This window comes from Streptomyces viridochromogenes DSM 40736 (genome assembly GCF_000158955.1).
Taxonomy (GTDB): Bacteria; Actinomycetota; Actinomycetes; order Streptomycetales; family Streptomycetaceae; genus Streptomyces; species Streptomyces venetus.
This window is the reverse complement of record NZ_GG657757.1, coordinates 6,214,924-6,255,393: the sequence shown is the minus strand read 5'-3', so window position 1 is coordinate 6,255,393 and position 40,470 is coordinate 6,214,924. Positions and strand designations below refer to the sequence as shown.

The following is a 40,470-nucleotide window of genomic DNA, read 5'->3' as shown; positions in this document are numbered from 1 at the left end:
TCAGATGCCGCGGATCGACGACCGGCAGGGCCCGGGCGCGACGGCGGAGATCCCGGCCGTGCCGCGTGACGACAACCGGCAGGGCCCCGGCTCTCCGGCCGACTTCGGCACGGGTGCTCCCCAGCACGCGGACCCGTTCGTCCGCCCGGACGTCTTCGGCGCCCCGGCCGGCCGCCGCGACCCGTCACCCTCCGCGAGCCAGTACCCGGCCCCGCAGTCGTACGACAACGGCTCGACGGGCCAGTACCCGGCGCCGCGTCAGGACAACGGTGCGACCGGCCAGTACCCGGCCCCGCAGTCGTACGACAACGGCTCGACGGGCCAGTTCCCGGCGCCGCGTCAGGACAACGGTGCGACCGGCCAGTTCCCGGCACACCGGCAGGACGGCAACGCCACCGGCCAGTACCCGGCCGCCCGCCAGGACAACGGCTCCGGGCGGCCGACCCTCCCGGGTCCGGCCACACCGGCCGACCCGACGGGCCGGGGCCAGTACGAGCGGCCTCAGGTCAACGGCGCCCGGGGCGATGCCGACTTCGGCGCCCCGCGTCCGCCGGCCCGGCAGGAGCCCGAGGCCCTGCCGCCGGCGTCCGGTCCGGGCGACGGGCGTACTCCGCTGTACGACACGCTGGAGACCAACTGGTTCCACGGCGCTCAGCAGGAACAACAGAACAACCAGCAGGACCAGCGGGAACAGCAGGACCGGCAGCCGCAGAGCAACGGCTCGGCTCCGGCCCCGCAGCAGCCGCAGGGACCCACCGGTCCGCAGCGGTCCGCCCCCGCCGGCTGGCGCAGCTCGCCGAACGACGATCTCGTCCGGCAGGCCGAGCGCGTCCGTCAGCCCGCCGCAGGTGGGATCACCACCTCAGGCCTGCCTCGCCGGGTGCCCCGGGCGAACCTCGTTCCGGGCACGGCTCAGCAGCAACCGCAGCAGAGCGGTCCGCAGATCTCGCGCGCCCCCGATGACGTGCGCGGTCGGCTGACCAATCTCCGTCGGGGTATAGCACAGGGTCGTCAGGCCGGGTCCACGCAGACCGGCAGCTACCCTCGGCCCTCTCACCAGCAGGAGCGTTAGTTGAGTCCGATGAGCCAGGCGGCACAGAACCTCAACTGGTTGATCACCAACTTCGTGGACAACACCCCCGGGGTGTCCCACACCGTCGTCGTGTCCGCCGACGGCCTCCTCCTGGCGATGTCGGAGGGCTTCCCGCGCGACCGCGCGGACCAGCTCGCGGCCGTCGCCTCCGGCCTGACGTCCCTGACGGCGGGCGCCTCGCGGATCTTCGAGGGAGGCAGCGTCGCGCAGACGGTCGTGGAGATGGAACGGGGGTTCCTGTTCCTCATGTCCGTCTCGGACGGCTCGTCACTGGCCGTCCTCGCCCACCCCGAATGCGACATCGGCCTCGTCGGCTACGAGATGGCGCTCCTGGTCGACCGCGCGGGCGCGGTCCTCACCCCCGACCTGCGAGCTGAGCTCCAAGGCAGTCTGCTCCATTGATCGGCCCCGGCAACACCCGTCTCACCACATCACCGTCCGGCCGCCACACACCCCACACAGGCCTCGTCAGACGGCTCGACTGACCGACTTGCTGTCCCGCCCGGAGGACCCATGACCCCGCCCCACGCCTCTCATGATCCGTACGCGGAGCCGTACGAGGACGAGGGCGACCAGCCGCTGGTACGGCCTTATGCCATGACCGGTGGCCGGACGCGGCCGCGCTACCAACTGGCCATCGAGGCACTGATCAGTACGACCGCCGACCCGGCCGCGCTCATGGCGCTGCTCCCGGAGCACCAGCGCATCTGCCACCTGTGCCGCGAGGTGAAGTCGGTGGCCGAGGTCTCGGCGCTGCTCAACATGCCGCTCGGGGTGGCCCGGATCCTGGTCGCGGACCTCGCCGAGGCCGGTCTCGTCGCGATCCACCAGCCGGGCGGCGACGAGGCCACCGGTGCGCCGGACGTGACACTGCTCGAAAGGGTGCTCAGTGGACTTCGCAAGCTCTGACGCGGGTCGTTCCACCACGTCCGCGAAGATCGTGGTGGCAGGCGGCTTCGGCGTGGGCAAGACCACGTTCGTCGGCGCCGTCTCGGAGATCAACCCGCTGCGCACGGAGGCCGTGATGACCTCCGCCAGCGCGGGGATCGACGACCTCACCCACACCGGGGACAAGACCACCACCACGGTGGCCATGGACTTCGGCCGTATCACCCTGGACCAGGACCTGATCCTGTACCTGTTCGGTACGCCGGGTCAGGACCGCTTCTGGTTCATGTGGGACGACCTGGTGCGCGGCGCGATCGGCGCGGTGGTGCTCGTGGACACCCGGCGCCTCGCCGACTGCTTCCCGGCCGTCGACTACTTCGAGAACAGCGGCCTGCCGTTCGTCATCGCCCTGAACGGCTTCGACGGCCAGCAGCCGTACACGCCGGACGAGGTGCGTGAGGCGCTCCAGATCGGGCCGGACGCCCCGATCATCACGACGGACGCCCGGCACCGGGCCGACGCCAAGAGTGCGCTGATCACGCTCGTCGAGCACGCTCTGATGGCACGGCTGAGGTAGCACAGCAATTCAGAAGCGGCATACGGCAGTTGTCGTAGATACACCGGAGCCGACTGTGTCCTTTGACACGGTCGGCCCCGGTGTTCATAACGTTTCGGCAGAGGAATCCGGTGGTACGGCCACGCGTCGCGCACATCCGGTCTCGCTGCGCTCACAATCGCCCCGCCTTTTGGCGGGGCTCGCTCTTTATGACCGTTTTATCTGCGGCTTACATCGCCGGGAATCCGCCCCCCGGACTGTTTGGAAGAGCGCAGGTCGTCGTGCTGGAATGCCTGAACTGCCCAATAGTCAATGACGTACTCGTCAGCCGATGGCGTGTTGGGCTCTGAGACACTGCGGCACAACGTTGGTGCCGACCGCCGAGAGGTTGTTGGTCGAGTGAGGCGAAGCAAGAACAGTCCCGAGCCGTCGGCCCGGGGCAACTTCACCCCGCCGCCGCGCACAGCGGCGCCCGCCCCCGTGCCCGGTTCGGAGCCGACGGCCGCGCCCGCCCAGAGCGGTGGCCGTCTCTCCCCGCGCAACTGGCGCGTGGCGACCAGGCTCAACGCGATCCTGCTCATACCCGTGCTGGTCGGCCTCGTCATGGGCGGCTTCCAGGTGAAGAGCTCGATCGACACCTGGCAGGAAGCCGAGGACGCGAAGAACACCGCACGCCTGGTGCGGGCCTCCCTCCTCTACGCCAACGCCCTCTACAACGAGCGTGACGCCTCGGCGGCGCCGCTGCTGAAGGGCAGCGCCCAGACCGCCCAGGACAAGGCGACCGTCACCCAGGTCCGCAAGTCCACCGACCAGGCGGCCGACGCCTTCGACGCCGCGGCCGAGAACATGCCGGCCAAGCCCGGTCTGGAGCGCCGGCTGGACCTCTTCCGCAAGGCGGAGCCCAAGCTGCAGACGCTGCGCCAGGCCGCGTACACCCCCAAGCTCAAGGGCGTGCAGACCGAGGAGGGCTACGTCGAGATAGCCCACCCGCTGACGGAGTTCGCCAACGAGCTGGGCCTCGGCACCGGCAACATCACGAGCTACGGCCGGACCGTGTACGCCATGGAGCTCACCAAGGCGGCCCTGTCGCTGCAGCGCTCCATCGGCATGCACATCCTGGTCAAGCCGGGCCCGGACGAAGGCAACCTGGCCAGCCAGCGCATCGCGCTGTCCTCGTACGCCTACCTCGAGCGCATCGCCATCGGCGAGTACATCGGTGGCGGCACCGAGCAGGACGCGAACAAGCTCAAGACGGCCGAGGCCCAGATCAGGGCCGACGGCGCCGCGATGGCCCGCGAGGCCAAGGCCAAGAACCCGGACTACGTTCCGCCGCCGTCCAACCCCACGACGATGGTCTCGGCCGTCGCGACGCTGCAGAGCACGGACCCGAGTGCCCGTGCCGCGCTCGCCGAGAAGGGCGTCACCGCGGAGAACTGGTGGGCGGTCAACACGCTCAAGTTCAACGCGTACGAGAAGATCGAGACGGACATGGCCGACAAGGCCGTGAGCGAAGCCTCCGACATCGCCGACGGCGCCCAGCAGGACGCCTACATCACCGGTGCCGCCGTCGTCGTCGCCCTGCTCCTCGCCTTCATCCTGGCCGGCGCGGTGGCCCGCCAGATGAGCCGCTCGATGCGCCAGCTGCGCAACGCCGCCTTCGGTATCGCCGAGCAGCGCCTGCCGATGCTGGTCGACCAGCTCTCGCGCACCGACCCCGGCCGCGTCGACACCCGCGTCCAGGCCATCCCGATCTCCACCACGGACGAGATCGGCGAGGTCGCCCGCGCCTTCGACCAGGTCCACCGCGAGGCCGTCCGGCTCGCCGCCGAGCAGGCCCTGCTGCGGGGCAACATCAACGCGATCTTCACCAACCTGTCGCGCCGCAACCAGTCCCTGATCGAGGGTCAGCTGACCCTGATCACCGACCTGGAGAACAACGAGGCCGACCCGGACCAGCTGGAGAACCTCTTCAAGCTGGACCACCTCGCGACCCGTATGCGCCGCAACGGCGAGAACCTCCTCGTCCTCGCCGGCGAGGAGCCCGGCCGCCGCTGGGACCAGCCGGTGCCGCTGGTCGACGTGCTCCGCGCGGCCTCCTCCGAGGTGGAGCAGTACGAGCGCATCGAGCTCTCCGGCGTCCCGGAGGCCGAGATCCACGGCCGCGCCGTGACCGACCTCGTGCACCTGCTCGCCGAGCTGCTGGAGAACGCCACGACGTTCTCCTCCCCGCAGACCAAGGTTCGCGTGACCGCCACCCGTCTCCCCGACGGCCGGGTCATGATCGAGATCCACGACAAGGGCATCGGCCTCACCGCCGAGGACTTCGCGGACATCAACCACAAGCTGGCCAACCCGCCGACCGTGGACGCCGCGATCTCGCAGCGCATGGGCCTGTTCGTGGTCGGCCGGCTGTCCGACCGGCACGGGATCCGCGTCCAGCTGCGCCCCTCGGGCGAGCAGGCCGGTACGACGTCGCTGGTCATGCTGCCCGACGCGATCACCCACGGCGGTGGCGGCGAGCACCATGTGGACCGCGACGAGTTCACCGTCTCGCAGATCATCCCGGAGCAGAACTTCGGCGGCGGCGAGAACTTCAACCAGCAGCCCATGCGCACGGCGGCGGAGCTCGGCTTCGACGACACCCGTTATGCGGACGTCCCCGACGACATACGCGAGCTGGACCCGGTCGGCCGCTCCCTGATGCGCGAGGAGCGCAGGGCGGCCCTGGAGGCCCAGTCGCACGAGCAGCCCGCCCTGCCCGGGCAGAACTCCCAGGAGCCCACCGAGGCGACCGGGTACCGCGACGAGTACAACGGGCAGCAGGGCTACGACAGCGGCCCGGGCTACGACACCGGCCGGACCGGCTACCCGGAGCAGCAGTACGACCGTCAGGCGGCCTACGAGGAGCAGCAGCAGGCGCCGTACGAGGAGCAGCGGCACGCGGCGTACGACGAGCCGCAGCGGCCTGCGTACGACGAGCAGTACTACGCGCCGAACGGCGGCCTGCCGCAGAACGACACCTTCTCGCCGAACGGCGGCTACCCGGAGCCCTCCTATGCGGAGCCGGCCCAGGAAGAGCCCTCGGCGCCGGGTGCCGACGTGCCCGACAGCTTCCCGGCCTTCGAGCAGCGGCGTTACCAGGACGACTGGCCGCAGCAGGACGGCTACCAGAACGGCTACCAGAACCAGTACCCTTCTCAGACCCCGGAAACGGAATCTGCGCAGGCCGCTGACGCGAACGAGCAGGACCGCGTAGGCTTCGACCGTCCGGGACCGGCCCACTCCGCCGCCCACTCGCTGACCGACTCGGGGCTCCCCCGCCGCGGTTCCGCCGCGAGCGGTGCGAACGGCACGGGCGGCGCCCGGCAGGCGAGCCAGGAGCCTCCGGCCTCCACCCCGGAGAGCAACGGCGACAGCAACTGGCGCTCGGCGAACGACGAGCGCTGGCAGCAGGCCTCGCAGCTCCGGAAGCCCAGGGCGGGCGGGGTCACCTCCTCCGGCCTGCCGAGGCGGGTACCCAAGGCCAATCTGATCGAGGGTGCCGCCGAAAGCACCCCCCAGGGAGGCCCACAGGTCTCCCGCGCCCCGGAGGACGTCCGGGGCAGGCTGAGCAACCTGCGTCGCGGCGTACAGCGCGGACGTAACGCAGGCAGTGAAACGAACGGCCAGGGCTTCGGTCCTGACAGCACCTACAACCAGGAGCGTTAGTGTGAGCCCGATGAGCCAGGCGGCACAGAACCTGAACTGGTTGATCACCAACTTCGTGGACAACACCCCGGGGGTGTCCCACACGGTGGTGGTCTCCGCCGACGGACTCCTTCTGGCGATGTCCGAAGGCTTCCCCCGCGACCGCGCCGACCAGCTCGCGGCCGTCGCATCCGGTCTGACGTCACTGACGGCCGGTGCTTCCCGGATCTTCGAGGGAGGCGCCGTGAACCAGACGGTTGTGGAGATGGAGCGGGGATTCCTCTTCATCATGTCCGTATCCGACGGCTCTTCGCTCGCGGTTCTCGCACATCCGGAGGCGGACATCGGCCTCATCGGATACGAGATGGCGCTGCTTGTGGACCGAGCCGGTACGGTCCTGACACCGGACCTTCGTGCGGAGCTCCAGGGGAGCCTGCTCAACTAACAGACGGACGGTGCGTTTTGGCGTCCCCTGGCCGTAAGGTCTTGGGACGCGGCTCCACAGCGATGGGTGCCAGGCACAGTCGGAGGAGGAGAAAGTGGCAACACCCCCAGGCGGTTCGTCTTCGGGCAACTGGTCGTACGGCCCTGCCCAGGGCCAGGGCGACGGTGGGCAGAACCCGAACCGTTACAACTTCCCCTCCGCACCGAGCCACCGGCAGCCGTACGCGCCACAGGGCCCCGGCCCGTCGCCGTACGACCAGCCGCCGGCCCCGCGTATCCAGCCTGTGCAGCCGCAGCGCCGCAGCCCCGAGCCGGCGCCCGCCGGGGCGTCGAACAACCCGTTGGTGCGTCCGTACGCCATGACCGGTGGCCGGACCCGCCCGCGTTACCAGCTCGCCATCGAGGCGCTGGTGCACACCACTGCGCAGCCGCACCAGATGCAGGGCCAGTTGCCCGAGCATCAGCGGATCTGCAACCTCTGCCGGGAAATCAAGTCGGTCGCCGAGATCTCGGCGCTCCTCACGATCCCTCTCGGCGTGGCCAGGATCCTCGTCGCCGACTTGGCGGAGGCGGGACTGGTCGCGATCCATCAGCCCGGCGGCGACGAGAACGCCGGCGGCCAGCCAGACGTGACACTGCTCGAAAGGGTGCTCAGTGGACTTCGCAAGCTCTAGCGGCGGTCCTTCCCGCTCCACCACCTCGGCGAAGATCGTGGTGGCGGGTGGCTTCGGCGTGGGCAAGACCACGTTCGTCGGGGCCGTCTCGGAGATCAACCCGCTGCGTACCGAGGCCGTCATGACGTCAGCTTCGGCCGGCATCGACGACCTCACCCACACCGGGGACAAGACCACCACCACGGTGGCCATGGACTTCGGCCGTATCACCCTGGACCAGGACCTGATCCTGTACCTGTTCGGTACGCCGGGCCAGGACCGCTTCTGGTTCATGTGGGACGACCTGGTACGCGGCGCGATCGGCGCGATCGTCCTGGTGGACACGCGCCGCCTCGCCGACTGCTTCCCGGCCGTCGACTACTTCGAGAACAGCGGCCTGCCGTTCGTCATCGCCCTGAACGGCTTCGACGGCCAGCAGCCGTACACGCCGGACGAGGTGCGTGAGGCGCTCCAGATCGGGCCGGACACGCCGATCATCACGACGGACGCCCGGCACCGGGCCGACGCCAAGAGTGCGCTGATCACGCTCGTCGAGCACGCTCTGATGGCACGGCTTCGGTAGTCAGTTGCTTGTGGGACAGCCCCTGGCGGCCTCTGGGCTGCCGGGGGCTGTCGCGTTGGCGGGGGCTGTCGCGTTGCCGGGTGCGGGGTTGTGGGGGCTGATCGCGCCCACGCGGCGGAGCCGCACATCGATACAGCCCCGCGCCCCCAGAAACGAAAACGAGAGGCCCCTCCGTGTGGAGGGGCCTCTCATGGGGCTGGGGGTCAGCGCCAGCTGTGCGGGGCCCTGAAGCCCGGCTCGCGCTCGAGGCGGCGCCAGCCGGCCTTCACGCGGCCGCGGTGCGACGGGGTCGGGTCGGTGGGGCGGGCGGCGGCGCGGGCCAGGAGGATCGCCGTGATGGCGGCGACTTCCTCGGGCTCGGCGTGGCCCTTCTCGACGCGGATGTCAGGGGTGTCCATGGGTGTCAGTCTCCGTGAGGAAGATGTCCGCCAGGTTACTGCGGCGGGTTGCCGTGCTTGCGGGAGGGCAGGTCGGCGTGCTTGGTCTGGAGCATCGCCAGGGACTTGATCAGTACCTCGCGGGTTTCCGAGGGGTCGATCACGTCGTCGACGAGTCCGCGCTCGGCCGCGTAGTACGGGTGCATCAGCTCGGACTTGTACTCCTTGACCATGCGGGCCCGCATGGCCTCGGGGTCCTCGGCGTCGGCGATCTGGCGGCGGAAGATGACGTTGGCGGCACCCTCGGCGCCCATGACGGCGATCTCGTTGGTCGGCCAGGCGTAGGTGAGGTCCGCCCCGATGGACTGGCTGTCCATGACGATGTACGCACCTCCGTAGGCCTTGCGCAGGATCAGCGAGATCCGGGGCACGGTCGCGTTGCAGTAGGCGTACAGCAGCTTCGCGCCGTGGCGGATGATTCCACCGTGCTCCTGGTCGACGCCCGGCAGGAAGCCGGGGACGTCCAGAAGGGTGATGATCGGGATGTTGAAGGCGTCGCACATCTGGACGAAGCGGGCCGCCTTCTCGGAGGCCTCGATGTCCAGGACACCGGCGAGCGACTGGGGCTGGTTGGCGACGATGCCGACGACCTGGCCGTCCATGCGGCCCAGCGCGCAGATGATGTTCCGCGCCCAGCGCTCGTGGACCTCCAGGTACTCGCCGTCGTCGACGATCTCCTCGATGACCTTGGCCATGTCGTAGGGCCGGTTGCCGTCGGCCGGGACCAGGTCCAGCAGGACGTCCGAGCGGCGGTCCACCGCGTCGGAGGACTCCGCGCGGGGCGGGTTCTCGCGGTTGTTCTGCGGGAGCAGGGACAGGAGGTAGCGCACCTCGGCGATGCACGTCTCCTCGTCGTCGTAGGCGAAGTGGCAGACACCGCTGGTCTCGGCGTGCACGTCGGCGCCGCCCAGGCCGTTCTGGGTGATCTCCTCGCCGGTGACGGCCTTGACCACGTCCGGGCCGGTGATGAACATCTGCGAGGTGTCGCGGACCATGAACACGAAGTCCGTGAGCGCCGGGCTGTAGGCGGCGCCGCCCGCGCACGGGCCGAGCATCACCGAGATCTGCGGGATGACACCCGAGGCCTTGGTGTTGCGCTGGAAGATGCCGCCGTAGCCGGCGAGCGCCGATACGCCCTCCTGGATGCGGGCACCCGCGCCGTCGTTCAGGGAGACCAGCGGGGCACCGGCCGCGATGGCCATGTCCATGATCTTGTGGATCTTGGTGGCGTGGGCCTCGCCCAGCGCACCGCCGAAGATGCGGAAGTCATGGGCGTAGACGAAGACCGTGCGGCCCTCCACCGTGCCCCAGCCGGTGATCACACCGTCGGTGTACGGCTTCTTGGTCTCCAGGCCGAAGCCCTGGGCCCGGTGCCGGCGCAGCTGCTCGACCTCGCGGAAGGACTCCGGGTCGAGGAGCAGCTCGATGCGCTCCCGCGCGGTCAGCTTGCCCTTGGCGTGCTGCGCCTCGGTCGCCTTCTCGCTCGGGCCGGCCACCGCCTGCGCACGGATCTCGTGCAGTTCGGCCACGCGTCCACGCGCGTCGGTCGGCTCACCCGGCGCCTCATCCAAAACGGTCATGTAGTGACCTTACGAAGACAACCGAGGATTGCGAGCCGTCGACTCCTCACAGTCTCCGGCGTGTTTTCCTGGTACCCCTGAACAGAACCATGGCGGGGTACAGCCTTTTCGACTGCTCAGAGGGTGTGCGGCTTGTAGGGGTCGCACAAGGCCGTCAGTCGAGAGTCACCTCACAAACATGCGTGGCGCATGCCTCCCCCGGGGTGACGCGCACCCGCAGCCGGCGGCCCGCGGAGAGCACGTCGACCGACTCGTCCGCGCGGACGACCCCGCGGACCGGGCGGTGCCAGATGATCTCCAGCGGCCGGCCCGTGCGGGGCGGTTCGCTCACACAGAGGGTAGCGGTCCGGCCCCGGCGGACGGTCAGCACGCTCGCGCCGGCGGAGGCCGTGAGCGGTCCCGCCGTGCCGGCCCGCCAGAAGTTCGCGGCCGTGCAGCCGAGGGAGGGCACGGTGACCGCCTGGCGGCCGGCGTCGTTGGCGAGGACCGACAGCCAGCGGCGGTCGGCGGCGCGGCGTGCGACCGCGCGGCGGGACGCCCTCGGCATCAGCAGGTAGGCGTACGTGGCGTCCGCCGGGTCGGTGCCGTGGTCGAGCCAGAGGGTCTGCCAGCGGCGGGTACGCCGCTCCGGGGTGCTGCCGGTGTTGATGTCGGACCAGGCTCCGGTGCGGTCCTCGCGCAGCACCCGCGGCTCGCCGTCGAGCAGGACCCAGCCGCCGTGGTCCTCCAGGTGGGCCCAGTTCCCGGCCCGGGTGAAGCGCTGGGTGCCCGCCTCGCCGAGGTTGCGGTTGTCGACGACCGTCTCGACCGGGACGCCGTCGGCGCAGCTGATCCCGGCGCCCAGGCAGATCACCGCGTCCGCGACGCAGAACCAGGACTTGCGGGCCTGGAGGGTGGAGCCGAGGCCCTTGAGGTGCTGGCCGAGGGCCGCGTACTCACCGTCGGTGGTGCCGCCGACCCAGCGCGCGTCCGGGCGGGCCTCGCCCCACTCGCCGCCTTCCCGGTCGGCGAGGCGCTTGGTGGAGACGGTGGTGCCGGGCAGGCGGTACCAGTCGACGGTCGGCCAGTACCAGTCCGTGTACTGGTCGCTCGCTCCGGCCCACCAGCTCACCATCCCGGCGCCGGTGTGCCAGCCGCGCGGGTTCTCGCCGTTGCCGCACTCGTAGTGGGCGATGCGGTCGCTGGCCATGGCGATGTTCACGGTGAAGCCGGGGCGGCGGTGGACGGCGCGGTCCATGGCGGCGAAGAGGCGGTGTCCGGTGGGTTCGGGGGCGGCCGGGACGGGCGAGGCGGCGACCGTGTGGAGCCGCGCCAGGTCGGCCACGCCGAACTGGCGTGCCGTCAGGATCGGGCTGACCGTGTCGCGTTCGATCCAGCCCTTGATCCGGGCGTGCCAGCGGTCGCGTTCCGCCGGGCTCGCGCCGGCCGCGAGCAGGGCGATGGCCGCGATGAGCTGCTGGCCGTGGAAGTGGTCGCCGCGCATGACCTGGCGGTCGTCGGTGGTGAGGTAGCCGCGGCTGATGGCCCGGCCGTTGACGCTGTCCATGACGAGCCCGTCGTGGATGAGCGGTGCGTAGGCCTGTTCGACGCTGTCGAGGATGATCTGCCGGTTCGGGTCGGTGACCTCCCAGTCGGACCCCGCGAGCAGGGTGAACAGCCGGCCGAGGCCGTCGAGCACGACCTGCCCGTACGTGCCCGAGTAGGCGACCCGGGTGTGCTGGACGAAGGAGCCGTCGGCGTAGAGGCCGTCGCCCCGGGTGACGTACGGGAAGACCGGGGAGAGCGCGTCGCGGGCGAGGGCGATCTTGGCCGGGGCGCGGCCGAGGATGCCGCGCAGGGCGACGGAGCGGCACAGGTCGACACGGTTGGCGCCGGTGGACGTGCCGGAATAGTCCCGATGCCGAGTCGAGTCGAGACGAGTGTCGACTGCGGCCAGCCCGCGGCGACCGCGGGCTCCCCCAACCGTTGTACAGACAGCGCGTGATGTCCGTGAAGCCAGGCCCGGGCTGCCGATTCTGCCCCTCTCCCACCCATTTCCTATACGGGTGGTGGAGGGGTTTTAAACCGTGGCGGAAGAAGAGGTTCTGAGCCCCCCCACAAGTTTTCGGAGACCAACCCGGGTTCCGCGGTCGACCCGGTCCCCTGCTGGACGTAGGCCTGGGTCATGGTCCACAGGCGGCCGTAGCTTCGGGTGATGCCGGCCGGCGGGTCGAAGGGGTGGCCGGGCCAGAGGGAGTTCGCCGCCGGGGCCATGCCCGCGCGCAGGTCACGGGCGAGCCGGCCGGTCTCGGCGAGCCGGGCGGCGTACGGCTGCGCGGCCGGGTCGTAGCCGGTGCCGAGGGCGATGTCGAGCCAACGTCGTCGGAGGGTGTCGTAGGGGTCCGTGTCGGAGTCGCCCGGGGCGGGGAGCGTGGGCGTCGCACCGCCGGTGGCCGCCAGGGCCGCGGCCGCCAGCAGCAGGGCACGGCGGCTGGGCCCGGGCAGGGCGACGGCGGCCCGGGCCGTGAGGCGGGAGAAGACGCGACGCTGGAAAGTCATGTCCATGCCCTACCACGGGGAGAGGTCCACCTGAACGGACGATTCGGCCGGAGTGACCGGGAGACCGGGAGACCGGAGTGACCGGGGAGGGGCGACGGCTCCGGGTGCCGGGGCCGGGTCAGCCGAAGCGGTCGAGCAGGCGCCGGCACAGCCCCGGGGCCAGGGCGCGGACACGGGACGGGAGGGTGAGCCAGCCGGGGACGTAGGCGTCGTCGCGGCTCTGGCGCACGGCCTCCCAGACCACGCCGGCCACGGCCCCGGGCGAGATCTGCCGGGGCCGGGAGCGGTCGTAGGACCTGCCGCGGCGGGTGTGGAAGGGCGTGTCGACGGGGCCGGGCACGACGAGCGTGACACCCACGCCGGTGCCGCGCAGTTCCTGGCGCAGCGCCTCGGCGAAGACGGCCAGACCGGCCTTGGCGGCGGAGTACACCGCTTCCTCCCGGATGCCCAGGCAGCCCGCCAGCGAGCCGAACAGCACCACCCGGCCGCGGCCGGCCGCGATCATGGAGGGCAGGACCTCGCGCACGAGGTGGAGCGTGGCGTTGAGGTCCAGGGCCAGTACGCGGTCGATGTCGGTGTGCGGCATGGCGGCGAAGGGGCCGGCCCAGCCGATGCCCGCCCCGGCGACCAGGACGTCGATGCGGCCGGTCGCGCGCAGCGCGGACTGGGCCAGCAGGCGCGGGCCGTCCGGGGCGGCGAGGTCGGCGGGCAGCACGACGGCCGAGGTGCCGGACGCCGTCTGCTCCAGGCGGTTCCGGTCGCGCCCGCTGAGGAGCAGTTGCCAGCCGTCCATGGCGAAGCGCCGTGCCGTGGCCGCCCCGATGCCCGAGGACGCACCGGTGACGAGGGCCACGCGCCGGTCCAGGCGCCGCGGCGGGCCGTGCTCGCGCGCCCTGGCGGGGCCGGGGGACGTGGAGCGGTAGCGATGTGAAGCGGCGCCCGCCGGTGGGTCGTGGGCCGATCCGGAACCGGTGAGTGTCACGAGTCGGTCTCCCCTGCGCTGTGCGTCGGCCGTGGGCTCGTCTGTCTCCATACGGTCCCTAAAAACGGAACCCTGTCTCTCAGGACACCGCCACCGGACATCGATCCGGCGGGTCCTGCCCACCCGGTCCGGCGGGGCCCGCTCCCTTGGTGAACCGAGGCCGGTCCGTTCCGCACCGGAGTCCGGCGGGACCACCCCTGCGTGCCGCGCGGTGCCGCCAGGCGGCGGTATGGGCGGCCCAAGCCGGGTTCGAAGACACACCGGCCGCAATGTTGAGCATGGAACGGAATAGGTCTACGGTGGGCCGCGTTGATGTAGTTCAACGTTCAACATCAATCGCAGGAGGAGCACACCCCATGAGCATCTTCAGCCGCAACGACGCCGAGACCACCACCGCCGCCACGGACCTGACCGCCCTCACCGGCGACTACACGATCGACCCCGCGCACTCGACGATCGGTTTCGTCGCCCGGCACGCCATGGTCACCAACGTCAAGGGCAGCTTCCAGGACTTCACGGGCACGCTCCACCTCGACGGCACCGACCCGTCGCGCTCCACGGCCTCCATCGACGTGGTGATGGACAGCATCGGGACGGGCAACGCCGACCGCGACGGCCACCTGAAGAGCGCGGACTTCTTCAAGACCGACGAGTTCCCGACCATGACCTTCCGCTCCACGAAGGTGGAGGACCTCGGCGGCGGCGACTACCGCGTCACCGGCGATCTGACGATCCTCGGCACCACTCGCCCCCTCTCCATCGACCTCGAGTTCAACGGCGCCGCGAAGGACCCCTTCGGCAACGAGCGCGTCGGCTTCGAGGGCAAGGCGGAGATCCTGCGCTCCGAGTGGGGCCTGACCTGGAACGCCGCGCTGGAGACCGGTGGTGTCCTGGTCTCCGACAAGATCAAGCTCAACTTCGACATCTCGGCGATCAGGAACGCCTGAGGCCGGCAACGGTGCCGCACGGGCCCGACCCGTGCGGCATGGCCGAATCGGGCCCCTTGTGTGAAGTCTGTCGGCGTTCTCATAATCCAGCAGCAGAATTTTGACCGGTCCATGCCAGCACGGGGCCGTTCTTTTTTGACCCTGCTGCTGACATGCGCTCGTCAAACGGATGCTTCGGTTGCACGTCTCCCCGAGTCAACCCCCCACGGAAGGCATCACGTTGAAGAGACTTCTCACGGCCCTCAAGAGATGCGCGGTCCTCGGCGCCGCCGCGCTCGCGATCGCCAGCCTCCAGCCCGTCTCCGCCGCGCAGGCCGCCCCGTCGCCCGTCGTCGGCGGGACGCGCGCCGCGCAGGGCGAGTTCCCGTTCATGGTCCGGCTCTCCATGGGCTGCGGCGGCGCGCTCTACACCCAGCAGATCGTGCTCACGGCCGCGCACTGCGTGGGCAGTTCGGGCAACAACACGAGCATCACCGCCACCGCCGGGGTCGTCGACCTCCAGTCCACCAGCGGCCGGGTCCAGGTCCGCTCCACCAAGGTGCTCCGCGCGCCCGGCTACAACGGCACCGGGAAGGACTGGGCGCTGATCAAGCTCGCCCAGCCCATCAACCTGCCGACCCTGAAGATCGCCACCACCACGCAGTACAACACCGGTGACTTCACCATCGCCGGGTGGGGCGCGAACCGCGAGGGCGGTTCCCAGCAGCGCTACCTCCTCAAGGCCACCGTGCCCTTCGTCGGTGACGCCGCCTGCAAGGCCTACGGCGGCCTCTACAGCGACCTCGTCGCGAACGAGGAGATCTGCGCCGGGTTCGACGCGGGCGGTGTCGACACCTGCCAGGGCGACTCCGGCGGCCCGATGTTCCGTAAGGACAACGCCGGCGGCTGGATCCAGGTCGGCATCGTCAGCTGGGGCGAGGGCTGCGCCCGGCCCGAGGCCCCCGGCGTCTACACGGAGGTCTCGACGTTCGCCTCCGCCATCGCCTCGGCGGCGTCCACACTCTGACCCGCCCCATGGCTTTCCGGGCCCGGCACCGCGCGGTGCCGGGCCCGTTTCGCCGCCGTCACCGGCCGGACTCCAGCTTCCTGACCGCCGCGCCCACCCGGGCCGCCCGGCCGGACGCGGTCCGGGCACGGAGCACGCCGAGCATCACGAGGTACCGGTCCGTCCGCCCCAGCGCCTCGAAGGCGGCCGCGGCCCGAGGGTTCCGCCCCAGCGCCGCCGCCAGGTCTTCAGGGACCCCGGCCTCCCGCTGCGACGCGTACGCCGCCTCCCACCGCCAGTCCTCCCTCGCCGCCGCCACCTCCGCGAGCCCGGCGGGCCGTATCCGCCCTGCGGCGGCGAGCTCCCCGACCCGCCGGACGTTGACCAGGAACCAGAGGCTGCCGGGGCGCCGCGGGGTGATCCGCTGGAGGTAGTACGACTCGTCGAGCCCCTTGCGCTGCCCGGTGATCCAGCCATGGCACAGCGCCAGGTCGTTGACGTCGGCGGCGCTGACGGAAGGGATGCCCGAATCCTTCTTGGCGACCTTGACCCAGAGGCCGGGACACGGGGCGGGGTGGGCGGTCAGCCAGGAGTCCAGGGCGGCGACGGTTGTGAAGGCGAGCGGGCCTCCGGAGGCGGTCATGGCGCCACCGTAGGGCGCGAGTAGGACAGGAGCTGTCCGCTACTGCAGAGCCGTCCGCTACGGGAGCAGGGCGGCCGCCTGTTCACGCGCGTGGGCGACGGCGTCCGGGAAGACGCCCAGACCGTGGGCGACGAGCGCCCCCTCGTGCAGGAGCATCAGCGTCCGGGCCAATGAGTCCGCCCCCTCGGGTGCGATCTCCGCGGCGAGACGTGTGAACAGGTCGAGCATCCACGCCTTCTGGCCGGTGATGATCGGGTGGGCCGGGTGGGCGGGGTCGCTGATCTCCGCGTGCGCGTTGACCATGCCGCAGCCCTTCGGGCTGCTCTCCGGCACCCATGCGCGTGAGGCGTCGAAGACCGCCAGGACGCGCTCCCCCGGGTCCGGCCCCGCCGCGTCGAGCCGCTCGCCGAGGAAGGCCCGCCAGCGCTCGTCGCGGTCCGCCAGGTACTCCACGACGATCTGATCCTTGGAGCCGAACCGGTCGTAGAGGGTCTTCTTCGTCACCCCGGCCTCGGCGGCGATGAGGTCGACGCCGACGGCGTGGATGCCGCGCTCGTAGAAGAGCCGCTCGGCGGCCGCCAGGGCACGGCGGGCGGCGGGCGTCATGGTGATACGGCGCGGGGTCTCGGCGGGGGTACCCATGGCACTCGAGTATACCGATCTGTATAGTGCGCGGGACACGGGTAAACCGATCTGTCTACTGGTTGTGATGTCGTGAACATCCTCCTTTCCATCGCCTTCGTCCTGTGCTGGAGCTCCGGTTTCATCGGGGCCAAGCTCGGTGCCGGCAGCGCGTCCGCGATCACGGTCCTGATGTGGCGGTTCCTGCCGCTGGCCGTCGTGCTCCTCGCCGTCGCCCTCGTCATGCGGTCTGCCTGGCGGGGGCTCACCGCCCGGGACGTGACCCGGCAGGCCGTGATCGGCCTGCTGTCGCAGAGCGGCTATCTGCTCAGCGTCTACTACGCCATCCAGCTCGGTGTCTCCAGCGGCACGACGGCCCTGATCGACGGAGTGCAGCCACTCGTCGCCGGAGCGCTCGCGGGACCGCTGCTGGGGCAGTACGTCTCGGGACGGCAGTGGGTGGGCCTGGCCCTCGGGCTGAGCGGCGTCGCCGTGGTCACACTGGCCGACGCGGCGGCCGGCACCGACGCCGCCTGGTGGGCGTACGCCGTGCCGCTGCTCGGCATGCTGGCCCTGGTCGCGGCGACGTTCCTGGAGAGCCGGTCGCGCTCGCGGGTGGCCCCCTCGGTGTCGCTGACCGTCCACTGCGCCACCAGCGCGGTCCTCTTCTCCCTGCTGGCCCTGGCCACCGGGGCCGCCGCGCCGCCCGCCGACGCGGGGTTCTGGGTGGCGGTCGCCTGGCTCGTGGGGCTGTCCACCTTCGGCGGCTACGGGCTGTACTGGCTCATCCTGGAGCGTTCCGGGGTGACCGAGGTCAACACGCTGATGTTCCTGATGGCGCCGGTCACCGCCGTGTGGGGCGCGCTCGCGTTCGGTGAGCCGTTCGGCGCGCAGACCGCTCTGGGGCTGGCCGTCTGTCTGGCGGCGGTCGTCATCGTGCACCGGCCCGGCGCCCGGCCCGGTCAGACGGAACAACCGGTGGATCAGGGCGGCCGCGACCGCCTGGCCTCCGTTCCGTGTCCAGCCCCGAGTCCGACAGACCCGAACCACCGGCTCTCCGGTGGCTGTTCGGGACGTTGACGCCGGGCCGCTGAGGCCCGCTCACCCCGCTGCCGGATCGCCGTCCGACGTGTCATGTCCGTCGTCGGCCTTCGGGTGCGGAGCTACGGCGCTGAACTCAGCGCCAACGGCGGCGAGCCGCGAGCAACCACACATACCGCCTGGTCACAGGCACCGGCCCCGCACGCGGGCCGGGAAGCGCTACGCACGCGAGCCGGGAAGCGCCACGGGGCAGAGCTCAGCCGCGCGGGGCCGGCTCAGAAGCCGCCGCCGAAGTCGCCTCCCCCGCCGAAGTCGCCTCCACCGAAGCCCCCTCCGAACCCGCCCCCGAAGTCGCCCGCGTCGAAGTCCCCGCCGGAGATGTCGCCGCCGTCGTAGCCGCCGAAGTCGCCGTAGCCGGAGCCGTAGTCGGCCGCGTAGGCGGGGCCGGCCATCATGCTGCCGAGCAGGGTGCCGACGAGGAGGCCGGGCAGGAGGCCGCCGCCGAAGTAGCCGCCGGCCCAGGGGCCGTACGCCGGGCCGGCCTCCCAGTACGGGCGGCGGCCGTGTTCGGTGTCGACCTCGCGGATCACCGGGTCGCGGCCCTCGGCGAGACGGGTCCGGTCGGCCGCGCAGACCGGCACCTCGCGCTCGGTGCCGGCCGGGGGCGTCCAGGAGGCGTCGGCGACCGAGGGGCCGTGGCGCGGGTCGAAGAAGCAGGGCGGGCGGCGCTCCGGCAGCGGGCCGCCCGCACGGCGGGCGGCGAGCGTCGCGAGGGAGAACCGGCCGTCCTCCACGGCCTCGGTGACGGCCTTGACGTCCTCCGGTCTCGTCGCGGCGTCCATCAGGGACTTGGCCTGTTCGTAGGCGTCGAGGGCGCGCTCGTAGTCGGCGCGCATCGCGTCGTCGGCGCCGGGCTCCCCGGGGTGGAAGTCGAGGCGGTCGAGTTCCTCGCCGAATGCGGTGATGTCCTCGTCGACCACCACCCGCAGCTTCGCCAGCGCGGCCCGCTGCTCCTCCTCGTGGCGGCGGCGGTTGCGCCGGACCACCGCGTAGGCGCCCGCGCCGCCGGCCGCGACCAGGACGCCGAACGTGACGAGACCGCCGACCGGCACGTCACGGCCCGAGCCGTCGCTCCAGCTGCTCGGCGCCGAACCGCCCACGTTGCGCAGGGCGTCGTCGACGAAGTCGTTCAGCTGGGCCTTGGCGTCGCCCGCGCCCTGGACCGCCTTGACCAGGTTGGACACCGACTGGCGGCTCATCACCGCGCTGTCGGCCCGGGCGTCGAACGCGTCGCCGAGGCGGATGCCGTACAGGCCGGTGATGCCGGTCTCGGTGCGGAGGTTACGGAAGAGGTCCTGCGTGGGGTAGCCGGCCGGCAGGACCGCCACGAAGACGGGCTTGTCGGCGTCCTTGATCTTGGCGGCGAGTGCCTCCGCGTCCGACGCGGCCAGCTGGTCGGAGGCGGCCGGGTCGACGTAGACGGGACTCTGGCGCAGTTCCTGGGCGACCTTCGAGAGGTCGGTGGCCGCGTGTGCGCCGGGCGCACCGGCCATCAGCACCGCCAGTACGGCGGCGACCGGCACGATCAACAGACGTACGAGGGTACGCGTCAGCGCGGCCTTCATATCTTCGAAGTTACCCGAATCGGCACAGAATGGGAGATCGGCCGGGGCGGGGATTTCGGGGGGCGACTGCCCCTACGATGCCTTCTGGCTTACTGCCGTGCGCGGGTCGGCCGGTCCGGGCCGGCGGTCGCAGCTGAAGGGGCGGAGACAGAGGCATGTTCGGAAGACGCAGGGCCGCGGACATGACGGTGTCCGCACTCGCCGAGCTGGATCGGTCGCGTACGCGGGCCGACCTGTTGTGGGAGCTGTTCCGGCACGCCGAGGCGGAGGTGACGGGGGCGATCGGCTGGTACCTGGCGCGCCGCCGGGGGCCGTCGCTGTGGTCGCGTTCGCTGCGGGCGCTGGCCGCGCTGCTGGGCATCGTCGGCACGCTCACTCCGCTGGTGCACGCGGCGGCCCCCACGACCGTGCGGCCCGAGTGGGGTTTCGTGTTCCTGGCCGGCGGGGCGGGGTGCGTCCTGTTCGACCGGATCTTCGGTTTCTCGGCGTCCTGGACCCGCTACATCCGTACGCAACAGGCCCTCCAGCAGATCCTCAAGCGGGCGCAGTCCGAGTGGGCGCAGGCGTTCCTGCGGACCACCGACTCCCCCAGCGACAAGGAGCAGGCGGCCCTGCTCGGGGTGATCGAGCGACTGCGCACGGACGCCCAGCGGATCATCGAGGACGAGGGCACGGCATGGGTCGGCTACCTGGCCGACGGCGTCGAGGAGCTGACCCGCTCCACCACCCACGCCACCGGCCAGCGTCCCCAGACCGCGGGCCTCTTCCGCCTCGACCGGGCGCCCGGACGTGACCGGGGCGGCGAGATCCCGGCACCGCGTTCCCGGGACACGGCGATGTGAGTCGCGCCCCGGGAGAGTCGTCGGCTACTCGGCCGGATCCACCCCGGCCCGCAGCAGCCCGTAGGTGTACGCGTCCTCCAGGGCCTGCCAGCTCGCGGCGATGACGTTCTCGGCGACGCCCACCGTGGACCACTCGCCCGCGCCGTCGGACGTGGAGATCAGGACGCGGGTCGTCGAGTTGGTGCCGTGCCTGCCCTCCAGGATGCGGACCTTGTAGTCCACCAGCTCCAGCTTGGCGAGCTGCGGGTAGATCTTCTCCAGGCCCACGCGCAGGGCCCGGTCGAGGGCGTTCACCGGGCCGTTGCCCTCGGCCGTGGCGACGATGCGCTCGCCCTTGGCCCAGAGCTTGACCGTGGCCTCGTTGGCGTGGGAGCCGTCGGGCCGGTCCTCGACGATGGCGCGCCAGGACTCGACCTCGAAGTACCGCAGCGGCCTGCCCTGGACCTCGGTGCGCAGGAGGAGTTCGAAGGAGGCGTCGGCCGCCTCGTACGTGTAGCCCTCGAGCTCGCGCGCCTTGACCCGTTCGACCACCCGGCCGACCAGCTCCCGGTCGCCGCCCAGGTCGACGCCGAGCTCCTTGCCCTTGAGCTCGATGGAGGCCCGGCCGGCCATGTCGGAGACCAGCATCCGCATGGTGTTGCCGACCAGCTCCGGGTCGATGTGCTGGTACAGGTCCGGGTCGACCTTGATGGCCGAGGCGTGCAGTCCCGCCTTGTGGGCGAAGGCGGAGAGGCCGACGTAGGGCTGGTGCGTGGAGGGGGTCAGGTTGACCACCTCGGCGATCGCGTGCGAGATGCGCGTCATCTCGCGCAGCCGGCCCTCGGGCAGGACCTTCTTGCCGTACTTCAGTTCCAGCGCCGCCACGACCGGGAAGAGGTTGGCGTTGCCGACGCGCTCGCCGTACCCGTTGGCGGTGCACTGCACGTGCGTCGCGCCCGCGTCGACGGCGGCCAGGGTGTTGGCCACCGCGCAGCCGGTGTCGTCCTGGGTGTGGATGCCGAGCCGGGCGCCGGTGTCGGCGAGGACCGTGGAGACGACCGCCTGGATCTGCGCCGGGAGCATGCCGCCGTTGGTGTCGCAGAGGATCACCACGTCCGCGCCCGCCTCGGACGCCGTGCGGACCACCGACTTCGCGTACTCGGGGTTCGCTCGGTAGCCGTCGAAGAAGTGCTCGCAGTCGACGAAGACCCGGCGGCCCTGCTCCTTGAGGAACGACACCGTGTCGCGGACCATCGCCAGGTTCTCGTCCAGGGTGGTGCGCAGGGCGAGCTCGACATGGCGGTCGTGGGACTTGGCGACCAGCGTGATCACCTGCGCCCCGGACTCCAGGAGCGCTCTGACCTGCGGGTCCTCGGCCGCGGTCGCGCCGGCGCGGCGGGTGGAGCCGAACGCGACCAGCTGGGCGTGCCGGAAGTCGATCTCCTGCTGGGCGCGGGCGAAGAACTCGGTGTCGCGGGGGTTCGCGCCCGGCCAGCCGCCCTCGATGAAGCCCACGCCGAAGTCGTCCAGGTGCCGGGCGATGGCGAGCTTGTCGGCGACGGTGAGGTTGATGCCCTCCCGCTGGGCGCCGTCGCGCAGGGTGGTGTCGAAGACGTGGAAGGAATCGTCGAGCTCGCTGGTCTCGGTCATGGTCTCAAGGCTCCTGAGGATTGGATCTCGGTCGTACCGGAATGACCGGCTCCACCGCCCCCACATACTCCCTCGCGCTCTCGCTTCTGGCGGCGGGTGGGCCAGAAAAGCGAAAAACCTCTCGCGGGTGCGAGAGGTCTGCGCGCGGGTCGAGGACGACGGTGTCCGCCCGTACCTGGTCGTACGTGGCGGTCACTGCGGACCGGCGCGCCTGCTGCCAATAATCGTGGCGAACGAGAGCACGGGGGCAGTCTGGCACAGCCCCCGCACCTCACTCACGGTTGTCTCAGAATGCGGTCGGTCACCCGAGATGGCGGACATAGACGTGCGAGGTGTCGTACGTGTCGCCGGGCACGAGGTCGGGCGAGGAGCTGCTGAAGGCGACCTGGCGGCCGTTCCGGTCGAGCACCGGGGCGGACACGCTCTGGTCGTTCGGGCCGCCCTCGGTGTCCGGGCTGGCCAGGACGGTGCGCCCGGTCCGCAGGTCGCGTACGTACGCGCGATACGTGTAGCTGGTGTCGCCCGGGTCGGCCGAGACGAAGGCCAGATGCCGGTTGTCGCCGCTGAGCTGCGGATGGGCGGTGAAGGCGGCCGGGTCGGCGGCGTCGATGCGCCGGAGTCCTCCCGTCTTCAGGTCCCGGACGAAGACGTTGTGCCCCTTGTTGGTGTCGTCCGGGGTGAGCCGCGAGTCGAGCGAGTTGAAGACCGCGTACCGGCCGTCGGCGCTGATCTGCGGGAACTCGGTCTGCCCGTCGGACGTCCTGCCGTCCGGCGCCCGGTCGGCCTGGATCAGCTCGCCGCTCGGCACGTCACGGACCCAGGCGTCGCTCCAGTCGCCCGAGGCGGGGTGCGGGACGAAGAACTGGTAGCCGACACGGCTGCCGTCGGCACTGATGGACGGGTTGGTGGCGGCGGTCTTGCGGTCGCCCGGGGCGGGGACCTGGCTGATGCGGACGGCCTTGCCGCTGGTGCGGTCGACGCGGTAGACGCGGCCTCGGACATCGTCGCCCTGGGTGAGTCCGGAGCGCTCGGCGACGAAGGCGACGTAGCGGCCGTCGGCGCTGATGGCGGGCTGCCGGGCGGTGTCGTAGCCGGTGTCGACGGTGTCCTTGACGCGCTGGACGGTGCCGGCCTTGAGGTCCTTGACCCAGAGGTGGCCGAGGCCGTCGCCGGTGCCGGTGGCGCTGAAGGCCAGGTACCGGCCGTTGCCGCTCAGGGCGACGTCGTCGACGGGGCCCACGCCCGCCGCGGTGCTCACCAGCCGGGTCGTGCCGGTCTTCAGGTCGCGCACGAAGGCGTCTGCGGCGCCGTCGGTGTCACCGGCGACGAGATTGTCGGCGGTGGAGACGAAGGCCAGATGCCGGCCGTCGGCGCTCAGACTCGGCCCGCCGGAGGCGGCGTTGCCCTCGGAGCCGTCCGGGGCGACGCTCGCCTTCTCGGTCCGCGGCACCGGCGCCGGTGCGGCGGTCGCGGGCAGCGCGGCGGTGATGCCGAGCGTGACGGCCAGGGCCACGCCGAGCGCGCCGGACGTGGCCCTCCTGGTGCTGGTCATGTGCTGTTCCCCCTGTGTTCCCCGCAGTCCCCGTGTTCCCCGTGGACGCTGCTCCCCCGGCCCCGCGCCGAGGGCTCCCCCAGAGCCAACATCACCACGACCACCGGGTCAATCCGCCGTATTGGGTACGACCCGGGCGCGCGTTCAGGTGTCCGTGAGGAGGCTTTCCGCCAGGAACTCGCGTACGTGTGTGAGGACTTGTGCCCGGTCGGTGCCGCGCAGGCCGATCGCCACGTGGAGGGAGAGGCCGTCCAGCAGCGCCCGCAGCCGGACGGCGAACCGGTCCGGGTCGACGCGGCGGAACTCGCCGCGCGAGATGCCCTCGGCGAGCAGGGCGACCAGGTCGCGGTGCCAGGCGCCTTCGATGGCGGCCTGCCGGTCGCGGGCGTCCGCGTCGGCGGCAGCGGTCTGCGAGCGGTTCCAGACCTCCAGCCACAGCGTCCAGTGGGGGTCGCGGTGGCCGTCGGGGACGTACAGGTCGACGTAGGCGTCGAGGCGTTCGCGGGCGGGGGCGGCGCGGGTCAGCAGCCGTCCGCGCTCGGCGCCCAGCCGGCCCTCGCTCCACTCCAGGGTGCGCAGCAGCAGCTCGTCCTTGGAGCCGAAGTAGTACAGCAGGTGCCCGCTGCTCATGCCGACCTCGCGGCCGAGCGCCGCCATGGTGAGCTTCTCCAGGCCGCGCTCGGCGATCATTTCCATGGCTGCGGTGAGCACGTCCTCGCGGGGCGGGGCCGGCCTGCGCCCACCAGCCATCTGTGGCTCCTAGATCTTCGGCTGCTGCTGTGTGATGCAGTGGATTCCCCCACCACCGGCGAAGATCGTACGGGCATCCACCAGCGTTACCGTCCGCTCGGGGAACAGCCGCCGGAAGATGCCGGCCGCGATCTCGTCGCGCGGATCGTCGAAGCCGCACAGGACCACGCCGCCGTTGCAGAGGTAGTGGTTGATGTAGGAGTAGTCGGCCCAGTGGCCGTCCGTCTCCAGGGCGGTCGGCGCGGGGACCTCCACCACCTCCGGTCGGCGGCCCCGCGCGTCCGTCTGCGACTTCAGCAGCCCGATGACCTCCTTGGTCACCTCGTGGTCGGGGTGCGCCGGGTCCGGCTGGGAGTGCGCCACGACCACGCCGGGGCGGGCGAAGGCCGCGACGATGTCGACGTGGCCGAGGGTGCCGAATCCGTGCGGAGGGTAGTCGCCCGTCAGTCCGCGCGGCAGCCAGATGGCCTTGCGGGTGCCGAGTTGGGCGTGGATCTCGGCCTCGACCTCCTCGCGGCTCCACTGCGGGTTGCGCTCGGGGCCGAGCTGGACCGTCTCGGTCAGCAGCACCGTCCCCTCGCCGTCCACGTGGATGGCCCCGCCCTCGTTGACGAGCTTCGAGGCGTACGTCCGGGCCCCGGCGAGGTCCGCGATATGTGCGGCGACCTTCGCGTCGTGCTCCCAGCGGGCCCAGCTCTGGGCGCCCCAGCCGTTGAACGTCCAGTCGACGGCGGCCAGTTCACCTCTCCCGTTGGTCAGGAAGGTGGGGCCGATGTCGCGCATCCAGGCGTCGTCGAGCTCGCGTTCGACGGTGTCGATGTCCGGCCCCAGCAGCGCGGCGGCCCCGGCGGTCTGCCCGGGCCCGCACACCACCGTCACGGGCTCGAAGCGGCGCACCGCGCGGGCGACCGAGGCCCAGGCGATCCGGGCGGCGGCCAGGTCCTCCGGGTCGTCGAAGGTCGGGTTCGGGCCCGGCCAGGCCATCCAGGTGCGCTCGTGCGGGGCCCACTCGGCGGGCATGCGGAAGCCGTCGGCGGCTGCGGTCATCGTGGGGTCCTCAGAGGAAGTAGAGACGGTTGAGGGAGACGGACTCGGCGGGTTCGGAGCGCAGCGGCTCGCCGTCGAGGGTGACGAGGCCGGTGCGCTGGTCGACGTCGACGGCTCCGGTACGGGAGTTGAGGCGCAGGTCGGCCGGGCCGATCCCGCGGGTGCCGCGCACGGCGACCCGTCGGCGGCGGGTCGGCATGCCGTCGCGCCCCTGGTCCAGGGCTGCCTGGGCGACGAACGCCACCGAGATGTCGGCCGGTGTCCCCCCGTGCGCACCGAACTGCGGCCCCAGGACGAGGGGTTCGCAGGTGTCGGTCGCCGCGTTAGGGTCGCCGGTCACGCCGTAGGCCGGGAAGCCGGACTTCAGCACCAGTTGCGGTTTGGCGCCGAAGTACTCCGGGCGCCACAGCACGATGTCGGCGAGTTTGCCGACCTCCAGGGACCCGACCTCGTGCGCGAGGCCGTGTGCGAGGGCCGGGTTGATGGTCAGCTTGGCCATGTAGCGCAGGACGCGGTCGTTGTCGTGCTCGTCCGGGGCGCCGAACTCGGTCTTCATCTTCCCGGCCATGGCGAAGGTGCGGCGGACCGTCTCGCCCGCGCGGCCCATGCCCTGTGCGTCCGAGGAGGTGATGCCGATCGCGCCCAGGTCGTGCAGGACGTCCTCGGCGCCCATCGTCCCGGCACGGATGCGGTCGCGGGCCATGGCGGCATCGCCGGGCAGGTCGGTCTTGAGGTCGTGGACCGAGACGATCATGCCGTAGTGCTCGGCGACGGCGTCCCGGCCGAAGGGCAGGGTGGGGTTGGTGGAGGAGCCGATGACGTTCGGCACACCGGCCATCTTCAGGACGTTGGGGACGTGCCCGCCGCCGCAGCCCTCGATGTGGAAGGCGTGGATGGTGCGGCCCTCCAGCACCCGGAGGGTGTCCTCGACGGACAGGCACTCGTTCAGGCCGTCGCTGTGCAGGGCCACTTGGACGTCGTGCTCCTCGGCGACGCGCAGGGCGGTGTCCAGGGCGCGGGTGTGGGCGCCCATGTCCTCGTGCACCTTGAAGCCGCAGGCGCCGCCCTCGGCGAGGGCCTCCACCAGAGGAGCGGCGTGGGACGACGAACCCCGGCCCAGGAAGCCGATGTTGACGGGCCAGGCGTCGAACGCGCTGAACGCGTGCCGCAGCGCCCAGGGCGAGTTGACGCCGACGCCCCAGACCGGCCCGAACTCCTGCCCGATGATCGTGGTCACGCCGGAGGCGAGCGAGGCCTCCATGACGCGCGGCGACAGCAGGTGGACGTGGGTGTCGACGGCCCCGGCGGTGGCGATGAGGCCCTCGCCGGAGTAGATCGAGGTGCCGGTGCCGACGACCACGTCGACCCCGTCGAGGGTGTCGGGATTCCCGGCCCGCCCGATCGAGCAGATCCGGCCCTCACGGATGCCGATGGAGACCTTCCGGACGCCCTGCGCGGCGTCGATCACCACGACGTTGCTGATGACGGCGTCACAGGTCTCCCGGACCGCGGCGGCCCTGAGGTGCATTCCGTCGCGGGCGGTCTTGCCGAACCCGGCGAGGAACTCGTCGCCGGGGCGCTGGGAGTCGGACTCGACCTTGACGACCAGACCGGAGTCGCCCAGCCGGACGCGGTCGCCGGCCCGGGGGCCATGGGTGGCGGCGTACTCGTACGGGGTGAGGCGGCGGGCCTCGGCGGGGTGGCCTCCTGGGCGGCTCATCGCTCGTCCTCCTGGTCAGGTGTGTCCGGTACGCCGAGGTAGCCGCAGGCGGCGGCGCGGCGCAGTGCCTCCTCACGGGCGCCGGGTGCGTCCAGCGGCCCGTCGACGAGCCCCGCGAACCCGATCGCGACGCGCCGCCCCCCGATGGGCGCCAGCCCCACCGCGACGCTCTCCCCCGGCCCGAACCGCACGGAGGACCCGGCGGGCACGGCGAGCCGCATGCCGTAGGCCCTCCGGCGGTCGAAGTCGAGCCGTGGGTTGGCCTCGAAGAAGTGGAAGTGGGAGGTGACGGAGACCGGCACGGTCGCGGTGTTGGTGACCGTCAGCCGCTCGGCCGGCTCGGGTTCGGGGTGCCCCGGCCCGGGCAGCAGCGCGCCCGGAGCGTCCGGCGCCGAGCCGCCGCCGACGGGGTCGGAGACGACCGCGAGCCGGGAGCCGTCGTCGAAGACCGCCTCGACATGCACCTCGGTGACGACGTCGGCCACGCCGGGCAGGACGTCGTCGGGTCCGAGCACGGAGCGTGCGGCCTCGACGGCCTCAGCGAGCCGCTTGCCGTCCCGAGCGGCCTCGCACACCGTGTCGGCGATGAGCGCGGTCGCCTCGGGGACGTTGAGCCTCAGTCCCCTGGCCCTGCGGGCGCGGGCGAGCTCGGCGGCGCCGAAGAGCAGCAGCCGGTCGCGTTCGGTCGGGGTCAGCCGCATGTCACTCCCTCCATTTAGAGCATCACTCTAAACATGAAATTCCCTTGACCGAAAGGTTGACGGAGGGGCGACGCACACATCACATTGAACGTCGCTCTAACCAAGGGAGACCAGCATGCCGATGGAACAGCGCGGAGTCGACACCATCCCGGAGGAGGAGCGCACCAGCGGGCCGCGCGACCTCGTCACGATCCTGCTCGGCTCCAACCTCTGCCTGGGCGTGATCGTCTTCGGCTGGCTGCCGCCGTCCTTCGGCCTGGACTGGTGGTCGTCGGTCAGCGCGGTGCTCGCGGGCACGGTGGTGGGCGTGCTGTTCACGGCCCCGCTGGCGCTGGTGTCGCTGCGCACCGGCACCAACCTGTCGACCTCCTCCGGCGCCCAGTTCGGGGTGCGCGGGCGGCTGGTCGGCTCGGTGGTCGGGCTGCTGCTGGCCCTCGGCTACACCGCGCTGACGGTGTGGATCGGCGGGGACGTGATGGTGAGCGTGCTGGGGCGGCTGGCCGGGCTGCCCCAGGGCGGGGTGTCGTACGGCATCGTCTACGGGCTGCTCGCCGCGGCCACCGTCGCCGGCGCGGTGTACGGCTACCGGGTGCTGCTCGCCATGTCCCGGGTGCTGGCGTTCGGCATGACGGCACTGCTGGCGGTCGGTGTGATCGCCTACGCCCCCGGTTTCACCACGGCCGCGCTGCCGGAGACCGGCGGCTACCTGCTGGGCGGCTTCTGGCCGACGTGGCTGCTCGCGGCCGTGGCCGCCGGGCTGTCCGGACCGGTCGCCTTCATCACGCTGCTCGGCGACTACACCCGCTACATCTCCCCGGCCCGCCACTCCTCCCGGCGGGTACTGCACGCGACCTGGCTGGGGCTGGTGCTGGGGCTGCTGGTGCCGCAGCTCTTCGGCACCTTCACGGCGTTCGCGGCCCGGGCGGCGGCCGACTACGCGGGCCCGCTGGTCGCGGCGGCCCCCTCCTGGTACCTGGTCCCGCTGCTGCTCGCGGCGTCCGCGGGCTCGGTCGGCAACGCGGGTCTGATGCTGTACTCGATGGGCCTCGACCTGGACGCGATCCTGCCGCGCGCCTCCCGCGCCAGGGCCACGTACACGGTCGCCGTGGTGGCCACGGCCTGCGTCTTCGCCGGGCACTACTACTCGAGCGCGCAGAACGCGATGACGTCCTTCGTGCTGCTGCTGACCGCGATCGGCACACCCTGGGCGGTCATCACCCTCATCGGCTTCGCCCGCTGCGGCGGGGTGTACGACGCGGACGCCCTCCAGGTCTTCAACCGGCGCGCCCGGGGCGGCGTCTACTGGTACCGCGCCGGCTGGAACGTCCCGGCGACACTCTCCTGGGCCGCCGGAGCGACCGTCGGCGTCCTGGCGGTGTCCCTGCCGTCGTACGAGGGACCGCTGCTGGCCCTGACCGGCGGGGTGGACTGCAGTTTCGTGCTGTCGGGGCTGGTGGGCGGGGCAGCGTACGCACTGACGACCCCGGGCTCACTCAAGAGCGAGCCCGGGGCCGACGCCCCGACCGCGGCTTCCTGTCCGGCCGAGTCGGGGGGTGGGTGGGCATAGGCCCCGGGGATCCGGGGGCGGGGCGAGCCCCCGGCAACCAGGGCCATTCAGCCCAGCTGGTGCATCCACCCGTGCTTGTCCTCGGCCGTACCGCGCTGGATGTCGAGCAGGGCCTGGCGCAGCCGCGACGTGACTTCCCCCGGCTCTCCCCCACTCTGCTTCCACTCCGCCCCGGCCCGCTTCACCGTACCGACCGGCGTGATCACGGCGGCCGTCCCGCAGGCGAACACCTCGGTCAAAGACCCGTTCTCCGAGTCCCGCTGCCACTGCTCGACCGACACCCGGCCCTCCTCGGCCTCGTACCCGAGGTCACGGGCGACGGCGAGCAGGGAGTCCCGCGTGACACCCTCCAGGATCGACCCGGTGAGCGACGGCGTGACGATCCTGTCCCCGTACACGAAGTACAGGTTCATGCCGCCCAGCTCCTCGACCCACGTGTGCTCCACGGCGTCGAGGTAGCAGACCTGGTCGCACCCCTTGGCCGCGGCCTCGGCCTGCGCGAGCAGGGACGCCGCGTAGTTGCCGCCGGTCTTCGCGTCGCCCATGCCGCCGGGCACGGCCCGGACACGGTCCTCGGAGACCCAGATGGACACCGGCTTCACCCCGCCGGGGAAGTACGCGCCGGCCGGGGAGGCGATCACCAGGAACAGGTACTCGTTGGCCGGCTTCACGCCCAGGCCGACCTCGGTCGCGATCATGAACGGGCGCAGGTAGAGGGACTCCTCGCCGCCGTGCGCGGGGACCCACGCCTTGTCCTGCTTCACCAGCGCGTCGCACGCCTCGATGAACGTCTCGACCGGCAGCTCGGGCATCGCCAGCCGGCGCGCGGACCGCTGGAAGCGCTCGGCGTTCTTCTCCGGGCGGAACGTGGCGACCGAGCCGTCGGGACGGCGGTAGGCCTTGAGGCCCTCGAAGATCTCCTGCGCGTAGTGCAGGACCGTGGTGGCGGGGTCGAGGGAGATCGGCGCGTACGGCACGAGCTGACCGTCGTGCCAGCCGCGGCCCTCCGTCCACTTGATCGTCACCATGTGGTCGGTGAAGTGGCGGCCGAACCCGGGGTGGGCCAGGATCGCCTCGCGTTCTGCGGCGGAGAGGGGGTTGGCGGAGGGCTTGAGCTCGATCGTGGGCGTCGTCATGGGTTGATGTCCTTCACCGGTTGTAGTGACGGGCCGCGCTCGGTACTGCTCTGATGGTGACCAGTGCTAGGACGTCCGAGCATTCCCTCATTCCGCGGCCTCACGTTCGATTATCGCCCGGGGGCGGCGGCGGAAGGAACGGGGTGAATGCGACCCGGTGGTCGATGGTGGCACCCGGCGGGAACATGCGGAAGCCGCCGGGCGCGGATGCGACCCGGCGGCTTGGCGAGAAGCAGCGGCGGGTCAGCCGGCTACGCGTACGGCGAGCGCGTCGCCGATCTCCGAGGTGGAGCGGGCGGGCTTGCCGGTGCGCTCCGCGAGGTCGGCGGCGACCGCCGCGTCGATGCGGTCGGCCTCGGCCTCGTGGCCGAGGTGGCGCAGGAGCAGGGCGACGGACAGCACCGTGGCGCTCGGGTCGGCCTTGCCCTGGCCGGCGATGTCCGGGGCCGAGCCGTGCACGGGCTCGAACATGGACGGGAACTCCCCGGACGGGTTGATGTTGCCGGAGGCCGCCACGCCGATGCCGCCGGAGACGGCCGCGGCGAGGTCGGTGACGATGTCGCCGAAGAGGTTGTCGGTGACGATCACGTCGAAGCGCTCGGGCTGGGTGACCAGGTAGATGGTGGCCGCGTCGACGTGCATGTACTCGGTGGTGACCTCGGGGAACTCCTCGGCCACCTTGTTGAAGATGTTCGTCCACAGGTGACCCGCGAAGGTCAGCACGTTGTTCTTGTGGATCAGCGCCAGCTTCTTGCGGGGGCGGGCCTGGGCACGCGCGAAGGCGTCGCGGACCACGCGCTCGACACCGAAGGCCGTGTTCACGGAGACCTCGGTGGCGACCTCGTGCTCGGTGCCCTTGCGGATCGTGCCGCCGTTGCCGGTGTACGGGCCCTCGGTGCCCTCGCGGACCACGACGAAGTCGATCTGCGGCTCACCGGCCAGCGGGGTGGCGACGCCCGGCAGCAGCTTCGAGGGACGCAGGTTGACGTGGTGGTCGAAGGCGAAGCGGAGCCTCAGCAGGAAGCCGCGCTCCAGGACGCCGGACGGCACGCTCGGGTCGCCGATCGCGCCGAGCAGGATGGCGTCGTGCTGCTTCAGGGCGTCGAGGTCGGCGTCGGTGAGGGTCTCACCGGTGGCGTGGTAGCGCCGGGCGCCGAAGTCGTACTCCTTGGTCTCCAGCTTCACATCCTGCGGAAGGACGGCGGAGAGGACCTTCAGGCCTTCGGCCACGACCTCCTGGCCGATGCCGTCACCGGGGATCACTGCGAGATTGATGCTGCGAGACATGCGGGCACCCTACTCTTCGTCCCATGGGATGACACAAGGCGTCCGCGATACGGACACGTCGACCATCGTTCACCCGTATGTCGGACCGGTGTTGGGCCTCGCTGGGAAATTGACTCCCATGGAGACTCCCGACTTCGGCATCCCCCGGCGGCTCGCGGACCGGATGAGCATGGCGGAACAGTACGAGTATCTGCGGACGCGCCTGTCGCGCCGGCGCACGCTGGTGACGGCGGGCGCGGTGGCGAGCGGGCTGCTGACCGGCTGCGGCTCCGGTTCCGGTTCCGGTTCCGGCCAGGGCGGCGCCACGGCGACCGGGAGCCCGTCGCCGAGCACGTCGAAGGCGCCCGGCTCCTTCATCACGCCCTTCGGGCGCCATCTCGCCTTCGGCGCCGACCCGAAGACCCAGATGCGGATCTCCTGGCAGGTGCCGCTCGCGGTGAAGAAGCCGTACGTCCGGGTCGGCCTGCGCCCCGACGACCTGGGCCGCAAGGTCGAGGCCGAGCTGCGCGATCTGCACACCCCCGGGCTGAAGGGCGTTCGGCCGGCGGTCGAGCAGTACTACCTGCACGCGGCGCTCGACGGTCTGCGCCCGGGCACGACGTACTACTACGGCGTCGGTCACGAGGGCTTCGACCCGGCGTCCCCGAAGCACCGGTCGACCGTCACGACCTTCCGTACGGCACCGGCGAGCCCTCCGGAGCGGTTCGTGTTCACCGCGTTCGGCGACCAGGGCGTCGGCGAGGAGGCGGCCCTCAACGACCGCACGCTGCTGCGCCGGAACCCGGCCTTCCATCTGCACGCGGGTGACATCTGCTACGCCGATCCCACCGGCAAGGGCAAGGAGTCGGACGTCTTCGACGCCGGGCAGTGGGACCGGTTCCTCAAGCAGACCGAGCCGGTGGCCAGGTCGGTGCCGTGGATGGTGACGACCGGCAACCACGACATGGAGGCCTGGTACTCACCGGACGGCTACGGCGGACAGCTCGCCCGCTTCTCCCTGCCGGACAGCGGCTTCGACGCGCGCACGGCACCGGGGGTGTACGCCTTCACGTACGGCAACGTCGGCGTGGTGGCTCTGGACGCGAACGACGTGTCCTACGAGATCCCCGCCAACTTCGGCTACACGCAGGGGCGGCAGACGAAGTGGCTGGAGAAGAAGCTCGGCGAACTGCGGGCCGACGCCTCCGTCGACTTCGTCGTCGTCTTCTTCCACCACTGCGCCTACTCGACGTCCACGCACGCCTCCGACGGCGGGGTGCGCGCCGAGTGGCTGCCGCTGTTCGCGCAGCACGAGGTGGACCTGGTGATCAACGGGCACAACCACGTCTACGAGCGGACCGACGCCGTGAAGAACGGCGAGGTGGGCAGGCCGGTGCCGGTCGGCGGGACGACGGATCCGAGGCGGGACGGGATCGTGTACGTCACGGCGGGCGGCGGCGGCAAGGAGCTGTACGGCTTCCCCGACGGCGTGAAGGAGAGCTACGAGGGGAACATCGCCGACCGCGAGTCGGTCGCCACGTTCCGGTGGACCAAGTCCCAGGACACGAAGGCGGAGTCGGTGCAGTGGTCTCGCGTGCGCTACCGCGGCTTCTCGTTCCTGTCGGTGGAGGCCGTGAGCGGCGCCGCGCCGAGGCTGAAGGTGTCGGCGCTGGCGTCCAGCGGTGAGCGGATCGACCATTTCGAGGTGCGGCGCGGGGCGTGACACCCCGCACCGCGCCCCGTCGGGCGGCTCCCGGTTCCGGTGCGGCTCGCGGCTCAGTGGCCGCTGGATCCGCCGTTGTCCCTGCGGTCGAGGGCGCGCTGGAGCGCGGCGGCGGCGTTCTTGCGGTCGGACTCGCTCATGCGGGAGACGTGGCGGACTCGGCGGCGGACGGTCGTCTCGGCCATGGGAAATCGACTCCTTCGACAGCGTGGAGCGCGGAGAGGGATACGAGACGCCGGAGGGGCGGGGAGCGGTGCCGCAGGGGTTGCCTGCACGGGGCCCGGCTCACGACCGCCATTCGCTTGGTCGAGCGAGACGTTCGGCTCCTACAAAAGTAAGGGAGGCGGGAGCGTCTGTCTCCACAATTACTCGGACTTCCTACTATCTGAGACGGTGGACCAGGTCACACCGCGCTGACCTGCGGTGATTTCTAGAGCACGTCGCCGTCACGCCAGTCGAAGACCAGCTCGTGCGCCGGGTCGAGCGGACCGGCGAGGGCGGGCCGTACGTACGTGCTGTCCTCTTCCTCCGGCAGCCGGACGACGCCGTCCCGCGGGTTGAGGGCGTGCACCTGGCCGCGCCAGAGCCGCCAGCCCCGGGAGGTGTAGAGCCGGGCGCCGTCTTCGCTCGCGGAGAGGGCGCCGAAGTCGTAGGCGCGGTCGACGACGCGTTCCAGTTCCGCCATGACCCGCCCGCCGAGGCCGGTGCGGCGGACGTCGGCGCGGACGGCGACGTTCTCGACATACCCGGCCCGCAGCCACCGGCCACGGTGCCGCACCCGGCGCATCACGACCGCCCCGTGCGCGGCGAGACCGGAGGCGTCGTACACGAGGGCGTGCATGCCGCCGAGGCCGTGGTCCCAGTCCTCGTCACCGAAGTCACCGTCGAACGCGGCGTCCAGCAGGGCCCGTACGGCGTGGAGGTCGGCGGGGGCGAGGTCGGCGGTGTGGGCGGTGTGCGCTCGGGTGGTCATCGGCCCAGTATGCGAACGGACGGGGCAGCCCTCGACCGATTATCGGAGCACTGCCGCCCTACCGGTGTTTTTCCGCCGGACATGCCGACGGGCCAGGTCTGTTCGACCTGGCCCGTCGGTTGCGCGGGGGCTCAGCCCATGTGCGGGTACGTGTAGTCGGTCGGCGGGACCAGCGTCTCCTTGATGGCGCGGGTCAGGGTCCAGCGCATCAGGTTCTGCGGGGCGCCGGCCTTGTCGTTGGTGCCGGAGGCGCGGCCGCCGCCGAAGGGCTGCTGGCCGACGACGGCGCCGGTCGACTTGTCGTTGATGTAGAAGTTGCCGGCCGCGTAGCGGAGCTTGTCCGCCGTGTAGGCGGCCGCGGCGCGGTCGTTCGCGATGACCGAGCCGGTCAGGGCGTAGTCGGAGACGGACTCCATCTGGGTCAGCATCTCGTCGTACTTGTCGTCCTCGTAGACGTGCACGGCGATGATCGGGCCGAAGTACTCGGTGCGGAACACCTCGTTCTCCGGGTCGGTGCACTCGATGACGGTCGGGCGGACGAAGTAGCCCTCGGAGTCGTCGTAGGTGCCGCCCGCGACGATCGTGCAGGTGGCGTCCTGCTTGGCGCGGTCGATGGCGGCCTTGTTCTTGGCGAAGGCACGCTCGTCGATGACGGCGCCGATGAAGTTCGACAGGTCGCTGACGTCACCCATCTTGATGCCGTCGACCTCGGCCGCGAGCGCCTCCTTGAAGCCCGAGTTCCAGATCGAGGCCGGGATGTACGCCCGGGAGGTGGCGCTGCACTTCTGGCCCTGGAACTCGAAGGCACCGCGAGTGAACGCCGTCTTCAGGATCGCCGGGTCGGCCGACGGGTGGGCGACGAGGAAGTCCTTGCCGCCGGTCTCGCCGACGAGGCGCGGGTAGGTGCGGTACTTCTCGATGTTGTTGCCGACCGTCTTCCACAGGTACTGGAAGGTCTTGGTCGAGCCGGTGAAGTGGATGCCGGCGAGGTCGCGGTGCTCCAGGGCGACCTTGGAGACCTCGATGCCGTCGCCGGTGACGAGGTTGATGACGCCCTTGGGCAGACCGGCCTCCTCCAGGAGCTGCATGAGCAGCACGGCGGCGTGGGTCTGCGTCGGGGACGGCTTCCAGACGACGACGTTGCCCATCAGGGCGGGGGCCGTCGGGAGGTTGCCCGCGATGGCGGTGAAGTTGAAGGGCGTGATCGCGTAGACGAAGCCCTCCAGCGGGCGGTGGTCCAGACGGTTCCACACGCCCGGCGAGTTCGCCGGGGGCTGCTCGGCGAGCAGCTTGCGGGCGTAGGAGACGTTGAACCGCCAGAAGTCGATGAGCTCGCAGGGCGTGTCGATCTCGGCCTGCTGGGCGGTCTTGGACTGACCGAGCATGGTGGAGGCGGCGAGCGTCTCGCGCCAGGGGCCGGACAGCAGCTCGGCGGCGCGCAGGATGATCGCCGCGCGGTCGTCGAAGGACATGGCGCGCCAGGCGGGCGCGGCGGCCAGGGCCGCGTCGATGGCGTCCTGGGCGTCCGCCTGCGTGGCGTTGCGGTACGTGCCGAGCACGGCCCGGTGGTTGTGCGGCTGGACGACCTGGAAGGCCTCGCCGCCGCCCATCCGCTTCTCGCCGCCGATGGTGCAGGGCAGGTCGACGGGGTTGTCGGCCAGCTCCTTCAGCTTGGCCTCCAGGCGGGCCCGCTCGGGCGAGCCGGGGGCGTAGCCGTGCACCGGCTCGTTGACGGGGGTGGGGACCTGGGTCACAGCGTCCATGTTTTCCGTAACTCCTTACTGAGCGGTGTTTCGGTCTCGGCCCTTGACGGGCTCTCGGCCCTTGTCGGGCCCTCAGCCCTTGGTGAGCATCGAGCGGGCGAAGAAGCGCAGGTTGGCCGGCTTCTCCGCGAGACGCCTCATGAAGTAGCCGTACCAGTCGGTGCCGTACGCGGTGTAGACGCGCATGCGGTGGCCTTCGGCGGCGAGGCGGGACTGCTCCTCGCCGCGGATGCCGTAGAGCATCTGGAACTCGTACTCGTCGAGCTTGCGCCCGGCCTGGTGGGCGAGCTCCTGGCCGATGGCGATCAGGCGGGGATCGTGGGACCCGATCATCGGGTACCCCTCCCCTTGCATCAACGTCCGGAGGATCCGGACGTATGCCCGGTCGATCTCGTGTTTGTCCAGGTACGCGACCGAGGCGGGCTCCTTGTACGCGCCCTTGACCAGGCGGACCCGGCTGCCGTTCGCGGCGAGGCGGCGGGCGTCGGCCTCGGTGCGGAAGAGGTACGCCTGGATGACGCAGCCGGTCTGCGGGAAGTCCTTCCGCAGTTCCTCGTGGATGGCGAACATCGAGTCGAGGGTGGTGTGGTCCTCGGCGTCCAGGGTGACCGTGGTGCCGATCTCGGCGGCGGCCTCGACGACCGGGCGGACGTTGGAGAGGGCCAGTTCGTGACCGCCGGCCAGGGCCTGCCCGAACATCGACAGCTTCACCGACATCTCGGCGCGGGTGCCGAGCTCCAGCGGCTTCAGGCGGTCGATCAGCTCCAGATAGGAGTCCCGGGCGGCGGCGGCCTGCGCCGGGTTGGTGATGTCCTCGCCGACGACGTCCATCGTCAGCTCCAGACCCCGCTCGGCGAGACCCTGGACGACCGGGACGATGTCGTCGACGTCCTCGCCCGGGATGAAGCGGTCGACGACCTGCTTGGTCACCGGGGCCGCCGAGATCAGGCGTCGCATCCGGTCGCTGCGAGACGCGGCGAGAATCACGGGACCCAGCACGGGGCACCTCCAGAGCACAACCAACGGATGGCCGGACACCGAGCGGATGACGCCTCGGGTACGGCACGGAGAACCACCGTGAAACCTAAGGATCCCTCCGATCGTGAGCCATCGACAGCTGTCACGCATCCGTGCCGCAGATCTCAGACAGATGTATGAAGGGTCCCCTCGGGTGCGCGACAATGCCCGCATGACGTCGGAACACCGGGGCGACTACGAGGAGCTGGTCGACGAGATCTCGGAGCTGCTCGGGGCGCCCGCGACACTGGAGAACCGGGACTTCGAGCTGATCGCCTTCGGCGCCTACGACAGTGAGGGCGAGCTCGATGCCTCGGCCCTGGACCCGGTGCGCACCCGCTCGATCCTCACCCGCCGCTCGACAGCGGCCGTCCGGGCCTGGTTCGAGGGCTTCGGCATCACCCGCGCGACCGGTCCGGTGCGGATCCCGCCGACGCCGGAGGCCGGGGTGTACCGGGGGCGGATCTGCCTGCCCGTCCGCCACCGGGGTGTGGTCCACGGTTACGTCTGGCTCCTGGACGACGATCCGGGGCCGAGCGAGCGCCAGCTGTCCGCCGCCATGCTGGTCACAGCCCGCATCGGCGCCCTGCTCGCGGACGAGGCGCAGCACGGTGCCGACCTCAGCCGCGAACTGCGGGCGGTGCTCACTGCGGAGCGCGACTGGCAGCGGGACATGGCCATCGCGGAACTCCGCACCGCCCTCGGCACCCGCGCCGACGGCCCGCACACGATGGTGTGTGTCGCTCCCTGGCCGTCGGCGGACCCGGACGACGCGCCGTCGGGCCGTGCCGTACCGGGCGCGACAGCGCTGTGCACGCTGCCGTGGGGGGCGTCGGGCCAGTGCGTGGCAGTGCTGATCCGCTTGCGCTCGACGGATGTCCTGACTCCGGCGACGACGGCGGCGGGGCGGTTGCTGGAGCGGGCGCGCGGGGGGAGCGGGCCGGGCGACCGGCCGCCGGGCACAGGGGGCGGAGCGGCCTCCCGTGGGCCGTCCGCCGGTGTCGCCACTCCCCGCTCCGGCCTCGCCGACCTGGGCACCGCCTGGCGGGAGGCGTCGGCGGCAGCACGGGCGGCCCTCGCGGAATCCCGGCTGGGACCTGTCGCCCCTTGGGCGGCGATCGGGCCGTTCCGGCTGCTCACCGCGCTGCCGCCGGACGTCGCCCGTGACCCCGCCGTGCACGCCCTCCTCGTCCCCGTGCACCAGGAGCTCGCCCGTACCGCCGAGGTCTACCTCGACTGCGCGGGCCAGGCCGCCCGCGCCGCCGCCGAGCTCGGCATCCACCGCCAGACCCTGTACTACCGCCTCTCCCGGATCGAGAAGCTCACCGGCCTCGACCTGGACGACGGCGAGGACCGCCTCCTGCTGCACATGACCCTGAAGGCACACCGACTCTGAGGGACCTGCCCGGATGCCGCTGCTGCTGCTCGGCCGGGGAGTGGCCGAGGGCGTCCCGAACCTGATTGTTGAAAACGATTATCAATGCTACGGTCGGGCGCATCCCCTTGACCACCCTTTTACCCGGAGGGCCCCGTGCGCCTGCCCGCTCGCCGCCTGCTCCCCGCCACCGCCCTCACCGCCGCCTCCGCCCTGCTCACCGGCTGCTTCACCGGCACGGAGCAGACCACGGACGCCTCCGGGCCCGGAGGGAAACGCATACGCGTCGCCATGCTCCAGCCACCCCGCTCCGGCCTCTCCCCGCTCTCCGACGACGCGTTCAAGCTGTCGCGCTGGTCCACCGCCGAGACCCTGGTCGAGCTCGACGAGGAGGGCGACGCGCGACCCGCCCTGGCCACCGAGTGGAGGCGGTCCGGCAGAAGCTGGACCTTCACCCTGCGCGACGGAGTGACGTTCCACGACGGCACGAAGCTCACCCCCGAGACCGTCGTCGAGTCCCTCACCAGGGCCGCCGGCGCCTCCCCCAAGCCCCGCATCCTCGACGGCGTCGACCTGACCGCGAAGGCCGACGGCGACCGGGTCACCGTCACCACCGCCACCGAAGACCCCCTGGTCCCGCAGCGGCTGAGCTCCCCTCAGCTGGCGATCCTGGCGGCCAAGGCGTACCGGGGGAAGACGGTCGACCCCGTCGGCGCCGGCACCGGCCCGTTCGAGCTCACGAAGGTCGACGGCACCTCCTCCGCCACCCTCGACCGCTACGACGGCTACTGGGGCGGGAAGGCCAAGTCCCCCGGCATCGACGTCACGTTCGTCCCGGACGGCACCGCCCGCGCCGCGGCGCTGCGCAGCGGCGAGGCCGACATCGTCGAGGCGATCCCCGTCTCGCAGGCCGCCGTCCTCGACCAGGACCTCGTCACCGAGGTCCCCATGCCGCGCACCAACACCCTCTACCTCAATACGGAGAAGGGCGCCTTCAAGAACCCCGCCCTGCGCGCCGCCGCCCGCGAGGCCGTCGACGCCGAGGCGATCGTGAAGGGGGTGTACGAGGGCCGCGCCGACGTCGCCGAGGGGCTGCTCGGGCCCGCCCTGCCCTGGGCCGCCGGGCTGCGCACCCCCGTCGAGCACACCGAGGCGGGCGATCCGGCCGGCAGGACCGTCACCATCGGCACGTACACCGACCGCTCCGAGATGCCCGAGGTGGCCGCCGCGCTGCAACAGCAGCTTCAGCAGGCCGGATTCAGGGTGAAGCTGGACGTGCGCGAGTACGCGAACATCGAGTCCGACGCGCTCGCCGGCCGCTTCGACGCGTTCGTCCTCTCCCGGGCCACCGTCCTGGACTCGGGGGACCCGGCCGCCTATCTGTACAGCGACTTCGCCTCCGACGGCACCTTCAACCTCTCGCACCTCACCGACGCGGGCATCGACGAGGCGCTGAAGAAGGCCGCCGGCACCCCGGCCGGCGACGCCCGCCGCAGGGCGGTCGTCGAGGCCGAGGCCGCCGTCCTGGCCCAGGACGCGGCCGTCCCGATGCTCCACGAACGTGTGATCCAGGGCGACGCCGCCGCGGTCGTGGGCGCCGCCCACGACCCGCGCGAGCGCGAGCTCGTCACGGCGGACACGTACGTCAAGTGAGGTCCCTCGCGAAGAACGCGGCCTGGCTGACCCGTTGCGCCGGCCTCCTCGCCGTCCTGGCCGCCGTCGGGCTGCTGCCCTGGCTCTCCCACCGCGACCCGGCGCTCACCGTGCTGCGTGCCCGGTCGGCCGAGCGGGAGGCGACCCCGGAGGCACTGGCCGCGATCCGCGCGGACCTCGGGCTGGACGCCGGTCCCCTGTCCCTGCTGGGGCGTTGGGCCGGGGACCTGCTGCGCGGGGACCTGGGCACCTCCTGGGTCTCGGGCCATGACGTCCTGCCGTCCGTGCTCACCGGGCTCCAGGTGTCGCTGGCCCTGATGGGCGCGGCCCTCGGCGTGGCGGTGCTGCTGGCCGCCGCGCTGGTCGCGCCGGTGCTGGTGCGCGGACACGGCTCGGCCGGGGCGTTCGCCGCGATGCTCGCGGCCGTACCGGAGTTCCTGCTGGCCACGGTCG

Annotated in this window: 33 protein-coding genes and 3 pseudogenes; 17 read left to right on the top strand and 19 right to left on the bottom strand. The window is 71.5% G+C overall.

Features of this window, described 5'->3' with window-relative positions; genetic code table 11:
- The 8 genes and pseudogenes from SSQG_RS27685 to SSQG_RS27650 form a co-directional block, all read left to right on the top strand.
- Nucleotides 1-1,072, top strand: a pseudogene (locus SSQG_RS27685) (nitrate- and nitrite sensing domain-containing protein); the annotation flags it as partial.
- 9 nt (nt 1,073-1,081) lie between these two features.
- Nucleotides 1,082-1,495, top strand: a complete 414-nt coding sequence (locus SSQG_RS27680) for a roadblock/LC7 domain-containing protein (protein WP_003993189.1) — start codon at nt 1,082-1,084, stop codon at nt 1,493-1,495.
- 111 nt (nt 1,496-1,606) lie between these two features.
- Nucleotides 1,607-2,002 carry a DUF742 domain-containing protein gene (locus SSQG_RS27675; protein WP_003993188.1) on the top strand — a complete coding sequence of 132 codons (396 nt, stop codon included), beginning with the start codon at nt 1,607-1,609 and terminating at the stop codon, nt 2,000-2,002.
- Nucleotides 1,983-2,558 (top strand): GTP-binding protein, encoded by a 576-nt coding sequence (locus SSQG_RS27670; protein WP_003993187.1) that lies wholly within the window; start codon nt 1,983-1,985, stop codon nt 2,556-2,558. Before SSQG_RS27675 ends, SSQG_RS27670 begins: the two co-directional genes overlap by 20 nt.
- Before the next feature lie 378 nt (nt 2,559-2,936).
- Entirely contained in the window at nt 2,937-6,245 is a 3,309-nt protein-coding gene (locus SSQG_RS27665) for a sensor histidine kinase (protein WP_003993186.1), read from the top strand.
- A gap of 10 nt (nt 6,246-6,255) precedes the next feature.
- A complete protein-coding gene (locus tag SSQG_RS27660) occupies nt 6,256-6,669 on the top strand; it encodes a roadblock/LC7 domain-containing protein (protein WP_003993185.1) in 414 nt (137 codons plus the stop codon).
- A gap of 94 nt (nt 6,670-6,763) precedes the next feature.
- Nucleotides 6,764-7,342, top strand: coding sequence for a DUF742 domain-containing protein (locus SSQG_RS27655; protein WP_003993184.1), 579 nt, complete (start codon nt 6,764-6,766; stop codon nt 7,340-7,342).
- Nucleotides 7,323-7,904, top strand: coding sequence for a GTP-binding protein (locus SSQG_RS27650; protein WP_014675207.1), 582 nt, complete (start codon nt 7,323-7,325; stop codon nt 7,902-7,904). The genes SSQG_RS27655 and SSQG_RS27650 overlap by 20 nt, the downstream gene beginning before the upstream one ends.
- Nucleotides 7,905-8,107: 203 nt before the next feature.
- Here SSQG_RS27650 and SSQG_RS27645 read toward each other — a convergent pair whose 3' ends face one another.
- From SSQG_RS27645 to SSQG_RS27630, 4 genes and pseudogenes are all read right to left on the bottom strand, one after another.
- Nucleotides 8,108-8,302: an acyl-CoA carboxylase subunit epsilon gene (locus SSQG_RS27645; RefSeq protein ID WP_003993182.1), complete on the bottom strand. Its 195-nt coding sequence runs from the start codon at nt 8,300-8,302 to the stop codon at nt 8,108-8,110.
- Nucleotides 8,303-8,337: 35 nt separating this feature from the next.
- Nucleotides 8,338-9,921 carry an acyl-CoA carboxylase subunit beta gene (locus tag SSQG_RS27640; RefSeq protein WP_003993181.1) on the bottom strand — a complete coding sequence of 528 codons (1,584 nt, stop codon included), beginning with the start codon at nt 9,919-9,921 and terminating at the stop codon, nt 8,338-8,340.
- 154 nt (nt 9,922-10,075) lie between these two features.
- Nucleotides 10,076-12,465 (bottom strand): annotated as a pseudogene (locus tag SSQG_RS27635) (polysaccharide lyase 8 family protein).
- A 112-nt stretch (nt 12,466-12,577) separates the two neighbouring features.
- Nucleotides 12,578-13,441, bottom strand: coding sequence for an SDR family NAD(P)-dependent oxidoreductase (locus SSQG_RS27630; protein ID WP_003993179.1), 864 nt, complete (start codon nt 13,439-13,441; stop codon nt 12,578-12,580).
- A gap of 356 nt (nt 13,442-13,797) precedes the next feature.
- On the opposite strand from SSQG_RS27630, the gene SSQG_RS27625 reads away from it, so the two are divergent.
- Together SSQG_RS27625 and SSQG_RS27620 are read left to right on the top strand one after the other, a co-directional pair.
- On the top strand, nt 13,798-14,388 hold the full coding sequence (locus SSQG_RS27625) for a YceI family protein (RefSeq protein ID WP_003993178.1): 591 nt from the start codon (nt 13,798-13,800) through the stop codon (nt 14,386-14,388).
- A 220-nt stretch (nt 14,389-14,608) separates the two neighbouring features.
- On the top strand, nt 14,609-15,394 hold the full coding sequence (locus SSQG_RS27620; RefSeq protein ID WP_003993177.1) for a S1 family peptidase: 786 nt from the start codon (nt 14,609-14,611) through the stop codon (nt 15,392-15,394).
- 58 nt (nt 15,395-15,452) lie between these two features.
- Here the strand turns inward: SSQG_RS27620 and SSQG_RS27615 are convergent, their stop codons facing one another.
- Entirely contained in the window at nt 15,453-16,016 is a 564-nt protein-coding gene (locus SSQG_RS27615) for a YdeI/OmpD-associated family protein (protein ID WP_003993176.1), read from the bottom strand.
- Between the two features lie 57 nt (nt 16,017-16,073).
- Nucleotides 16,074-16,658, bottom strand: coding sequence for a TetR/AcrR family transcriptional regulator (locus tag SSQG_RS27610; RefSeq protein WP_003993175.1), 585 nt, complete (start codon nt 16,656-16,658; stop codon nt 16,074-16,076).
- Nucleotides 16,659-16,730: 72 nt separating this feature from the next.
- Here SSQG_RS27610 and SSQG_RS27605 point away from each other — a divergent pair, with 72 nt between their 5' ends.
- The gene (locus tag SSQG_RS27605) at nt 16,731-17,717 is read left to right on the top strand and encodes a DMT family transporter (RefSeq protein ID WP_003993174.1); all 987 of its coding nucleotides are present in this window, start codon (nt 16,731-16,733) and stop codon (nt 17,715-17,717) included.
- A gap of 236 nt (nt 17,718-17,953) precedes the next feature.
- Here SSQG_RS27605 and SSQG_RS27600 read toward each other — a convergent pair whose 3' ends face one another.
- Nucleotides 17,954-19,303: a hypothetical protein gene (locus tag SSQG_RS27600; protein WP_003993173.1), complete on the bottom strand. Its 1,350-nt coding sequence runs from the start codon at nt 19,301-19,303 to the stop codon at nt 17,954-17,956.
- A gap of 155 nt (nt 19,304-19,458) precedes the next feature.
- Between SSQG_RS27600 and SSQG_RS38330 the strand changes: the two genes are divergently transcribed.
- The gene (locus SSQG_RS38330; protein ID WP_003993172.1) at nt 19,459-20,145 is read left to right on the top strand and encodes an SLATT domain-containing protein; all 687 of its coding nucleotides are present in this window, start codon (nt 19,459-19,461) and stop codon (nt 20,143-20,145) included.
- A 24-nt stretch (nt 20,146-20,169) separates the two neighbouring features.
- Here the strand turns inward: SSQG_RS38330 and cimA are convergent, their stop codons facing one another.
- The 6 genes from cimA to ureA all read right to left on the bottom strand — a co-directional run bounded on the left by cimA (nt 20,170) and on the right by ureA (nt 27,544).
- A complete protein-coding gene (cimA, locus tag SSQG_RS27590; RefSeq protein WP_003993171.1) occupies nt 20,170-21,774 on the bottom strand; it encodes a citramalate synthase in 1,605 nt (534 codons plus the stop codon).
- Nucleotides 21,775-22,075: 301 nt separating this feature from the next.
- Nucleotides 22,076-23,326 carry a PD40 domain-containing protein gene (locus SSQG_RS27585; RefSeq protein ID WP_003993169.1) on the bottom strand — a complete coding sequence of 417 codons (1,251 nt, stop codon included), beginning with the start codon at nt 23,324-23,326 and terminating at the stop codon, nt 22,076-22,078.
- 144 nt (nt 23,327-23,470) lie between these two features.
- Complete coding sequence (locus SSQG_RS27580) at nt 23,471-24,076, bottom strand: TetR/AcrR family transcriptional regulator (RefSeq protein ID WP_003993168.1); 606 nt, start codon at nt 24,074-24,076, stop codon at nt 23,471-23,473.
- Between the two features lie 9 nt (nt 24,077-24,085).
- Nucleotides 24,086-25,123, bottom strand: coding sequence for an agmatine deiminase family protein (locus tag SSQG_RS27575; protein ID WP_003993167.1), 1,038 nt, complete (start codon nt 25,121-25,123; stop codon nt 24,086-24,088).
- Nucleotides 25,124-25,133: 10 nt separating this feature from the next.
- The gene (locus SSQG_RS27570) at nt 25,134-26,843 is read right to left on the bottom strand and encodes an urease subunit alpha (RefSeq protein ID WP_003993166.1); all 1,710 of its coding nucleotides are present in this window, start codon (nt 26,841-26,843) and stop codon (nt 25,134-25,136) included.
- The gene (gene ureA / locus SSQG_RS27565; protein ID WP_003993165.1) at nt 26,840-27,544 is read right to left on the bottom strand and encodes an urease subunit gamma; all 705 of its coding nucleotides are present in this window, start codon (nt 27,542-27,544) and stop codon (nt 26,840-26,842) included. The genes SSQG_RS27570 and ureA overlap by 4 nt, the downstream gene beginning before the upstream one ends.
- A 115-nt stretch (nt 27,545-27,659) precedes the next feature.
- Here ureA and SSQG_RS27560 point away from each other — a divergent pair, with 115 nt between their 5' ends.
- Nucleotides 27,660-29,111, top strand: a complete 1,452-nt coding sequence (locus SSQG_RS27560) for a cytosine permease (protein ID WP_003993164.1) — start codon at nt 27,660-27,662, stop codon at nt 29,109-29,111.
- Nucleotides 29,112-29,158: 47 nt separating this feature from the next.
- On the opposite strand, the gene SSQG_RS27555 is transcribed toward SSQG_RS27560, so the two are convergent.
- A complete protein-coding gene (locus tag SSQG_RS27555; RefSeq protein ID WP_003993163.1) occupies nt 29,159-30,247 on the bottom strand; it encodes a branched-chain amino acid aminotransferase in 1,089 nt (362 codons plus the stop codon).
- 243 nt (nt 30,248-30,490) lie between these two features.
- Nucleotides 30,491-31,534, bottom strand: a complete 1,044-nt coding sequence (locus SSQG_RS27550) for a 3-isopropylmalate dehydrogenase (protein ID WP_003993162.1) — start codon at nt 31,532-31,534, stop codon at nt 30,491-30,493.
- Nucleotides 31,535-31,652: 118 nt separating this feature from the next.
- Between SSQG_RS27550 and SSQG_RS27545 the strand changes: the two genes are divergently transcribed.
- A complete protein-coding gene (locus tag SSQG_RS27545; RefSeq protein ID WP_003993161.1) occupies nt 31,653-33,236 on the top strand; it encodes a purple acid phosphatase family protein in 1,584 nt (527 codons plus the stop codon).
- Nucleotides 33,237-33,289: 53 nt separating this feature from the next.
- Here SSQG_RS27545 and SSQG_RS43550 read toward each other — a convergent pair whose 3' ends face one another.
- From SSQG_RS43550 to SSQG_RS27530, 4 genes are all read right to left on the bottom strand, one after another.
- Entirely contained in the window at nt 33,290-33,421 is a 132-nt protein-coding gene (locus SSQG_RS43550) for a hypothetical protein (RefSeq protein WP_086025117.1), read from the bottom strand.
- Nucleotides 33,422-33,666: 245 nt separating this feature from the next.
- A complete protein-coding gene (locus tag SSQG_RS27540; RefSeq protein WP_003993160.1) occupies nt 33,667-34,209 on the bottom strand; it encodes a GNAT family N-acetyltransferase in 543 nt (180 codons plus the stop codon).
- A gap of 131 nt (nt 34,210-34,340) precedes the next feature.
- Complete coding sequence (gene pruA, locus SSQG_RS27535) at nt 34,341-35,972, bottom strand: L-glutamate gamma-semialdehyde dehydrogenase (protein ID WP_003993159.1); 1,632 nt, start codon at nt 35,970-35,972, stop codon at nt 34,341-34,343.
- A gap of 72 nt (nt 35,973-36,044) precedes the next feature.
- Nucleotides 36,045-36,971 carry a proline dehydrogenase family protein gene (locus tag SSQG_RS27530; protein WP_003993158.1) on the bottom strand — a complete coding sequence of 309 codons (927 nt, stop codon included), beginning with the start codon at nt 36,969-36,971 and terminating at the stop codon, nt 36,045-36,047.
- Nucleotides 36,972-37,161: 190 nt separating this feature from the next.
- Here SSQG_RS27530 and SSQG_RS27525 point away from each other — a divergent pair, with 190 nt between their 5' ends.
- The 3 genes and pseudogenes from SSQG_RS27525 to SSQG_RS27515 all read left to right on the top strand — a co-directional run.
- On the top strand, nt 37,162-38,385 hold the full coding sequence (locus SSQG_RS27525) for a PucR family transcriptional regulator (RefSeq protein WP_039933725.1): 1,224 nt from the start codon (nt 37,162-37,164) through the stop codon (nt 38,383-38,385).
- 135 nt (nt 38,386-38,520) lie between these two features.
- The gene (locus SSQG_RS27520; protein WP_003993156.1) at nt 38,521-40,017 is read left to right on the top strand and encodes an ABC transporter substrate-binding protein; all 1,497 of its coding nucleotides are present in this window, start codon (nt 38,521-38,523) and stop codon (nt 40,015-40,017) included.
- Nucleotides 40,014-40,470, top strand: a pseudogene (locus SSQG_RS27515) (ABC transporter permease subunit); the annotation flags it as partial. The gene SSQG_RS27520 and the pseudogene SSQG_RS27515, both read left to right, overlap by 4 nt.

Coding starts and splice junctions, on each gene's coding strand:
- SSQG_RS27680 (WP_003993189.1), top strand. CDS start 1,082: ATGAGCCAGGCGGCACAGAACCTCAACTGGTTGATCACCAACTTCGTG.
- SSQG_RS27675 (WP_003993188.1), top strand. CDS start 1,607: ATGACCCCGCCCCACGCCTCTCATGATCCGTACGCGGAGCCGTACGAG.
- SSQG_RS27660 (WP_003993185.1), top strand. CDS start 6,256: ATGAGCCAGGCGGCACAGAACCTGAACTGGTTGATCACCAACTTCGTG.
- SSQG_RS27645 (WP_003993182.1), bottom strand. CDS start 8,302: ATGGACACCCCTGACATCCGCGTCGAGAAGGGCCACGCCGAGCCCGAG.
- SSQG_RS27640 (WP_003993181.1), bottom strand. CDS start 9,921: ATGACCGTTTTGGATGAGGCGCCGGGTGAGCCGACCGACGCGCGTGGA.
- SSQG_RS27625 (WP_003993178.1), top strand. CDS start 13,798: ATGAGCATCTTCAGCCGCAACGACGCCGAGACCACCACCGCCGCCACG.
- SSQG_RS27615 (WP_003993176.1), bottom strand. CDS start 16,016: ATGACCGCCTCCGGAGGCCCGCTCGCCTTCACAACCGTCGCCGCCCTG.
- SSQG_RS27610 (WP_003993175.1), bottom strand. CDS start 16,658: ATGGGTACCCCCGCCGAGACCCCGCGCCGTATCACCATGACGCCCGCC.
- SSQG_RS27600 (WP_003993173.1), bottom strand. CDS start 19,303: ATGAAGGCCGCGCTGACGCGTACCCTCGTACGTCTGTTGATCGTGCCG.
- SSQG_RS38330 (WP_003993172.1), top strand. CDS start 19,459: ATGTTCGGAAGACGCAGGGCCGCGGACATGACGGTGTCCGCACTCGCC.
- cimA (WP_003993171.1), bottom strand. CDS start 21,774: ATGACCGAGACCAGCGAGCTCGACGATTCCTTCCACGTCTTCGACACC.
- SSQG_RS27585 (WP_003993169.1), bottom strand. CDS start 23,326: ATGACCAGCACCAGGAGGGCCACGTCCGGCGCGCTCGGCGTGGCCCTG.
- SSQG_RS27580 (WP_003993168.1), bottom strand. CDS start 24,076: ATGGCTGGTGGGCGCAGGCCGGCCCCGCCCCGCGAGGACGTGCTCACC.
- SSQG_RS27575 (WP_003993167.1), bottom strand. CDS start 25,123: ATGACCGCAGCCGCCGACGGCTTCCGCATGCCCGCCGAGTGGGCCCCG.
- SSQG_RS27570 (WP_003993166.1), bottom strand. CDS start 26,843: ATGAGCCGCCCAGGAGGCCACCCCGCCGAGGCCCGCCGCCTCACCCCG.
- ureA (WP_003993165.1), bottom strand. CDS start 27,544: ATGCGGCTGACCCCGACCGAACGCGACCGGCTGCTGCTCTTCGGCGCC.
- SSQG_RS27560 (WP_003993164.1), top strand. CDS start 27,660: ATGCCGATGGAACAGCGCGGAGTCGACACCATCCCGGAGGAGGAGCGC.
- SSQG_RS27555 (WP_003993163.1), bottom strand. CDS start 30,247: ATGACGACGCCCACGATCGAGCTCAAGCCCTCCGCCAACCCCCTCTCC.
- SSQG_RS27550 (WP_003993162.1), bottom strand. CDS start 31,534: ATGTCTCGCAGCATCAATCTCGCAGTGATCCCCGGTGACGGCATCGGC.
- SSQG_RS27545 (WP_003993161.1), top strand. CDS start 31,653: ATGGAGACTCCCGACTTCGGCATCCCCCGGCGGCTCGCGGACCGGATG.
- SSQG_RS43550 (WP_086025117.1), bottom strand. CDS start 33,421: ATGGCCGAGACGACCGTCCGCCGCCGAGTCCGCCACGTCTCCCGCATG.
- SSQG_RS27540 (WP_003993160.1), bottom strand. CDS start 34,209: ATGACCACCCGAGCGCACACCGCCCACACCGCCGACCTCGCCCCCGCC.
- pruA (WP_003993159.1), bottom strand. CDS start 35,972: ATGGACGCTGTGACCCAGGTCCCCACCCCCGTCAACGAGCCGGTGCAC.
- SSQG_RS27525 (WP_039933725.1), top strand. CDS start 37,162: ATGACGTCGGAACACCGGGGCGACTACGAGGAGCTGGTCGACGAGATC.